This window comes from Candidatus Omnitrophota bacterium (assembly GCA_023819145.1).
Classification (GTDB): Bacteria; Omnitrophota; Gorgyraeia; order DTHP01; family DTHP01; genus JBFWKV01.
This window is the reverse complement of sequence record JAMWCW010000009.1, coordinates 1-57,671: the sequence shown is the minus strand read 5'-3', so window position 1 is coordinate 57,671 and position 57,671 is coordinate 1. Positions and strand designations below refer to the sequence as shown.

At 37.6% G+C, this 57,671-nt stretch carries 58 protein-coding genes (1 of these 58 running past the window's edge); 56 read left to right on the top strand and 2 right to left on the bottom strand.

The features are described 5' to 3' along the window. The 18 genes from NC818_05665 to recJ all read left to right on the top strand — a co-directional run. On the top strand, nt 1-236 hold the 3' end of the coding sequence (locus NC818_05665; GenBank protein MCM8784241.1) for a tetratricopeptide repeat protein. It extends 1,024 nt beyond the left edge of the window; only the last 236 of its 1,260 coding nucleotides appear in the window; its start codon lies beyond the left edge, outside the window; the stop codon is at nt 234-236. Nucleotides 237-345: 109 nt separating this feature from the next. Then, a complete protein-coding gene (locus NC818_05660) occupies nt 346-1,644 on the top strand; it encodes a tetratricopeptide repeat protein (GenBank protein MCM8784240.1) in 1,299 nt (432 codons plus the stop codon). Nucleotides 1,645-1,673: 29 nt separating this feature from the next. After that, nucleotides 1,674-2,543 (top strand): PD-(D/E)XK nuclease family protein, encoded by an 870-nt coding sequence (locus NC818_05655; GenBank protein MCM8784239.1) that lies wholly within the window; start codon nt 1,674-1,676, stop codon nt 2,541-2,543. Between the two features lie 29 nt (nt 2,544-2,572). Beyond that, nucleotides 2,573-3,538, top strand: a complete 966-nt coding sequence (locus tag NC818_05650) for a tetratricopeptide repeat protein (protein ID MCM8784238.1) — start codon at nt 2,573-2,575, stop codon at nt 3,536-3,538. A gap of 44 nt (nt 3,539-3,582) precedes the next feature. Beyond that, entirely contained in the window at nt 3,583-4,062 is a 480-nt protein-coding gene (locus NC818_05645; protein MCM8784237.1) for a hypothetical protein, read from the top strand. Nucleotides 4,063-4,328: 266 nt separating this feature from the next. Further along, entirely contained in the window at nt 4,329-5,036 is a 708-nt protein-coding gene (locus tag NC818_05640; protein ID MCM8784236.1) for a hypothetical protein, read from the top strand. Between the two features lie 136 nt (nt 5,037-5,172). After that, on the top strand, nt 5,173-5,916 hold the full coding sequence (locus NC818_05635) for a hypothetical protein (GenBank protein ID MCM8784235.1): 744 nt from the start codon (nt 5,173-5,175) through the stop codon (nt 5,914-5,916). 52 nt (nt 5,917-5,968) lie between these two features. Next, nucleotides 5,969-6,622, top strand: coding sequence for a hypothetical protein (locus NC818_05630; protein MCM8784234.1), 654 nt, complete (start codon nt 5,969-5,971; stop codon nt 6,620-6,622). A 51-nt stretch (nt 6,623-6,673) separates the two neighbouring features. After that, the gene (locus NC818_05625) at nt 6,674-7,411 is read left to right on the top strand and encodes a hypothetical protein (protein ID MCM8784233.1); all 738 of its coding nucleotides are present in this window, start codon (nt 6,674-6,676) and stop codon (nt 7,409-7,411) included. A gap of 69 nt (nt 7,412-7,480) precedes the next feature. Continuing rightward, nucleotides 7,481-8,221 carry a hypothetical protein gene (locus NC818_05620; GenBank protein MCM8784232.1) on the top strand — a complete coding sequence of 247 codons (741 nt, stop codon included), beginning with the start codon at nt 7,481-7,483 and terminating at the stop codon, nt 8,219-8,221. Further along, nucleotides 8,211-9,122, top strand: a complete 912-nt coding sequence (locus NC818_05615) for a radical SAM protein (protein ID MCM8784231.1) — start codon at nt 8,211-8,213, stop codon at nt 9,120-9,122. Before NC818_05620 ends, NC818_05615 begins: the two co-directional genes overlap by 11 nt. An 82-nt stretch (nt 9,123-9,204) precedes the next feature. Beyond that, nucleotides 9,205-10,713 (top strand): 2-isopropylmalate synthase, encoded by a 1,509-nt coding sequence (locus NC818_05610; protein ID MCM8784230.1) that lies wholly within the window; start codon nt 9,205-9,207, stop codon nt 10,711-10,713. Between the two features lie 75 nt (nt 10,714-10,788). Next, a complete protein-coding gene (locus tag NC818_05605; GenBank protein MCM8784229.1) occupies nt 10,789-11,646 on the top strand; it encodes a shikimate dehydrogenase in 858 nt (285 codons plus the stop codon). A gap of 66 nt (nt 11,647-11,712) precedes the next feature. After that, entirely contained in the window at nt 11,713-12,528 is an 816-nt protein-coding gene (locus NC818_05600) for a prepilin peptidase (protein MCM8784228.1), read from the top strand. Nucleotides 12,529-12,540: 12 nt separating this feature from the next. Beyond that, nucleotides 12,541-13,665, top strand: a complete 1,125-nt coding sequence (gene aroC / locus NC818_05595) for a chorismate synthase (GenBank protein MCM8784227.1) — start codon at nt 12,541-12,543, stop codon at nt 13,663-13,665. 2 nt (nt 13,666-13,667) lie between these two features. Beyond that, nucleotides 13,668-14,180, top strand: coding sequence for a shikimate kinase (locus NC818_05590; GenBank protein MCM8784226.1), 513 nt, complete (start codon nt 13,668-13,670; stop codon nt 14,178-14,180). Continuing rightward, on the top strand, nt 14,173-15,441 hold the full coding sequence (locus NC818_05585) for an SLC13 family permease (protein ID MCM8784225.1): 1,269 nt from the start codon (nt 14,173-14,175) through the stop codon (nt 15,439-15,441). Before NC818_05590 ends, NC818_05585 begins: the two co-directional genes overlap by 8 nt. 2 nt (nt 15,442-15,443) lie before the next feature. Continuing rightward, entirely contained in the window at nt 15,444-17,147 is a 1,704-nt protein-coding gene (gene recJ / locus NC818_05580) for a single-stranded-DNA-specific exonuclease RecJ (protein ID MCM8784224.1), read from the top strand. Here recJ and rpmB read toward each other — a convergent pair. After that, nucleotides 17,144-17,374, bottom strand: a complete 231-nt coding sequence (gene rpmB / locus NC818_05575; protein MCM8784223.1) for a 50S ribosomal protein L28 — start codon at nt 17,372-17,374, stop codon at nt 17,144-17,146. The two genes, recJ and rpmB, sit on opposite strands and share 4 nt — an antisense overlap. Nucleotides 17,375-17,421: 47 nt before the next feature. On the opposite strand from rpmB, the gene NC818_05570 reads away from it, so the two are divergent. From NC818_05570 to NC818_05500, 15 genes are all read left to right on the top strand, one after another. Beyond that, nucleotides 17,422-19,107 (top strand): O-antigen ligase family protein, encoded by a 1,686-nt coding sequence (locus NC818_05570; GenBank protein ID MCM8784222.1) that lies wholly within the window; start codon nt 17,422-17,424, stop codon nt 19,105-19,107. A 1-nt stretch (nt 19,108) separates the two neighbouring features. Next, a complete protein-coding gene (gene recG, locus NC818_05565; GenBank protein MCM8784221.1) occupies nt 19,109-21,184 on the top strand; it encodes an ATP-dependent DNA helicase RecG in 2,076 nt (691 codons plus the stop codon). A 7-nt stretch (nt 21,185-21,191) separates the two neighbouring features. Then, a complete protein-coding gene (gene rsmD / locus NC818_05560; GenBank protein ID MCM8784220.1) occupies nt 21,192-21,746 on the top strand; it encodes a 16S rRNA (guanine(966)-N(2))-methyltransferase RsmD in 555 nt (184 codons plus the stop codon). Continuing rightward, nucleotides 21,746-22,237: a pantetheine-phosphate adenylyltransferase gene (coaD, locus tag NC818_05555; protein MCM8784219.1), complete on the top strand. Its 492-nt coding sequence runs from the start codon at nt 21,746-21,748 to the stop codon at nt 22,235-22,237. The genes rsmD and coaD overlap by 1 nt, the downstream gene beginning before the upstream one ends. Further along, nucleotides 22,230-23,246, top strand: coding sequence for a phosphate acetyltransferase (gene pta, locus NC818_05550; protein ID MCM8784218.1), 1,017 nt, complete (start codon nt 22,230-22,232; stop codon nt 23,244-23,246). Before coaD ends, pta begins: the two co-directional genes overlap by 8 nt. A 29-nt stretch (nt 23,247-23,275) precedes the next feature. Then, nucleotides 23,276-24,430, top strand: coding sequence for an acetate kinase (locus NC818_05545; protein MCM8784217.1), 1,155 nt, complete (start codon nt 23,276-23,278; stop codon nt 24,428-24,430). Next, entirely contained in the window at nt 24,411-24,821 is a 411-nt protein-coding gene (locus NC818_05540) for a DUF177 domain-containing protein (protein MCM8784216.1), read from the top strand. The genes NC818_05545 and NC818_05540 overlap by 20 nt, the downstream gene beginning before the upstream one ends. A gap of 67 nt (nt 24,822-24,888) precedes the next feature. Then, a complete protein-coding gene (gene rpmF / locus NC818_05535) occupies nt 24,889-25,080 on the top strand; it encodes a 50S ribosomal protein L32 (protein ID MCM8784215.1) in 192 nt (63 codons plus the stop codon). Between the two features lies 1 nt (nt 25,081). Beyond that, the gene (plsX, locus tag NC818_05530) at nt 25,082-26,092 is read left to right on the top strand and encodes a phosphate acyltransferase PlsX (GenBank protein MCM8784214.1); all 1,011 of its coding nucleotides are present in this window, start codon (nt 25,082-25,084) and stop codon (nt 26,090-26,092) included. Continuing rightward, a complete protein-coding gene (locus NC818_05525; protein MCM8784213.1) occupies nt 26,092-27,078 on the top strand; it encodes a ketoacyl-ACP synthase III in 987 nt (328 codons plus the stop codon). The genes plsX and NC818_05525 overlap by 1 nt, the downstream gene beginning before the upstream one ends. A gap of 34 nt (nt 27,079-27,112) precedes the next feature. Beyond that, nucleotides 27,113-28,051 (top strand): ACP S-malonyltransferase, encoded by a 939-nt coding sequence (gene fabD, locus NC818_05520; protein MCM8784212.1) that lies wholly within the window; start codon nt 27,113-27,115, stop codon nt 28,049-28,051. A 66-nt stretch (nt 28,052-28,117) separates the two neighbouring features. After that, nucleotides 28,118-28,855, top strand: a complete 738-nt coding sequence (gene fabG, locus NC818_05515; protein ID MCM8784211.1) for a 3-oxoacyl-[acyl-carrier-protein] reductase — start codon at nt 28,118-28,120, stop codon at nt 28,853-28,855. A gap of 31 nt (nt 28,856-28,886) precedes the next feature. After that, nucleotides 28,887-29,129 carry an acyl carrier protein gene (gene acpP / locus NC818_05510; protein MCM8784210.1) on the top strand — a complete coding sequence of 81 codons (243 nt, stop codon included), beginning with the start codon at nt 28,887-28,889 and terminating at the stop codon, nt 29,127-29,129. A gap of 73 nt (nt 29,130-29,202) precedes the next feature. Further along, a complete protein-coding gene (fabF, locus tag NC818_05505; GenBank protein MCM8784209.1) occupies nt 29,203-30,447 on the top strand; it encodes a beta-ketoacyl-ACP synthase II in 1,245 nt (414 codons plus the stop codon). Nucleotides 30,448-30,449: 2 nt separating this feature from the next. Continuing rightward, entirely contained in the window at nt 30,450-31,400 is a 951-nt protein-coding gene (locus NC818_05500) for a hypothetical protein (GenBank protein ID MCM8784208.1), read from the top strand. 5 nt (nt 31,401-31,405) lie between these two features. Here NC818_05500 and NC818_05495 read toward each other — a convergent pair whose 3' ends face one another. Further along, entirely contained in the window at nt 31,406-31,876 is a 471-nt protein-coding gene (locus NC818_05495; protein MCM8784207.1) for a YbaK/EbsC family protein, read from the bottom strand. Nucleotides 31,877-32,024: 148 nt separating this feature from the next. Between NC818_05495 and NC818_05490 the strand changes: the two genes are divergently transcribed. From NC818_05490 to NC818_05380, 23 genes are all read left to right on the top strand, one after another. Further along, a complete protein-coding gene (locus NC818_05490; protein MCM8784206.1) occupies nt 32,025-32,921 on the top strand; it encodes a hypothetical protein in 897 nt (298 codons plus the stop codon). A 24-nt stretch (nt 32,922-32,945) separates the two neighbouring features. After that, nucleotides 32,946-33,377: an NUDIX hydrolase gene (locus tag NC818_05485; GenBank protein MCM8784205.1), complete on the top strand. Its 432-nt coding sequence runs from the start codon at nt 32,946-32,948 to the stop codon at nt 33,375-33,377. 92 nt (nt 33,378-33,469) lie between these two features. Further along, on the top strand, nt 33,470-33,691 hold the full coding sequence (locus NC818_05480) for a hypothetical protein (protein MCM8784204.1): 222 nt from the start codon (nt 33,470-33,472) through the stop codon (nt 33,689-33,691). Between the two features lie 107 nt (nt 33,692-33,798). Continuing rightward, on the top strand, nt 33,799-35,334 hold the full coding sequence (locus tag NC818_05475) for an HD domain-containing protein (protein MCM8784203.1): 1,536 nt from the start codon (nt 33,799-33,801) through the stop codon (nt 35,332-35,334). Next, entirely contained in the window at nt 35,315-36,403 is a 1,089-nt protein-coding gene (gene lpxK / locus NC818_05470; GenBank protein MCM8784202.1) for a tetraacyldisaccharide 4'-kinase, read from the top strand. The genes NC818_05475 and lpxK overlap by 20 nt, the downstream gene beginning before the upstream one ends. 25 nt (nt 36,404-36,428) lie before the next feature. Continuing rightward, entirely contained in the window at nt 36,429-38,327 is a 1,899-nt protein-coding gene (locus NC818_05465) for a mitochondrial fission ELM1 family protein (protein ID MCM8784201.1), read from the top strand. Between the two features lie 11 nt (nt 38,328-38,338). Further along, nucleotides 38,339-40,480, top strand: a complete 2,142-nt coding sequence (gene waaF, locus NC818_05460) for a lipopolysaccharide heptosyltransferase II (protein MCM8784200.1) — start codon at nt 38,339-38,341, stop codon at nt 40,478-40,480. A gap of 6 nt (nt 40,481-40,486) precedes the next feature. Beyond that, the gene (locus NC818_05455; protein ID MCM8784199.1) at nt 40,487-41,581 is read left to right on the top strand and encodes a glycosyltransferase family 4 protein; all 1,095 of its coding nucleotides are present in this window, start codon (nt 40,487-40,489) and stop codon (nt 41,579-41,581) included. A 65-nt stretch (nt 41,582-41,646) separates the two neighbouring features. After that, nucleotides 41,647-42,663, top strand: coding sequence for a lipopolysaccharide heptosyltransferase II (waaF, locus tag NC818_05450; GenBank protein MCM8784198.1), 1,017 nt, complete (start codon nt 41,647-41,649; stop codon nt 42,661-42,663). Between the two features lie 20 nt (nt 42,664-42,683). After that, nucleotides 42,684-44,786: a lipopolysaccharide heptosyltransferase II gene (waaF, locus tag NC818_05445; protein ID MCM8784197.1), complete on the top strand. Its 2,103-nt coding sequence runs from the start codon at nt 42,684-42,686 to the stop codon at nt 44,784-44,786. A 26-nt stretch (nt 44,787-44,812) separates the two neighbouring features. Beyond that, nucleotides 44,813-45,664, top strand: a complete 852-nt coding sequence (locus NC818_05440) for a DUF3108 domain-containing protein (GenBank protein ID MCM8784196.1) — start codon at nt 44,813-44,815, stop codon at nt 45,662-45,664. Between the two features lie 45 nt (nt 45,665-45,709). Then, entirely contained in the window at nt 45,710-46,639 is a 930-nt protein-coding gene (locus NC818_05435; GenBank protein ID MCM8784195.1) for a hypothetical protein, read from the top strand. Next, the gene (gene rfaE1 / locus NC818_05430; GenBank protein ID MCM8784194.1) at nt 46,632-47,684 is read left to right on the top strand and encodes a D-glycero-beta-D-manno-heptose-7-phosphate kinase; all 1,053 of its coding nucleotides are present in this window, start codon (nt 46,632-46,634) and stop codon (nt 47,682-47,684) included. The genes NC818_05435 and rfaE1 overlap by 8 nt, the downstream gene beginning before the upstream one ends. Further along, nucleotides 47,650-48,408 (top strand): 3-deoxy-manno-octulosonate cytidylyltransferase, encoded by a 759-nt coding sequence (gene kdsB, locus NC818_05425; protein MCM8784193.1) that lies wholly within the window; start codon nt 47,650-47,652, stop codon nt 48,406-48,408. Before rfaE1 ends, kdsB begins: the two co-directional genes overlap by 35 nt. Next, nucleotides 48,387-49,223, top strand: a complete 837-nt coding sequence (gene kdsA, locus NC818_05420) for a 3-deoxy-8-phosphooctulonate synthase (protein MCM8784192.1) — start codon at nt 48,387-48,389, stop codon at nt 49,221-49,223. Before kdsB ends, kdsA begins: the two co-directional genes overlap by 22 nt. Next, complete coding sequence (locus tag NC818_05415; GenBank protein MCM8784191.1) at nt 49,196-50,173, top strand: KpsF/GutQ family sugar-phosphate isomerase; 978 nt, start codon at nt 49,196-49,198, stop codon at nt 50,171-50,173. The genes kdsA and NC818_05415 overlap by 28 nt, the downstream gene beginning before the upstream one ends. Before the next feature lie 160 nt (nt 50,174-50,333). Continuing rightward, the gene (locus NC818_05410; GenBank protein ID MCM8784190.1) at nt 50,334-50,852 is read left to right on the top strand and encodes an HAD-IIIA family hydrolase; all 519 of its coding nucleotides are present in this window, start codon (nt 50,334-50,336) and stop codon (nt 50,850-50,852) included. A 2-nt stretch (nt 50,853-50,854) separates the two neighbouring features. Then, complete coding sequence (locus NC818_05405; GenBank protein ID MCM8784189.1) at nt 50,855-52,369, top strand: DUF1846 domain-containing protein; 1,515 nt, start codon at nt 50,855-50,857, stop codon at nt 52,367-52,369. A 102-nt stretch (nt 52,370-52,471) separates the two neighbouring features. After that, nucleotides 52,472-53,023: a nucleotidyltransferase family protein gene (locus NC818_05400; protein MCM8784188.1), complete on the top strand. Its 552-nt coding sequence runs from the start codon at nt 52,472-52,474 to the stop codon at nt 53,021-53,023. Next, nucleotides 53,013-53,246, top strand: a complete 234-nt coding sequence (locus NC818_05395) for a hypothetical protein (protein MCM8784187.1) — start codon at nt 53,013-53,015, stop codon at nt 53,244-53,246. Before NC818_05400 ends, NC818_05395 begins: the two co-directional genes overlap by 11 nt. A 574-nt stretch (nt 53,247-53,820) precedes the next feature. Continuing rightward, the gene (locus NC818_05390; GenBank protein ID MCM8784186.1) at nt 53,821-54,000 is read left to right on the top strand and encodes a hypothetical protein; all 180 of its coding nucleotides are present in this window, start codon (nt 53,821-53,823) and stop codon (nt 53,998-54,000) included. Nucleotides 54,001-54,733: 733 nt separating this feature from the next. Further along, a complete protein-coding gene (locus NC818_05385) occupies nt 54,734-57,145 on the top strand; it encodes a hypothetical protein (protein ID MCM8784185.1) in 2,412 nt (803 codons plus the stop codon). A gap of 274 nt (nt 57,146-57,419) precedes the next feature. Next, on the top strand, nt 57,420-57,671 hold a 252-nt coding region (locus NC818_05380; protein ID MCM8784184.1), incomplete at its 3' end, for a hypothetical protein.

Genomic DNA, 57,671 nt, shown 5'->3' with positions numbered 1-57,671 from the left:
TAAATCGGGGAAACTTGAGAGTTAAATTAGGCCAATTGGAGGAAGCAATTTCAGATTATACAGAAGCGCTTGTCTTAAATCCGTTTTTAGCCTCAGCTTTCTCCGCACGCGGACTAGTGCGCTATAGGTTAGGTCAATTTGAAGAAGCGATTCAGGATTTAAAAACTGCTGTTTTATTAAATCCCGATTTATATGATTTACTTCCTCAGGAAATAAAAGAGTTACTCAGAAAATAAACTGAATTTTGATGATCAGAATTATACGCGGACTATTTCAAACAAGTCTATCAGGAGTATTATCAGCGTACGCGTGAGTATATGCGGTTACACGAAGGAAAATAGAATAATGAATAGTTTTATACTTAAGATAACAGGAATTGTTTTTTTAAGCGTAATTTTATTTCCTCTTGGGACTTTAGAGGCAAGACGGATAAAGGATATAGAATCGGTAACTTACTTACAGAAGACACTTTTCGCTATTGGCTATGAAAAGGAAGCAGAAGAAATCGTTAGTTTGATAAAAGAGGTTTTCCCCGAATTGGAAGAACTAAAGACCTTACCTGTTGAAGAGAAAATTGAACAATTGGTATCGATGATAAAGAGTGTGGTTGGAATTTACCAGGAAGACATGTGTGATTTAATCAATGTTTTGAGAGAAAAAAGAGCAAACTGTGTAGGCTATAGTGAACTCTTCTATATTCTGGGGAAAGAAATAGGGTTAGAGGTAGAAATAATTTTGGTTTCTTCGGAACATGTAGCCAATCTAATAGAGTTAGAAGAAGGATTTATGCTTTTAGATTTGGCTGTAGAAGGAATGTTTTATGGTAAAAGTGAGATTTTTAATTGGGATAATACCTACCAATGCGAAGCAAGTATTTGGCATTTGAAAGAAGGTAATTCTTCTTTATTGGATTCTTTACGCAGAAATGGCTATGAGGTTATTCAGCGCTTAGATGAGCGAGGAATATTAGCTGTAAGGTATTGTCATTATGGATCTGCTAGAGGCAAATTAGGTTTATATCAAGAAGAGATTGCAAATTATACCCGGGCAATTGAGCTAAATCCTGATTATTATATAGCGTATTACGACCGTGGAGTTATTTTAGAAGAATTAGGTTTGCATCAGGAGGCAGTTTTAGATTTTAACAAGGCTATTGAATTAAATCCTTATTTTGCTGAGGCCTACTGCGGTCGCGGAGTGTCAAAAAAAGAACTAGGTTTATACAAGGAAGCAATTAGCGATTTTAACAAAGCTATTGAACTTAGTCCCCGACTTGCTTCTGCTTATTCTAACCGCGGTAGTGCATACTTTAAATTGGGGTTATATGATGAAGCAATCAGCGACCTTAACAAAGCCATTGAACTTGAACCGGATAATGCGTTAGCTTATTGCAATCGGGGGAGCGTTTTTGAAGAATTAGGGTTTATTCTAGCGGCAGTCAGTGATTATACCAAAGCTATTGAGATTCAACCTGATTATGTAAGAGCTTATGTTGCTCGGGGCTTAGTTAGGTTTTTTGACCTTCATCAAAAAGAAGAGGCATTAGCGGATTTTAGAGAAGCGCTACGCTTAGACCAAAAATTATATGAGCAGTTTCCCCAAGAAATACAGGAATTGTTATCATCGTCGCTAAAAGAGGGTTAGTTTTTTAGAATTAAAGAGAGGAGGTTAATATGAAGAGGAATAGATTGTTAGAAGTAGTGTATTTGGTGCCTATTTTTTGTTTTATGGTTTTTAAGATAGATTATGGTTTTATAGACTATCAATTACGGCGGATGCGAACCGCAAAAGCAGATGCTATAAACATAACCTTTAATCCCACAAAGCACATTTATACGGTTAATGGAGTGAAAACTCCTTCGGTTACAACCATTCTGGGGATTTTAAATAAACCTGGCTTATTAAACTGGGGCATACGGTTGGTGGTGGAGTATTTGGCAAAAAATAAGATAGTTCCCGACCCTACGAAGAGTTATCAGTATTTACGATTGGCAATGAATGCTCGAGATGAAGCTGCAGATACGGGGACTAAAGTTCATTCAGCAATAGAAAAATATTTAAGGAATGGCCAACCTTCTTCTTTTTCTCCTCCGCAAGAAGCAGGAACTGCCTTTAGCGCATTTTTAAAATGGCTAGAGACAAACCACTTGGAGCCGGTGGCTTTAGAGGGCGTAGTGGTTTCTTTAGAACATGGTTATGCTGGGACTTTTGACATGTTAGCAACAGTTGATGGCACGTTGTGGTTAGTAGATTTTAAAACCGCTAAAGATTTTTTCGCAGAGTATGTAATGCAACTATCCGCATACAAAGCGGCGATAGAGGAGATGGGTGGATATTGGGTTAGAGAAGGAGAAAATTATGTTTTTAAACCACTTTTAGTTCCCATAGAGACTGTGGGTATTTTAAGATTGGATAAAGAGACAGGAATGCCTCATTTTAAAGCGTATAGTGAGGAGGAATTAAGTCAGGCATTAGAGAAATTTATTGCCCTGAGTACTTATTACCATCTTAATCAGCAGACAGCGGGAAATTCTTCTCCCTAAACTTATATTGGGAGATGGGAAGGATTCATATGGGACTAAGATTTAAGAGAAATATCATTTCAGATATTGTTTTCTGTATGGCAACGCTTATTTTTTTTATGAGGTCTATTGAGGCAAGACGGCTAAAAAATATAGAATCGGTAACTTCCTTACAAAAGACGCTTTTCGCTATCGGCTACGAAGAGGAGAGAGCAGAAATTGTTAGTTTGATAAAAGAGGTTTTTCCTGATTTGGAAGAACTAAAAACATTACCCGTTGAAGAGAAGATTGTGCGACTGGTCTTGATGATAAAAGAAAAAATTATTCCTGACGAAGAAGCAAGAATCTTTGATTTAATAACACTGTTTAAGGCAAGAGAAGCCAATTGTTTAGGCTATAGTCAACTTTTTTATGTTTTGGGGAGAGAGATAGGTTTAGAGGTAGAGGTAATTTCTGTTTATCCTGCGCACATTGCCACCCTAATAAGATTAGACTCCGCATCTTGTCTAATTTTAGATTTGATGCGTAATTACCAGAGCCCTGTTTTTGTCTGGAGAGATAATTATGAGCCTCAAAGTGGTATATGGCTTTTGAAAGAGCGAAGTATCTTCCATAAAATTTTCCAAAAAGTATCAGGTAAAGTTGGATTGTCAAGAGACTATAAATTTATTTATATTCTTTATCCTCAAGGGATATTGGCTGCTAGATATGTAAGCAGTGGTTTTGATAAAGCGGAAAGAGGAGAATACACTGAGGCCATTAACGATTATGAAAAGGCACTTATCCTTGACCCCGGGCATGAGGAGGCTTTTTATAATTTAGGGGCTTTAATGGCGGAATTAGGTTTATATGAATCTGCCATAAAGAATTTTGATGAGGCAATAGCATTAAATCCCTATGACTATAATGCCTTCTATAACCGCGGGCTTGCCAAAGCCAAATTAGGAAGATTTAAAGAAGCACAAGAGGATTTTGAAAACGCGAGTTATCTAAGGCGGTATATTATTTATTTGTGATGCATTAGCTAAGTTAACAGTCCATTTCTTAAAAGGAGGTAGGTATGAAAACAAAAATTTTTTTGGGATTGGCTATGTTAGCGTTGGTTTTAGGTTTGACATTTAAGATTATAATATCAGAGCAGAGTGTAATTTGTAGAAGGATAAAGGATGCTAAGGTAAGTTACGATGGATTATCTCAGTCGGTTGTTATTATACCTGTATTTATTACGCATATACTTCCTCCGGGGTTCAGCGATATTAGTCCGTTTAGTATAGTTTATGTCCGCATACCTGTAAGCGATAGATTGGGTTTTATTGCCCGGCTCAAAGGTTGGCTTAAGGGAGAGATTACCTTCAGAGAGTTTTTGGGTAAAGAGGCAAGTATTCTAAAGAACAATGATGAAGAATTCCCAGTAGAGGATGCGAATTTGGATTATCTGATCTTAGAAGAAGAAGTTCTTGCGCGGTTGCTTAGTGGGGGAGCGCAAATGGGGATTCCTCCTGCTTGGTTCAGATTATGGTGGAGTAAACATGTGCCGTAGAATTTATTTATTCCCGCTCTTGACGAATATGTTACGAGATAACTTTGGTGGTAAATATCTTAAATAACCATAACCGCATAAATTAATGCTCCGCCTGAAAGTATAAACTCTTTACAAATAACTACCACTTAATATTAAAAGTAAGGCATTATTAATAATTATATCGGTCTAAGTTAGAAAGGAGGTTGAGACGTTAAAGAAGGCGGTTGTTACGCTGGTGTTGTTAGTAGTGTGTTTGGTTATCCAGGTTTATCAGTTTACAGTCTATGCAGGTTATTGGGATGAGGATTTTCACCAGTGTGCTTCCGCTTATCCAAAGTAGCGAGGCTACAAAAGCGACTAACCCTTTTCTGGGTGATAAGGAGAAATATCTGTTGCCCATTCCTAAAGGTGGAATTGAATCTTTGTTACCGAAGGGATTAAGGGTAATTTCTCAAGCATTTGTTCCCGCAGGAGTAAATCCTGCTTACAAAATGTGGGAGATTTTTTTTGAGAACAGTTATTCTCATCAGACAGGTACTCTGCACATTGATACGAATAGAGGCATAATTACACCTGTAGATCAGAAAAGGGCAATTGCCGGGGCAGTCATCGGATTTAGATTAGACCTGAATAATTTTCCAGAACTTGCCCAAGCAAAATACTTTGCTTTTTATGTTTATCCCAATAGTGATAGGGTTAATCTTGATTTAGAATTTACCTTCAGTCAAGATATTAAAGCACAAGGTAAGTCGCAACTGGTTTCGCCAGTTTACTTTACTAAGCGAGTATTAATGGGTAGATTACCCAATCCTTTAAAAGAAGAAGATAGTCCAAGGTTGGTAGTAGTAGATTTGGATAAATTAAGGAAGTTTTCTCAAGATAAACTTTCCTATATCACGATTTCTTTTAACAACGGACCGTGGGATCCTTCCCGCTTCCGGGATGATATTCCCGCTGTCTTGAGTGATCTCGTGTTCATCGGTGCGGAATAAAGAATCTCCTCAATAAAAACCACCCCCCAAAAAAAGTGAGGGTTTTTTATATCTGCTCCTATCTTGACGACACCCCAAAGAGGTGTTATATTTTATTTAGCACTTTATTGATATTAATATCAATAACTTAGATAAGATGAAAGGTTTTAGATTAAGAATATTATTAACTATTCTGCTGGGTTTACTACTTTTCTCAACATCTGTTGAGGCGCGCAGACTACTTTTTGTTTCCGAGAGAAATACTGACAACATCGTTCGTGATTTAGCCTCTGAATTTAACTTAAAGGTTTCTGAATTAATGCCCTTAGTTAAAAATTTAGAAGCAATATCTAACAAGGAAGATTTTTATTATTATCTGGAGAGGATAAGGAAGCTGAGTAAAAATGACCGTTATACCTTAATAGAATTTTTGAAATGCCTCTCTACCTTAAAAGACAGAGAAAAAGCAGATTTAGTATTTGCTCTAATTGAAAGTATGCATCGATTAAGAGCCAGTTCCTATTGTTTAAATTCGGTTCTGAAAGATATATGCGACTTACCTACGGAGCTTAAAGACATTAAGCAGGGATTTGAAACTTTACTGGGGATGTTGATTGAAATAACCCGCATTGACCCCAAAGAAAAAGATGTTCAGCCCGATGCCTATGATTTCTTAAGGCGGTTTAAGGAGGAGGTAATTGCAGAGAACTGGATAAAGTATCCTTACCTAAGAAATAACTTTGTATTTGTGATTACAAAGGTTACCCAGATAATGACAGAGCGCGGGGAGCGATTTTCTTGGGATGCGTTTTCCCAGATTAATATCTTTCTTAATAGAGCGGGAGGAGATTTAAAAGAAACAGAACGGTTAATTAAGGAATATTATGCAGAAATAAAATAAGGGAGTTTAATATGCGTTTAAGGATATCGTGACTACGGCGGATAAGAGGGAGATGAATATAATCCAGTTATTAAAATATGAGGATAGGATAAAGAAGATGGTATTTGTTTGTCTGATAATCAGTACCACGGTTTTATTTTATGCTCCGCCTGCCGCCTCCGCGCGGAGAGTTAAAGGAAAGGCAATGACAGAACATTCGGTTCGCTTGCTTGTAGAAATAGAGCCACAAGGGTGGTTTATAGAAAGAATAAGGAATAAAAAGGAAGACATTCCTCGTCTTATAGAGCTTCCTCTACGCGAAGCAGTAGAGACTCTCTATGATAAGAATATTTTAACCATAAGGTCTTCGGCAGATAGAAACGATATACAATACGGCTTTGCTTATATTGAAGGTGAATTAAACTCACTCTCAGAGGAGAATGGGAGAGAACTTCGTCGCATGGTAAATGAGGGCATAGCAGAAATAGAGGGTGTTTATTTTAGACTTAAGGTCAAGGTTAATACCCAGACAACAGTAGAAATAGTAAGAGATAGTTTTATAAATATTGCCCGGCGGTTTTATTACCAACCACCAATCTGGATTGAGAGAGAAAGATTCACCTGGGAAAGTTTTAAAGAACGGTATCTTATATCTGAGGATAAAGACGTACTTCCTTTTGTGGAAAAGATGGGTTATTACTACGATGCTAGAAGGGGATTTATTTAAGTTTTGAACATTATAAAAAAGTAATAGAACATTATCAAGGAAAGTGAAGCGATGGAGATAAGCTACGCCCAGCCAATAAAATGGGGGATATTTTGTTTGTTAGCGAATCTTTTAATATTTAACCCTTCTGTCTATGCGCGCAGAATAAAGGAGGTTAGGTATCCTTTGGAGATTGTTGAGGTGGTAGGTACTGAGATAAAAAGTATTCAGATAGATTCACAATACAGTTTCTCTTTCCCGGTAAGTTTTTCCTTACATCATGTTTCAGCATATCTTTGGTTAAAAAGTATGATAGAAAAAGGGAGTCTACCCAAAGGATTAACTCTGGTGTATCTTGATGCCCATAGCGACTATTGGGGACATCGAGATACGCCCCAGAGTGCAAACTGGGTGCGTTTTGTGCTTGGTGAGGGACTCTGCAGTCGGGCGCGTTTGTTGTTCCCGAATTGGGCAATAAAAGAAAGAGAAATATTTCGGGAATTTGCATTTTTATCTAAGGAAAAAACAGTATTTCCTGATTTATCTGATATTGATAGTTTAAATGATTTACCTTATGGTGAGACCATAGTGCTTTCCATTGACTGCGATTGGTTTTCCTGTTACGACCCTTTTCATACCGCATCGGGTGAGGAAATTGTAGGCAAAGTAGAAGAGATAGTTAAAGTTTTACGGGAAAAAAATATCCGCATCGCCGCTTTAAACATTGCTCTTTCCCCCGGATATACCACCATGGATAAGGAAGTATTCATTAGAGACACGCTACTTAAAGCGTTCTGGGGATATAGGTAATATACTCAGGATGAATACCGCTAAGAATCTATTGCTAAAAAAGATTAAAATATTTAGGTATTATCGACAATGAATAAAAAATTTATCTGTATTTTTACGGTATTAATTATTTTTATCTCTTGTCCCTTTAGTTATGCCCGGCGTGTACGCGTAGTAAATTATCCTTTAGTAAGATACCGAGTACTGGACAGAGGACTTTCTTATTCGGGCTATGTAAGTAACAAAGGATATCCTTTTCAGTTTGCGATTATAGATTATCCTGAAGGTATCGCCATTTGGCTTAAACAAAAGATACACTGGGGATTTGTAAGCAGTAACCCAACTCTTGTGGTACTCAGTCCTTACCTTGATTACAATCGTTATGGAACTTCAAGACTTAGCAACACCAATTGGCTTAGTTATATTTGCGAAAATAGCCTCGTAGATAAAATTTATGTAGTTTTCCCAAAGTATGTAGAGCAATATCCTGATTGGAAAAATAATTTACAGCGCATGGCTAATGAGGCAAGGGGTATTTACAGTGACCCCCTTTATCTTCTAGAGAGACTTTCTGAATTACCCCGAGGAGATGAATTGGGGAAGGTGGTTCTGGTTATAGATTTGTCATTTTTTTCTAACCGAAAATCTCCTACTTACAAACCAGAATTGGGGGAGATTGTTTTTCAATTAAATAGTATAATATATATACTCAAGGATAAAGGGATTGAGCTTGAGGCTTTGGTTATTTTAGAGTTTCCCGAATTTACTTATAAGGAACACATAAGATTGATAGAAGAGCAATTTTTAGAATTGCTAAGAGATGAGGATTAGAAAGATAATTTTATTAGGGATAGTTAGTTTAATTGTATTATCTTTTAAGCAAAATGCTTTGGCAAGGAGGGCTAAAAAGGTGGACATGGAAAGATACAATCTTAAATATGTTTATGGACCAGTTTCCTCTTGGCGTTTAGGTGCTTCTTTGGGAATCGACCCCATTTCTCAAGAAGACAAGACTTGCAGTTTTGATTGTTTTTACTGCCAAATAGGACCTACCGAAGTTTTTGTAAGGGGAAGAAGTGTCTTTGTTGACACAGAGGAAGTAATCAGGGAAGTAAAATTTGTCTTGGAACACTATTCGGGTAAAATTGATTATCTCACTTTTTCGGGGACAGGTGAGCCCACTTTAGCAAGCAATTTAGGACAAATAGTCAAAGGGATAAAGGATATTACCTCAATACCCATTGCTATCCTTACCAATGCCACTTTATTAGGTCAAAGAGATGTTCAGGAAGATTTAAGAGATATTGATTTTGTCATTGCTAAGATAGATGCCTATGATGAAGAGTCTTTCCAGATTATGAACCGTCCTCATCCAGATTTGAGTTTTACGGCGGTAATAGAGGGGATAAAGGAATTTAGAAGAGTTTATGCCGGCAGAATGGGAATCCAGATTATGTTTACTCAGGAAAATAAACAGGGCGTAGAAAGAATAGCCCAGATAGTAAAAAGTTTAGGGCTTAAACCAGGAGACCAGATTCAGTTAAATACCCCTCTTCGTCCTCGTGTAGATTCTCTCCTAGAAGCACCTGAGATGTTAAGGATAAAGGAAACATTTGATAAGTTTCTCTGGGGAATGGGTTTAGAGATTGTTATGGTCTACGAAGCAGAGCAGGTAGAGGTTTCGCCTATTGGAGAAAGAGAAACTTTACAGAGAAGGGGCGCTATTAAATAGTTATTTCCTTAAATTTACAGAAATTACTTGCCTTAAACTCCCGCCTTATGTTAATATAATGCCTAAAGGAGGAAGTAACCAGATGAAAGAGAAAATTCTGATTTTTGACACAACCTTGCGCGATGGTGAGCAGGCACCCGGCGCAAGCCTGGAGACGAAACAAAAACTGGAAATTGCCAGACAATTGGAACATCTTAATGTCGATATTATTGAAGCAGGCTTTCCTATTGCTTCGCCAGGTGATTTTGAAGCAGTCTCTTTAATTGCCAAGGAGTTAAAGAAACCAATTGTTTGTGCCTTAGCGCGTTCTTTAAAGAAGGATATTGACTCTGCTAAAGAAGCCTTAAAAAAAGCAAAACATCCCCGGATTCATGTATTTCTGGCGACTTCTAAAATACATATGCAGTATAAACTGCGTAAAGCAGAAGAGGAGGTTTTGAGACAGGCAATAGAAGCGGTTAAATATGCGAGAAATTTTACTTCTGATGTTGAATTTTCTCCTGAAGATGCTTCCCGCACCCAAAAGGAATTTTTGTATCGCGTTCTCGAAGCAGTGATAAAAGCGGGGGCAAAAACAGTAAATATTCCTGATACGGTGGGTTACGCTATGCCTCAGCAGTTTGGGGAATTGATTCGTTTAATAAAGGAGAACGTGCCGAATATAGATAAGACAGTTATTAGTGTTCATTGTCATAATGACCTGGGGTTGGCAGTAGCTAATTCTCTTTCGGCGATAAAGAATGGAGCAAGGCAGGTGGAGTGTACCATTAATGGTTTAGGAGAGCGGGCAGGAAATGCGGCAATGGAAGAAATTGTTATGGCAATTAAAACACGTAACGATTTTCTTCCTTTTGCTACCAACATTCGCACAACGGAAATTTATAAAACAAGTAGACTTGTGTCCAGTCTGACAGGATTCGTAGTCCAACCCAACAAGGCAATAGTTGGTGCGAATGCTTTCCGACACGAATCAGGAATTCATCAGGATGGAGTATTAAAAGAACCGCGCACATATGAAATAATGCAGGCGGAGGATATTGGTTTAAAGATAAGTGGATTAGTCTTAGGAAAGCATTCCGGTCGCCATGCCTTCAGTGAAAGATTGAAGAAACTTGGTTTTAGATTATCTGACAGAGAGCTTGAATGTGCCTTTTCCCGCTTTAAGGAATTAGCGGATAAAAAGAAAGAGGTTTTCGATGAAGATATAGTAGCGATTATAGAAGATGAAATTAAACAAATTCCTCCCATTTGGAGTTTAGAATACTTGCACATTGTAAGTGGGACAGATACTATACCTACGGTTACCGTAAGACTGAAGCATAAGAATAAGATAATTCAAGATGCTGCCTCGGGAGATGGGCCGGTAGATGCCTGTTATAAAGCTGTGGAGAGAATTACGGGGATAAAAGGAGAATTGGAGGATTATGCCATAAAGTCGGTTACCAAGGGGAGGGAGGCATTGGGTGAAGTCACCATTAAACTGAGATACCGAGGAAAACTTTTTACTGGTCGCGGAGCCGCTACGGATATAATTGAGGCTTCGGCGAAAGCTTATGTAAATGCGATAAATAAAATTGCTTACAAAGGGTAATAAGACAAGTGAGCTATTTAATTATGAATATTTTCGGGGATATTTGATTTTTGATATTTAATTTTTAAGATATTTATGATTGATTCCCACACACGGCTTTACGGAATAATCGGCTATCCGGTGCACCACAGTTTTTCACCCCTGATGCACAATGCTGCTTTTGCAAAATCCAAGATAAATGCGATTTATTTAGCCTTTGAGGTTGCCCCTGATAATCTTAAAGATGCTCTTTTAGGGATGAAAATCTTAGGCATTTCTGGATTGAATGTTACCATACCCCATAAAGAAGCATGTATTCCACTTTTGGATGATGTTTATCCTACAGCGAGAATTATTGGAGCGGTTAATACCATTGTGGTTAAAGAAGGGAAGTTAGTAGGTTATAATACCGATGGGAGAGGATTTATTCGAGCCCTGGAGACGATATTAAAAATTAGACCCAAGGGTAAGAAGTTTTTTATTCTGGGCGCAGGAGGCGCATCCCGGGCAATAGGTTTTAATTTGCTCCGTGCGGGAGCAAAAGAAATAGTTTTTTATGACCTCGTCCGTTCTAAAGCAGAAAAATTGGTTATTGACCTCAGACTCCATTTTCCTAATAGTAGTGTAGAGCTTGCTGGAAGTTTACCCAATTCGCCTCTTAAGGATTTTGATTGTTTGATTAATGCCACTCCCGTAGGGATGCATAAAGACGACCCTTTGGTTGTTGAACCGAAAGTTTTTCATCCCCGGCTTTCTGTCTGCGACCTGATTTACAACCCTCCAAAAACCAAACTTCTCAAAATTGCCCAATCAAAGCACTTGAAGACGATGAATGGTTTAGGTATGCTTCTTTATCAAGGAGCCATCTCGTGGGAACTCTGGACAGGTAAAAAAGCTCCTGTTTTGGTTATGAAGAAAGTGCTGGAGAAAGCAATATCCAAAAAATCAGCATAATTTTTACTCCTTGCAATTTGCCTTTCTTCTTTTATATAATATAAAAACTATACGGAGAATTGTAATTTGTTTAATTTAAGAGAAATCTCACTATTTAACATTAAACTTTTCGTTTTTATTGTTGGTTCTTTTGTAGGTAGTTTTTTGAATGTTTGCATATCTCGTCTACCGGAAGGAAAATCTATTGTCTCTCCGCGTTCTCATTGTCCAAATTGCCAAAAGACCATTCTTTGGTATGACAATGTTCCGTTTTTGAGTTACTTTATTCTTCTGGGTAGATGCCGTTACTGCGGTAAAAAAATATCTCCCCGCTATTTTTTTGTAGAGTTGTTGAGTGCAAGTATTTTTTTATTCTTTTATATGCGTTACGGCGTTACGACAAAATTTTTTATCTATACAATCCTTTTCTCTTCTCTTCTCGTAGCAGGATTTATTGATTTGAAATACCAGATTATCCCTGATGTTATCTCTGTTTCGGGGATAGTTTTAGGTATATTTTTCAGTTTGTTATTCCCTGAAATTCACAAAGAGGTGTCCGTTTTGCCTGCCTTAAAAAAGTCCTTTTTGGGGCTAATTGTTGGTGGAGGTATGATTTGGTTAATTGGATTCTTGGGTAAATTGGTTTTCAAGAAAGAGGCGATGGGTTTTGGAGATGTTAAACTTATGGCAATGTTGGGAGCATTCTTGGGGGCGGAGAAGATTGTACTTACTTTTTTTATTGCCCCTTTCTTCGGTTTGATTTTTGGTATAATCTCTTTAATGAAGACAAAATCTCATTATATACCTTATGGACCATTTTTAATATTAGGAGGGTTCATTACGCTTGTTTGGGGAGAAAACATCTGGTTACTGATTACCGGCTACTGGTTACTGGGGAAATAAGGGAGGTGGACAATGTTAAGATATTTAACTGCTGGTGAATCACATGGCAAGGGTATGGTGGCTATCTTGGAAGGGATACCTTCAGGTTTGCGAATAATTGAGGATAAGATTGATGTTGATTTAAAGAGAAGAAGAAAGGGTTTTGGTCGGGGGAAACGGATGGAAATAGAGACAGATGAAGTGGAGATTATTTCTGGGACAAGGAAAGGATTTACTTTAGGAAGTCCTATCGCTTTGTTTATTAAAAACAGGGATTATAAAATTGAAGGGTTGCCTCCTTTAATTTTTCCTCGGCCGGGACATGCAGACCTTGCGGGAGTTCTAAAATACGATACCAAAGATGTGCGCAATGTTTTAGAACGTGCTTCTGCCAGAGAGACTTCTGCGCGGGTGGCAGTAGGAGCCATTTGTAAGATGTTACTTTCTGAGTTTAGGATAGAGATAATTAGCCATGTTTTGAGAATCGGTGGTATTGAGGTAAAAAAGAGGAATTTAGATTTTTATAGCATTAGGGAGAGAGCGGAGAAATCTCCTCTAAGATGTATTGACAAAACATCGGAAGAGAAAATGAGAGAAGAGATTGAGGAAGCAATTAGAAAAGGAGATACGCTTGGTGGGATTTTTGAAGTGATTATTTTAGGCGTTCCTCCTGGCTTGGGAAGTTTTATGCAATACGATTTACGCTTGGACGGAAGAATTGCTCAGGCAATTGTTGCTATTCCTTCAGTGAAGGCTTTTGAGATTGGAGAGGGGTTTTTGAATGTGGGTTTTTTGGGTTCTGAAGTTCATGACGAAGTTTATTATGATAAAAGAAGGGGTTTTTATCATAAAACTAATCGCGCAGGAGGGTTAGAGGGAGGATTGAGTAACGGCGAACCGATTATTATCAGAGGGTATATGAAGCCCATTTCCACTTTGATGAATCCTCTGGATTCAGTAAATATAGTTACGAAACAGAAAGCTAAAGCCGCGGTAGAACGAGCAGATGTGTGTGCGGTTCCCGCAGGAGGAGTGATTGCCGAAGCAGTTTCTGCTTTTGAAATTGCCCGTGCGATGCGCGAGAAATTTGGCGGAGATAGTCTTGCGGAAATGAAACTTAATTATAAGAATTATATACAGAATTTAAGAAAATATTAGTTATGAAAAATATAGTTCTTGTGGGTTTTATGGGAACGGGAAAGACAACCGTGGCAAAAGAGTTAGCGAAATTACTCAGATGTGAATATCTGAGTTTAGATACTTTGATTGAGGAGAGGGAGAAAAAACCAATTCTTCAGATATTCGCTGAAAAGGGAGAGGATTATTTCCGTGATTTAGAAAGTAAAGTAGTAAAAGATATTTCTGATAAGGAAAATTTAATTGTTGATGCAGGTGGAGGAGTGGTACTTAGAGAAGAGAACGTCGTTAATTTAAAGAAGAATGGTTTACTTATTTGTCTTAAAGCGAAACCCGAGATTATTTGGGAAAGGGTAAAAAAACATACGCATCGCCCATTACTCAATGTTTCTAATCCTAAAGAGCGTATTGCAGAACTTTTAAGGATAAGAGAGCCTTATTATGCTCGGGCAGACTATTCTTTAGATACCTCTTATTTGACGATAGGGGAAGTGGTAGAGGAAATCCTTAAAATTCTTAAAGAAAAAGATGAGTAATCGCGAAATTACCCTTTTTATCTTTATAGCTTCCTATATGCTCTTTGTTATACTTCCTAAAAAAAGGACCTGGGTTGCCTTAATTTCTGCGTTGACCATTATTTTTTTGAGGATAATTACTTTTAGGGATGCTTTTTTATTGATTAACTGGAATGTCATGGGAATATTTATAGGAACACTTCTAGTTGCCGATATTTTTATGGAGAGTCGGATGCCTGCCTACATTGCGGAAAAGATTGTCAATCGTTCAAAAAATGTTTGTTGGGCAATTCTTTCTCTCTGTGCTCTTACTGGCGTTATTTCTGCCTTTGTTGAGAACGTAGCGACAGTTTTGATTGTTGCCCCCATTGCTTTTTCTTTAGCGAGAAAACTGAAGATGAATCCTGCTAATATGATGATAGCTATTGCTATCTCTAGTAATCTTCAAGGAACTGCTACTTTGATTGGAGACCCTCCCAGCATGCTTTTAGCAGGGTTCGCCAAAATGAACTTTATGGATTTTTTCTTTTATAAAGGTAAACCCAGCATTTTTTTTGCAGTTGAGCTAGGAGCGATTGTTTCTTTCTTTGTTCTTTATTTTATTTTTAAGGGTAATAGAAGAAAGGCTGAAATAACAAATACCGAAAACATACATTCTTGGGTTCCTACTTCGATTTTAATCCTATTGATTATAGCGCTAGCTTTTTCTTCATTTTTGGATGAGAATTTTTCTTATTTAGCGGGAGTAATTTGTTTATTCTTTGGGATAGTTTCTTTAATCTGGAAAAAGTTTTCTAATGAAGGGTCGATTATAGAAGGTTTAAAAACGCTCGATTGGGAAACTTCTTTGTTTTTGATGGGAATATTTATCCTTGTAGGGACGCTACACTTAACCGGTTGGATAAAAGAAATTTCTAAGTTTTTTTCATCTTTGGTAGGTAGTAATATTTTTTTTGGATACAGCGTTTTGGTTTTTAGTGCAGTTTTTTTCTCTGCTTTTGTGGACAATGTGCCCTTACTTGCCACAATGCTTCCCGTGGCTATTTACATGGCAAAGGAGCTTAATGCTAATCCTTCTCTTTTTCTCTTTGGTTTACTTCTGGGGGCAAGTTTGGGAGGAAATATCACTCCCATCGGAGCATCAGCAAATATTGTTGCCTGTGGTTTGCTTAAAAAAGAAGGAATTATAGTAAAATTTAAAGATTTTGTAAAAATAGGGTTGCCTTTTACTCTTTCGGCGGTGATTTCTGCTTATCTCTTAGTTTGGTTTGTTTGGAAATAACCATGCAGAAAATTTGGAGAATTTTGCAACCAGATTCAGATAAGGTTAGTCGTTTGACCAAGTCTTTGGGCATATCTCCCTTGTTGGCACAACTCTTAATAAACCGTAAAATAGATAGTCCTGATGAGGCGTATGCTTTTCTTAATCCTTCTTTTGCGGATTTGTATGACCCTTTTCTTTTTAAAGACATGGGGAAAACCGTATCCAGGATAAAAAAGGCGATAGAAAAAAAAGAGAATATTCTTATTTACGGAGATTATGATGTAGATGGCATTACGGGAACGGCGATACTTATTAAACTTCTTAGGGAATACGGTGGAAGAGTTTTTTATTACATTCCCCATCGCATTGAAGAAGGTTATGGCATAAGTGAAGAAGGGATAAATTATGCAGTGGATAAGAATATTAATCTGGTTATTACGGTTGATTGTGGGATTACCAATGCTTCCGAGGTAGCATCTTTAGCAAAAAGAGGAATTGATGTGGTCATAACCGACCACCATGAACCAGAAGAAAGAAATTTGCCAATACAGGCTTTTGCTATTGTTAATCCTTTATGCCAAGGCGAAACTTATCCGGATAAAAATCTTTCTGGTGTGGGTGTAGTTTTTAAATTGGCACAGGCTTTATTAGATAAAGATGGTTTTTTGGAAATTAAGAAATTATTGGATTTAGTCTGTTTAGGGACTATTGCTGACATCTCTCCTTTATTAGGAGAGAATAGAATTTTGGTGAGATATGGTCTTCTCCAGTTGAATGAAAGTCAGCTTCCTGGCGTTAAGGCACTTATGGAAGTTTCGGCTATAGAAAATAAAAAAATATCTCCTTACGATATAAGTTTTATCTTAGGTCCCCGTATCAATGCCATGGGAAGGCTTGATTCTGCCGAGGCGAGTCTAAAGTTATTTATTACTGAATCCCTTTCGGAAGCGTTGGAGATTGCAAAGGTTCTAGACAATACTAATCGCAAAAGACAGGGGATAGAAGAAGATATTTACAATGAGGCGGTGAGTCGTATTGAAAGAGAGGTTAATTTTAAAGAAGATTTCTCTATTGTTTTAGGAGATGAGAGATGGCATCAAGGGGTGGTGGGAATTGTTGCGTCCAAACTTTCCCAGCGTTATTCGCGCCCGGTAATACTTTTCTCGTTTAAGGATAGCATAGCTTCTGGCTCAGGAAGAGTAGATTTGGAAGACATTCATCTTATTAAGGTTTTAGATAGATGTGCCCATCTTTTTATCTCCTACGGCGGTCATAAATCTGCTTGTGGGATAAAAATGGAAAGAGATTTAATTCCCCAATTTAAGCTTTTATTTAATCAGTTATTGAAGGAGACAATTACTTCGGAAATTTTTTCAACCTCTCTTTACATTGATGGAGAATTACCTTTTTCTTTACTAAATTCCGATTTAATTAATGATTTTAATCAACTAGCTCCGTTTGGTGAAGGGAATCCTGTGCCTGTTTTCGTTAGCTATGGTTTGCGTCTTAAAGATATGTTGAATAATCGTAATAGGAATAGATTGGAAATTTGGGTTACCGATGGTTCTTTTACATATCAGGCAAGGGGGAGAGATTTTGAGAATTGGATTTCTCAAGCAGAAAAGGGTAAATCTTTCGACCTCGCTTATATCCCTCGTTTGTTAAGTTTTCGGGGTCAAGAGTATATCAGTTTAAATATAGAGGATTTTCGGAGCGCTCTTTAAACCGCCTTTATTACTTTCCCTTTTTTAAGGCATTCTGTACAGACTTTAACGCGACGGGTTCTTCCGTTTATTACCGCCCTTATGCATTTTAAATTAGGCAAGAATCGGCGATGGCTTGTGCCGGTGATCTTTCTTCCCGCCCCACCTTTTTTCTTGGCCATACCACGTCGAGCAATGTTTTTGCCTGTTTGTGGTGCTTTTCCACAAATTTCACATCTCCTTGACATAGCTTCCTCCCTCCCTTAAAATATAAGAGGTTTTAATTATAGTCATTATGCAAGATAAATTCAAGAAAATTATTCAGTTTACTTTTATTATTCTGATTTTTATAAATATTGGTTCCTTTAATAGAACCGATGCCTTTGATTATAAGTCCTTTTATCTTATTCTTATTTTTTTTCTTCTTCTTTTGCTTTGGGTTATTGGTTTAATTAAGGGTTTTTTTTCTTTCAGAAAAAGTTATGTTAATGGTTTAGTCCTTGCCTTCTTTATTTTTAATTTATGTTCTTTTATTTTATCCCCGTATAAACTTGCCAGCTCCGTTCAATTTTATCAGATATTTATATATGTGGGTATATATTTTATTTTTCTTTCTTCCTTCGATAGTTTAGGAGATATAAAGCATTTCATTACATTATTGGCTTTAAGCATCTTCTTGGTTTCTTTTTATGGGTGGTTTCAATATCTGGGTTGGGATTTTCTCAGAATTTCGCATAAAGGTATAGTGATTTCCACTTTTGTCAATAAGAATTTTCTGGGTGGTTTTTTGGCGATAAACCTACCTTTTTGTTTTGTTAATTTGCTGCTCACAAAAAAAAATCTAAATAAAATCTCTTATTTTTTGGGATGTTTAGTGTCAATTTATGCCTTAATCTTAACGGGTTCAAAGGGAGGATTTTTTATAGGTTTTACGGCAATGTTTTTCTTTTTATTTTTATATTTTATTTTTGATATGAGAAACAAGAAATTGATAAAAAATATTTTTATTTTAGCAATTATTTTTGTGGTATTTTGGGGGATGAAAATATTCTTTAAGAATTATGGAGAAAGATTTTTAATGAGTTTTAGGGAAAGATTTTTAATCTGGCGGGTAGCTTTAAATATGATTAAAGATTATCCTTTTAGAGGCGTCGGGATTGGTAATTTTGTGCTCTTTACCTCTGAATATAAAAAATTTAGCTTTTATCCTGAACAATTTATAAGACATGCCTGTAACGAATTTTTAGAGTTATGGGCAGAATTGGGCACGTTTGGTTTTTTAGCCTTTGTAATTTTATTAAGTTCAATTTCTTTTTTAATACTTAGAATTAATCTTCAAAAGGGTATTGACAAAGATTCAAAGATAATTTCTCTTATAGGATTAGCAAGTTTATGGTCCGGTATCCTTCTTAACCTCGGAGAGATAAATTTGAGGATTGTTTATTTGGGAATATATTTTTGGATAACCATTGCTATATTAGCTAAATTGATAGAAATTCATTTATGCAAATCTTTTTCCTCAATTGTTCTTTCACCATTTCTCAGAGGATTTTGTTTTCTTTTGATTATTTTTTTTAATTTTTCTCTTTTAAATTTTGCTTTTTCTCCTCTAATAATGCGTGGAATCCACGATATTAAAAGTGAATCTAAAACTGTGTTTTTAGAATCTGTGGATATGGATAATTTGGATAAAGCGATAGAGGATTTAGAAAATAAACTCAGTAGCAATTTTTCTGTAGCGCTTTATAATAATTTGGGTAATCTCTATCTCTTAAGAGGAGAGATGGATAGAGCAAAGGATTATTACCGAAGAGCAATTGGAATAAACAAACTTTCTTCCTCCGCAAACTATAATTTAGGTTATGTGTATTTTCTGGAAGGTAGGATTAAAGAGGCTTATGAAAAATTTTATTTTTGTCTTAAATTAAATCCTAAAGACAAAGATCCCTATTTTATGTTGAAGTACAAGATACTTAATTAAAATGATGGGTGGGTCTCTTAAAGACATTTCTGTGCAATATATAAAAGGAGTTGGACCCAAGCGGTGTAAAGACCTTCAACGTCTGGGAGTAAACTCAGTTTTTGACTTACTCTATCTTTTTCCTCGGCGTTATGAGGACCGTAGAGAATTTAAGAAAGTTTCTCGTTTGGAAGACGGTAGAACGGAATTGGTGATGGGAGAAGTGATTTTTACTAATTTGAGGCGTTCAAGGCGGGGGATTTATATATTTGAGGTAAGAATTACGGATGGAAGCGGAATTCTTTCTGCAGTATGGTTCAATCAGCCGTATTTAGAAAAGATGTTTCAAGAAGGCAGAAAAGTTATCCTCTATGGTAAAGTGGAGAGATTTTTGAATTACCAGATGAATTCTCCTGAATTTGAAATTATTGAAGAGCATAGTTTCGATTCGCTAAATATGGGAAGGATTGTTCCCGTATATCCCCTAACGGGGAACTTAACCCAGAGGATATTGCGGAACATTGTATATGAGGCAATTAATCATTATGCAAATAAATTATCTGAATTTATCCCCTACGATATTCGTAAACGCAATGGTATACCGAATATTGTAGAATCAGTCCATTGGATGCACTTTCCCGATGATTTTGAGAAGGAAGAATTAGCAAGGAAAAGATTTGTCTTTGAGGAATTCTTTCTTCTGCAATTAGGAATTGGAATAAAAAGGATAAAAGAAAGAATGAACAAGAAAGGGATAAGTCATCGTCTCGACCCCGATTTATTTAAAATTTTTTCGGAAAGACTTCCCTTTAGATTAACCGATAGCCAGATACATGTAATTAGAGAGATAGAAGAAGATATGGCAAAATCTAAACCTATGCAGCGTCTCCTGCAGGGAGAGGTTGGTTCAGGGAAAACGGTTATTGCTGTCTATGCTTTATTTTTAACGGTGCAAAATGGTTATCAAGGAGCCTTGATGGCACCCACAGAGATTCTTGCAGAGCAGCATTTTATTAATTTGAGTAATTTCTTTATTCCCTTTGGGATAAAAGTGGAACTCTTGATTAGCGGTGTTCCTTGCTACATAAAAGATAAGATAAAGGGAGGATTAAAAGATGGTGATATAGATATTATTGTTGGTACGCATTCGCTAATTGAGGAGAATGTAGAATTTAACAATCTTGGCTTAGTGGTAATCGATGAACAACATAAATTTGGAGTTTTGCAGAGGAAAAAGTTGCAAGATAAAGGGCTCAATCCGGACTGCCTAATTATGACTGCTACTCCCATTCCCCGTACTCTTGCCTTGACTCTTTATGGAGACTTAGATATTTCCACTCTTTACGAACTACCCAAGGGAAGAGGTAAGGTATTTACCTATTGGGTCTCAGAAGATAAAAGAAAAGATTTATATAATTTTGTTAAGGAACAATTAAAACAGGGAAGGCAGGCGTTTATTGTCTATCCTCTCATAGAGGAATCAGAAATTTTAGACGTGAAATCTGCAGTACAGATGTACGAGAGATTAAAAGAGGAAGATTTTAGAGAATTTAAAATTGGACTTCTGCATGGTAGATTATCCACTGAAGAAAAGAATATTCTAATGAAGGATTTTAAAGAAGGGAATATTGATTTGCTTGTTTCTACCATTGTGATTGAGGTAGGAATAGACATTCCTAATGTTACAGTGATTGTGGTAGAAAATGCCGAAAGATTCGGGCTTGCTCAACTACATCAATTACGCGGTAGGATAGGAAGGGGGAAATATCCCTCTTATTGTATTCTGTTTTCCTCTGCCAAAACAGAAGAGGCAAGACAAAGACTTACTGCTTTAGTAAAGACTCGCGATGGATTCGGAATTGCTGAAGAAGATTTAAAAATACGCGGTCCGGGAGAATTTTTCGGTGAACGCCAGCATGGATTTCCCGAGATTAAAGTTGGGGATATTTTAAAAGATATGGAAATACTTGAGTTGAGTAGAAAAGAAGCCTTTGGTCTCCTGGCAAACGATCCCTATTTAGATTTCTCAAAACACAGAATTTTACTAAAGACTTTAAAAGAACGATTTCCCAATCTTGAACTTGTTTCTGTAGCTTAAGAATAATATGCGCATAACCACTGGCATACTAAAAGGTAAAAAGTTAATTTCTCCCAAGTTAAAAAATTTACGTTTAACTGAAGAGAAGGTGCGTAAGGCAATTTTTGATGTTTTAGGTGAATTTGTGGAAAGAGCGGTAGTTCTGGAATTGTTTGCCGGTTCAGGAGCTTTGGGGTTGGAGGCGATTTCTCGAGGAGCAAGTAGCGTTACTTTTGTAGATAATGATAAAGAATGTATTGAAGTGGTCAAGAGAAATATTCCGCCAGAAATCAAACCAAAGACAAAAGTTATGCGAATAGATTGTTTTAGAGCTATAGATTATTTCTCTTGCCATGAAGAAAGGTTTAATTTAATTATTCTTGACCCTCCTTACAAGAAAGGTTTAGTGAGTTTAATCTTGAAAAAAATTTCAGAAAGTAGTATATTATTAGAACCTGAAGCATTAATTGTAGTAGAGCACCATGGGGAGGAAAAATTGGGTGAATTAGGGAACTTATTTCTCTTAAAACAGAGAAGATATGGTGAGGTGTTTGTTTCTTTTCTTAAATTGAAAGATAAATGATACAGATAGCTATATATCCAGGAACATTTGACCCCATTACCTACGGGCATATTGATATAATCAAACGAGCTAACTCTTTATTTAACAAGGTCATCATAGCAGTGGCAAAAAATCCTAGTAAAGAAACACTTTTTTCCTGGAAGGAAAGGGTGAATCTGGTAAAAAAAGCAGTGAGAGATGTGCAGGGAGTGGAAGTGGATACTTTTAATGGTTTGGTGGTAGATTATTTGAAAAAAAAGAAAGCAAAGATAATTATTCGTGGCTTAAGGATGATTTCAGATTTTGAGTATGAGTTTCAAATGGCACTTACTAACAGAAAGCTTGCCCCTTTTATAGAGACAATTTTTATGATGCCCAATGAAGCGTATTCTTATTTGTCTTCAAAACTGATAAAAGAAGCGGGGGCTTTAGGAGCAGACCTTTCTTATTTTGTTCCTTCTTTTGTCGAGAAGGCTTTACGGAAGAAATTTTTTGGTAAATGTCATGGGTGATGTATTATCAATTTTAAGAGAAAAGGCAAAACGCGATTCTAAAACAATTGTTCTTCCTGAAGGAGAAGATAAAAGGGTTCAGGAAGCGGTAAGTTTTATCGTAAGGGAGAAAATTGCCAAAGTATTTATTTTTGATAAAAAAGGAGAGTTGCATAAGTTGTTTAAAGAGGAAGCTGCCTCAGATTGCATAAAGATTATCGATTTAAACAATGGGGACATAATTAAAAAATATGCTTCTCTGTATTTTGAACTACGTAAAGCAAAAGGTATAAGTTTAGAGGTAGCAAGAAAAATTGTAAAAGGAAATCCTGTATTTATCGCCAGTTTAATGGTGGGAGCAAAAGAGGCAGATGGTTTTGTGGCGGGAGCAAGTTTATCTACTTCCGATGTTGCACGAGCAGCTATCCATTGCATAAAGAAGAAAGAAGGAGTTTCTACGGTTATGGGTGTTTTCATTATGGTAGTGCCCGATTGTACATATGGAGAAAAGGGGTTATTTGTTTTTGCTGATTGTGGAGTAGTCCCTGAACCTGATGATGAGCAACTTGCAGAGATTGCTATCGAAACCGCGGATTTTACAAAGGATGTTTTAGAAATATTACCAAAAGTTGCTCTCTTAAGTTATTCTACTAAAGGTTCAAGTAAAGGGGAAAATATTGATAAAATTGTCAATGCTTTAGAGATAGTTAAAAGAAGGCGTCCCGATTTATTAATTGATGGGGAATTGCAGGTTGATGCTGCTATTGTTCCAGAGGTGGCAAAGATAAAATTTCCTCATAGTCCTGTAGCAGGCTATGCTAATGTTTTAATCTTTCCCAATCTTGAAGCAGGCAATTGTGGATATAAACTCGTTCAGAGAATGGCAAAGGCGAAAGCAGTTGGCCCCCTCTTTTTAGGTTTAGAAAGTCCCGCCAGTGACCTCTCAAGGGGTTGTGATGTTGATGATATCATAGATGCGGTAGCAGTGACTGCCGTGCGTGCCCAGAAATCCAAAATTTGTACGCATTAAATTAAACAATCAGATTAAGCATATAAGATATGTTAATATTAGTAATTAATGCCGGAAGTTCTTCTATCAAATATTCTTTATTCCAGATGCCCCAGGAAACCCGTCTTTTAAGAGGCGTTTTAGAAAGGATTGGAGAAAATTTTTCTTTTATAAAACATCAGGTTAGTGGAAGAAGTGTTTTTCTTAAGAAATTAAAAATTCCTCACCATCGAGCAGGAATTAATTTTATTTTCTCTCTGCTTTTGGATAGAAAGAAAGGGGTGTTAAAAGACCTTAAAGAGATAACTGCTGTGGCCCATCGTGTGGTCCACGGAGGAGAAGCATTTCGTCAACCTTGCGTTATTGACCGAAAAAGATTGCTTAAAATAGAGGAATATAGTATACTTGCACCTTTACATAATCCTCCCGCTGTTTTGGTTATTAAGGTTTGTTTTGAACATTTGAAGGGTATCCCTCAGATAGCGGTTTTTGATACAGCTTTTCATTCTACAATGCCCAAACAGGCGTTTTTCTATGGGTTGCCTTACAATTTATACGAACGGTTTGGAATAAGAAAATATGGATTTCATGGGACAAGTCATCAATATGTGGCAGAAGAAGCAGCAAAAATTCTTAAGAAACCTTTAAAGGGTTTAAAAATAATTACTTGCCATTTAGGTAATGGATGTAGTATCACTGCGGTTAAAGGAGGAAAATCTATCGATACAAGCATGGGGTTTACTCCTTTAGAAGGATTGGTCATGGGAACGCGTCCGGGAGATTTTGACCCCTCGATCATTCTTTTTCTTTTAAAAAAGGGGTACAGTTTAGAAAAAATAGATGAGATGCTTAATAAAAAAAGTGGATTACTTGGTTTATCGGGCATAAGTAACGATATGAGGGATATAAATAAGGCGGTAAAGAAAAAAAATCCGAGGGCAAAATTAGCCAGAGATGTTTTTGTCTATCGTGTACAAAAATATATTGGAGCATATGCAGGAATTATGGGGGGGTTGGATGCTCTTGTGTTTACCGCTGGTATAGGAGAAAATCAAAAGGAAATCCGTAGAGCAATTTGTAAGGGATTAGATTTTCTTCTTAAAGTAACAAGGACGAAGGTTTTAGTTATTCATACCAATGAAGAACACCTTATTGCACGACAGTCTTATTTTTTGTTAAAAAATAATGAAAATAAAAGTAAGTAGCATTCCTTATGAGGGAGAGGTCTGCAAAGAGATATATTTACCCGAGGTTCTGGACTTAGACCGATTTGATATAAAAGTAAATAAGCCTTTTGAGGTGGATTATCATCTTTATAAAGAGGGGCACGAATTATTTGTGAAGGCAAAAGTGAGGGTATTTCTAGAAGTTGTTTGCGCAAGATGTCTCGATGCTTCAGAATTTCTTCTTGAAAAAGAGTATAGTTTTGAATACACAGTTAAGAATACCGACATTGTGGATACTACCGATGACATAAGACAGGAAATTATTCTTGATTATCCTCTAAAGCCTTTATGTAAGCCCGAATGTTTGGGCTTGTGTCCCCGATGCGGAGGAAACCTGAATAAAGGTAAATGTAATTGTAAAAGGAGTTAATCTTTTTTATAGTTTAGTTAAGTGCAGTTACTGTTTCCATACTACATAATAGAAGGGAGGAGAGAAGATGGCATTACCCAAGAGAAAATTTTCTAAGTCAAGAAGAGACAAAAGGCGTACTCATTGGAAAATCAATATTCCCAGTCTGATTGCCTGTCCTGAATGCGGTAAGATGAAATTACCTCATCGTGTATGTCCCTTTTGTGGATATTACCGAAAGAGGCAAGTGATTGTGCTCGAGAAAGAGGAAAAGGAGTAAAATGAGCAATTTTCGCATCGCGGTAGATGCTATGGGTTCAGACCACGCTCCTCATGTAGAGGTTGAGGGAGCGATTCTTGCGGTGAATGAGGGTTATGGAGAAGTGGTGCTTGTAGGTGATGAAGAAATTTTAAGAAAGGAATTAGCTAGGCATAGATTGCGTTATCCTCAGAGGATAATTATTAAACACGCTTCTGAAGTAATTGGGATGGAGGATTATCCTGCGGTAAGTGTGCGGAGAAAAAGAGAATCTTCCATCATGGTAGGGGTGGGATTGGTGAAGGAAGGTAAGGCGGATTGTTTTATTTCCGCAGGCAACACGGGAGCAGTAGTTTGTGCTACTACACTTGAATGGGGTCTTATCCCGGGTATAGAACGTCCGGGTATTGCTATAGTTTTTCCTACATTAGAAGGAGTTTGTATTCTGATTGATGCAGGTGCAAATATTAATCCCAAGCCTATGCATCTTTATCAATATGCAATTATGGGGGCGGTATATGCAAGGTATCTTTTTAACATAGATAAACCTCGGGTGGGATTGCTTAATGTTGGTGAAGAAGATACGAAAGGAACCGATTTTGTTAAAGAAACCCATCAATTACTTTTAAAGAGTGGGTTGAATTTTATTGGTAATGTAGAAGGAGGAGATATATTTAAAGGAAAGACAGATGTAATTGTTTGTGATGGCTTTGTGGGTAATGTTGCTTTGAAGATATCCGAGAGTCTTGCCTATGCTCTGATAGAATTTTTAAGAAGACATATCAAGAGAAGTGGTCTTGCGAGAATTGGTGCCTTGTTTTTAAAAAGCACATTTAGGAATTTGAAGAAGGAGATAGACTATGCGGAATACGGCGGTGCTCCTCTTTTGGGAGTAAACGGAGTCTGTATCATTTGCCACGGTGCTTCTTCTTACCGTGCAATAAAGAATGCCATTAAGTTTGCTGTTTGTTCTGTAAAGAATAATGTTAGGATACACATTCAAGAGGGAATAGAAAAGTTAGGAGCATGGTGATGTGTAATAATGCTGTAGGCATTGTAGGAGTCGGTGCGTATTTGCCGGAGAAAGTTCTTACCAATCAGGATTTGGAGAAAATGGTAGATACTACCGATGATTGGATAATTACCAGAACAGGAATAAAAGAAAGAAGAATTTCTTCTCCCGAAGACGCCACTTCAGATTTAGGAGCTCGTGCTGCAGAGGAAGCTTTGAAAGATGCGGGCTTAAGTCCGCAGGAAATAGAACTCATTATTTGTGCTACAATTACACCGGACATGTTTTTCCCTTCCACCGCTTGTTTTATTCAACGCAAAATAAAAGCCTTCAATGCAGTCTGTTTTGACATTTCTGCTGCCTGTACGGGTTACATCTATGCCATAAATATGGCAGAGCAATTTCTTAAGAATGGTACCTATAGAAACGCTTTAGTTATTGGTGCAGAAAAACTTTCTGCAATTACTGATTGGACAGATAGAAGTACCTGTGTTTTGTTTGGAGATGGTGCAGGTGCGTGTGTATTAAGAAAAGTTGATAAAGGTGGAATAATTTCTACATATTTAGGAACAGATGGTAATCAGGTTGATTTACTTCAGATACCTGCTGGTGGTTCAAGAATGCCTGCTTCATTTTCTACTGTAGAGAAGAGACTGCATTTTTTAAAGATGGAGGGATCAGAGTTGTTTAAACATGCCGTGAAATTAATGGCAGATGCTGCGGAAAAAGCGCTTGCTCAAGCAGGTCTTGACTGTAAAGATGTTACTTATCTCATTCCCCACCAGGCAAATATTCGTATTTTACAAGCAGTAGCAAAAAAAATAGGAATTTCTATGGATAAGATTTATTTAAATATTGAAAAATACGGTAATATGTCTTCCGCCTCTACTGCAGTGGCTCTATATGAGACAGTGAAATTCAAGAAGCCCAAAAAAGGCAATATAATTGTGTTGGTGGCTTTCGGTAGCGGACTAACTTGGGGAGCAACCGTAATTGAATGGGCTTAAGTCTTTTATCGATTTATTATTTTAGAGGATTAAAATGAACAAGAAGAAAATTGCCTTTGTCTTTCCTGGACAGGGAGCACAATATGTAGGAATGGGCAAGGACATTTATGAAAATTTCAGTGAAGTAAGGTTTTTGTTTGAGAAAGCAGAGGAGGTTCTTAAATTGAATTTGAGACAGTTGTGTTTTGAGGGACCTCTTGAAAGACTCACATCAACTTCCATCGCTCAGCCAGCCATTTTGGTAGTCTCTATTGCTACTCTTAATGCTTTGAAATTGGCTATTCCCTCTATTTCTCCCCAGATAACTGCGGGTTTGAGCTTGGGAGAGTATTCTGCGCTCGTAGCTGCAGAGGCAATTGATTTTGAAGATGCGGTTAAGTTGGTATATAAAAGAGGAGAATTTATGGAGGAGGCTTCTCAGATTAATCCCGGAGGGATGGTTTCTTTGTTAGGTTTGGATTATGAAACGGTAGAGATGATTTGTAATGAGTCAAGGGCAGAGATTGCCAATCTTAATTGTCCGGGGCAGATTGTTATTTCTGGTTCCCTAAAAGCACTTGAAGGAGCAGTAGCACTTGCGAAAGATAAAGGAGCTCGCAGAGCAGTTTATTTAGAAGTAAGCGGACCTTTTCATTCTTCTTTAATGTCTCCTGCCGGTAAGAAACTTTTATCGGAATTGAATCGTATAGATATAAAAAAGCCCCATATACCCGTGGTAAGTAATGTAACTGCTTATCTTGAGAAAGAACCACGTGAAATCCAAACTAATTTAGTTAATCAAATAAATCATGCTACCCGCTGGGAGGAATCAGTGAAGTTTATGGTTGATTATGGAGTTACTACATTCTTAGAAATTGGTCCAGGGAAGGTGCTTTCGGGGCTAATTCGCAGAATTGATAATGCATTAGAGGTTTACAATATCGAGACCACTCAGGATATAAAAGTATTTATGGAAAAAGTAACAATAGCTTGAAATAAACTTGACAGAAAATATTTTTTTCTTATATAATTATTCAGCCTTAAAATTAGGGAAAAGAAGATGTTATTGAAGGATAAAGTAACAATTGTAACGGGTGGAGCCCGTGGAATTGGAAAAGAGATTGCTTTGCGATTTGCCCAAGAAGGAGCAAAGTTAGTTATCTGTGACATAAATGAGGAGGAGTTAGGGAGGGCAAAAGCGGAGATCCTTAACTTTGATAAATGCGTCAGCACTTTCAAAGTGGATGTGAGTAGTAGAGAAGATATAGAAAAAATGGTGGGGAATGTTCTTGACAACTCCCAGCGAATAGATATACTAATTAACAATGCGGGGATAACCCGCGATGGATTAATTCTAAGAATGGATGAGGCAGATTGGGATAAGGTTATTGAGGTAAATTTAAAAAGCGTTTTCAATTGCACCAAAGCAGTAGCAAAGGTCATGCTTAAGCAAAAAGAAGGGAGAATTATAAATATTTCCTCGATTATTGGTCTTATTGGTAATGCAGGACAGGCAAATTATTCTGCTTCTAAAGCGGGTATAATTGGATTTACAAAGTCGGTAGCAAAAGAGTTGGCTTCGCGGGGGATTACAGTCAATGCGATTGCCCCCGGATTTATTCAAACAGAGATGACTGATAGACTTCCTCAAGATATAAAAGAAAAAATGTTGGAAAAAATACCTTTAGGTAGATTTGGGGCTCCCCGCGACATAGCCGAAGTTGCCTTGTTTCTTGCTTCTGAATCTGCAAGTTATATTACAGGTCAGGTAATTGTAGTGGATGGAGGTATGATTTAAATCGCGGTGCAAAAGAAGGGAGGTAAAGAAGATGGAAATTGTAGAAAAGGTTAAGTCTATTGTGGCAGAGCAGTTGGGTATTAAAAAAGAGGAAATAAAAGAAACCTCTTCTTTTATTGATGATTTAGGTGCGGATTCTCTGGATACTGTAGAATTGGTAATGGCTTTAGAAGAGGAATTTGGCATAGAGATTTCGGACGAAGATGCGGAAAAAATTCGCACTGTTGGCGATGCTATTAAGTATATCGAAGGCAAGATTCAACCCAAAAAATAGGGGTATTTCTTAAATATAACTTATCCATAAGACCCGCCGGCAAAAGGCGGGTTTATTCTTAAAGGATATAGCGATGGAAAAACGTCGGGTAGTGATTACAGGGATGGGCATAATTTCTCCTTTGGGTTCCACTCTTGGAGATTACTGGTGTTCTTTAAAAAACGGAGTAAGTGGGATAGGGAAAATTACCAGTTTTGATAGTTCTCCTTTTGATTGCCAGATTGCAGGTGAAGTAAAAAATTTCTCTCCCGGAGAACACATTAGTCCCAAGGAAGTCAAAAGGATGGAAAGATTTGTTCAATTTGCACTAGTGACAGCGAAGGAAGCAGTCAAGGATGCAGCATTGGACATTTCTAAAGAAGATCCTTTTCGTATAGGGGTAGTGATTGGTTCAGGTATCGGAGGGCTTCATACCGTAGAACAACAGCATAAGATACTCTTGGAGAAAGGGCCTTCACGTCTTTCCCCTTTTATGATTCCTATGATGATTGTTAATATGGCTCCTGGCCAAGTGGCTATATCTTTGGGATTAAAGGGGCCAAATTATTGCGTGGTTACTGCCTGTGCTTCCTCTGCTCATGCTATAGGTGAAGCTTTTAAAACCATCCAACGCGGACAGGCGGATGTGATTTTAAGTGGAGGGACAGAAAGTTGCATTACTGTTTTAGGCATAGGTGGTTTTTGTGCTCTTAAGGCATTGGCTACACATTATAATGACCAACCGGAAAAAGCTTCACGACCATTTGATGCCAAAAGGGAAGGTTTTGTTATGGGTGAAGGAGCGGGTGTTTTGGTGCTCGAGGAGTTACAACATGCGCTCAGGCGCAACGCAAATATCTATGCAGAGATTGTAGGTTATGGTTCCAGCGATGACGCTTATCACATTACCGCCCCCGATCCCGACGGTCAAGGTGCTGCTCGGGCAATGAACATGGCAATTGAAGATGCTGGTTTTTCACCCCAGGAAATTGATTATATAAATGCTCATGGCACTTCTACTCAGTTGAATGACAAGGTAGAGACCTTAGCGATAAAACTTGTATTCGGAGAATATGCTAAGAAAATTCCCATAAGTTCTACCAAATCGATGACTGGACATTTATTAGGAGCTGCGGGAGCGGTAGAACTAATTGCTACAGTATTGACTATAAAATATGGCATAATTCCTCCTACCATAAATTATGAATTTTCTGACCCCGAATGCGACCTTGATTACGTTCCTAATGTTGCACGGCAGAAAAGTGTTACAGTTGCTTTGTCTAATTCGTTAGGATTTGGTGGACACAATGCCACTCTCCTGGTAAGAAAATTTGTCTAAAAATGTCTTTAAAAAATTCATTCTTTTTCTTTATTAATTGGGGAAGGAAGAAATTGCCCGCCGTGCCTGTGGATAAAAAAGATTCTAACGGAAGAATAATTATCCTTCCTGGTTCGGTAGAAGTGACATTACCACGAAATGACATGGTTGCTTTAAACTTAGATTCCCCCTTAAATATCAAATCGAGTCTACAGGGAATAATTAATCAGATAAATTCTAAAAATGGTTTAGCTATTCTTTCCCATCCCAGCTATTTACTCAAGCCCTACAATCGGCGTAAACTTTTTAGGTTAGATGGGTATTTGGGTATAGAGATATATAATCCCAATAAAATTCCTTGGCCTGAATCTACCCGTCGCTGGGATTTTCTCTTGGTTCGCAAATTTGATAGGAAGATTTGGGGTTTTACTTCTGACGATATGCATGATTTAAAAAGAGATGCAGGGAGGGCTTGGATTATGGTGAGAACAGAAGTTATGGATGTAACAGGGATATTAGAGGCATTGAAGCGGGGTTCTTTTTATTCTACCACCGGCCCATTGGTCGAGGAGATTATTAATAGAGAAACTAGTATTTATCTACATTTGAAATCTCCCGCTCAGATTAAATACATTAGAAATGGGCATAAGGTTTGCCAGATAAACTTTGGTAAAGAATCAACCTATTATTTTAGCCCAGACGATAAATATGTTCGCATTGAGATTAAAGATTTGAAAAATAGGAAAAAAGCATGGACCCAACCAATTTTTGCTAAAGATGGCAAGGTAACTTATTTCCCTTATTTTGGTAAGGGAGAGTGGTTGAAGGGCTGTATTCATATCCATACAGAAACAGATGGCGGGACAGCGAGTTTAGAAGAGGTAATTGGATGGTATAAAACCCACGGTTATCATTTTCTTGCGATTACTGAGCACAACTTTATTGCTCATCCTAAGTTCTTATCAGAGGTATAATTCTTTTAGACGTGTTTTCCAAAGTTACCCACTACGGGCTTATTTATTTTTTCAAAGTCTTTATATTTCATCTTAATCATATCTGAATGGGTTCCTGCATTGAAGACGATTTCTGTGTTTTCTGTCAATGATTTATCCACATATACAGGAAGATTTAATAATGGTCCCAAGGGAGGCATTGCCCCCGGTTCAATATCGGGGAACAATTTATTCATATCTTCTTCCTTAGCAAGCATAGTTTTTTTAACCTTAGCAATCTTTTTGATTTTGTTAAAATCAATCAGATAAGTTGCAGGTAGAACTGCGAGCAGAAAATTTTTATCTGTCTTTATCAAAACTGTCTTTGCTACGCGGTTACCAGAGACATGTTGCAGAGCAGCGATTTCTTGAGCGGTATAGGCGATTTCATGTTTTAGAGTTTTATAGTTGACCTTATTTTTCTTTAGATAGTTAATGATTTTTCTGGGTATGCCCATGATTCCTCCTTTTTAAAACTGTTATTTTGATTCGGATTTTCTCACAGGATAAATTTTAAGTCAAGAAAAATTTTATAATTATTTCTTGGTTTTCTGTTATAATTTATATTGCGTGAGAACGAACCATTTTAGCTGAGGGGTTTTCTAAATGCAGATAAGAAAAATTGAGAGAACCATCCGTTATTCTTTTGTCCGTCTGTTTCTAAGATTATTGGCGGTTGTCGTTTATTTTATTCCTCTTTCTTTCTTACGTAAACTTGGTGTTTTACTTGGTAAGATTTTCTACAAGGTTTCAAAATACTATCGGCAATTGGCGCTTAATAATCTGAGGGTTGTTTTTCCGCAGAAGAATAATAATGAAAGGAGGAATATTTTATACAAATCAACGCTCTTTTTAGGAGCAAATACATCTGATACTTTATGGTTCTTAGTTCATTCTCGAAGAAGAAAAAATTTGGCATATTTAGAGAATCGTAAAATAATTGATGATGCTTTAAAGGCACATAAAGGAATAATCGGGATAACTGCTCATATCGGGGCTTTTACTATTTTGGGAGGAGTATTGTCAGAATACGGATATCCCGTTAACTATATTTTGCGCACCCCACGTGATGAGAAAATGGCAAATGTTTTGGGGAGAGGATTACGCATGCAGAAAGTTAGACCGATATTTACTAAGCCTGCAATAAGATGTGTGGAGAGATCCATAGAAGTTCTTAGAAACAATGAGATTTTGATTATTCTTATAGACCAGGATGCGGGCAGTTCGGGTTTATTTGTTAAATTTTTTAATCGTTACACCTCGGCACCTGCCGGTCCAGTAATTTTGTCTCTACGCACCGGTGCAAACATAATTCCCATGTTTATACTAAGAGAACAAGAGAGACATAAACTCATAGTATATCCGGAGTTTAAGATTGCACATAAAGAAAATATTGAGCGGACCATTTTTGATAATACTCAGAATTTAGTTATTTTACTGCAAGATGTTATAGAGCAATATCCTGAACAATGGAGTTGGATTGATCGGAGATGGAGAATTTAAGGATAGACAGAGGAGGTAAGTTCTATGTTTAAAACAAAAAAACAGCATTCCGCAGGGGGAGTGGTTTTTCGCGAGAAAGAAGGCAGGCTTGAAGTGGCTTTGATTTCTCGCAATAAGAATACTATATGGTGCCTTCCCAAAGGTAAAATAGAACCAGGAGAATCTCCCGAAGAGGCAGCAATACGTGAGGTAAAAGAAGAAACAGGTTTAGAAGGTCAGTTGATTCAGAAACTGAACTCTATCCATTATTTTTATTCTTCCAAAGAAGAGGGAACTATTTTTTCTAAAACGGTGGACTTTTTTCTATTTAAATACACGAATGGAAATATTGAAGATCACAATTGGGAAGTAGATAGTGTGGAATGGCTGGAGATAGATGAGGCAATTAACAGATTGTCATATAAATCTGAGAGAGAAACAATGGAAAAGGCAAGAAAGATACTTCAGGAAAAATAAAATTTTTCCCTTGCCTTTTGAATTTTCTCTGTGTTAAAATCTCCTAATTAGGGGAGGTTGGTTTTATTATCTGGATGAGGGAGGTGATTTAAGTGGGTAAGTTTTTAGCAATTATTGGAGGGCTTGTAAGTATTGCTTTAGGGATTTTGTTCTTAACCCCAAAATGGTGGTGGGGAAATTTTCTTACCGTTTTAAAAGGTAGCGTTCCACCGATGCTTATCTTTGGAGGATTGATTGCTTTAATTGCTGGTATTGGTGAAGTAAAGGATGCCATAGCAAGAGCAAAGGAAAAGAAAGAAGAAGAAAAAAAATAGAAGCGTTTTTTAAAACAGCCTCCCCTTGTCTGTTTTTCATATTAAGCAAATTGTTAATTAATATTATAAATAAATTATCTTGTAGATGAGCCCGCAAGGGCTCATTTATGGTTTTAAGGGTTATGTTAAGGATGAAGATAGATGTGGCTAGGCTCTGGAAGAGTTTATCTAACATTTCTTATTTAAAGGACCTATGTGTTCTACAGCGGAAGAAGTCCGTAGATGTTTTTATTGTTGGTGGTATAATCAGGGATTTATTACTCAATAGAGTATCTGTTAAGGAGGTAGTAGAGATAGATTTTGCAGTTAGTGGAGAGGTAAAAGATTTTACTCAGTTTCTTTCTTGCCAACTAAAGGGACATTTTGTTATTCTGGATGAAAAAAGTAAGACTTTTCGTATAGTTTTCGACGGTGAAAAACCATATCAATTTGATTTTAGCCAATTTCGTGGAGCCAATATCGCAGAGGACCTCTATTTGCGTGATTTTACAGTTAACGCGTTGGCTTTGGATTTAAAGGGTTTAAGAGACAAAAATTTGTTTAAGCTGATTGACCCTTGGGGAGGTCTTGAGGATATGAAAAAGAAGACAATCCGTGTAGTATCCGAGAAAAGTTTTATTGATGACCCTTTAAGGATAGTTCGTGCCTTTACTTTTTCTCAGGAATTAGGTTTTAGAATTGCGCCTTTTACAGAAAGTTTGATTAAAAAGGAAGCCTCTCTTTTATCTGGAGTTGCTGGAGAAAGAATTACCGAGCAACTTGCACGTATTTTGGAAACGCCCTTTTCCTATGAAATGATAAGAAAGATGGACGGTTTAGGAGTTTTAGATAAAATATTTCCTCTTATCATTGGAATGCGGGGAGTAGAGCAAGGCCCTTATCATCATCTGGATGTTTGGAAGCATTCTTTAAGAACTTTAAAAGAGCTAGAGAAACTTCTTGCCCAATTGTACTCTAAAAAATTAATCGGAAAAAGGATTAGAGAATATTTGGAAGAAAGAATTGCCGGTGTAAGAAAAAGGTTGTTTGTATTAAAATTAGGAGCGCTGTTTCATGATTTAGGTAAACCGTGGGCTAAAGAGATTACCGCTGATGGCAAAATTCGTTTTATTGGGCATGAAAAGCTGGGGGCAGAATTAGCATGTAAAATAATTGAGAGATTAAAACTTTCTTCTCGTGAGGAGAATATACTTATAAAGCTAATTAATTTACATCTTCGTCCCGGATATCTTGTAGATACAAAAGATGTTTCTCCGCGTGCAAAACTGCGTTTTTTCCGTGTTGGCGGAGAAGAGAGCATTGCGCTTATATTGGTTGCTCTTGCAGATAAATTTTCTACGCGCGGTCCGTTGACCACCTCCCAGAGTCGGAGAGAATTCAAAAAATATCTTCTTCATCTTATTCAGGCATATTTTTATGAACAGGATATCGTAAAACCGCCAAGAATATTAAATGGCGAAGAGGTGATGCAGATATTAAATATCTCACCAGGTCCATTAGTGGGTAAAATATTAAAGACTTTAGAAGAAGCCCAGGTAGAGAAGAGAATAAAAGATAAAAAAGAAGCAGAAGATTTTGTTAGATATTTGTATAAGTCTGTAGGAGAAATTAAAGAGAAAAATAATGGTGCGCTACAGGGTTAGAAATTATATTTACAAGGTAATTACCGATAAAAAATATTCTTTTATAGCAAATTTAATTAAATTCATCTTTTTAGTTATTTCTTTTGTTTATCTTTTCTTCATCAAGCTGATTTTATTTTTATATGACAAAAATTTATGTAAGAGGAAATCTTTTGATGCTAAAGTAGTGAGCATCGGTAATATTACCTGGGGAGGAACGGGAAAGACTCCCCTCGTGGAAAGTATAACAAGATATTTTAGAACCCAAGGAAACCGTGTAGTTATATTGTCACGCGGATACGGTGGACATAAATACTTTAAATTACCTACCGATGAAATACTTTTGCTATCGCATAAATTAGCTGATATTCCCATTGTTGTTGACTCTAACCGTAAGAGAGGCATAAATAAAGCTTTACAAGAATACCACGCCGATATAGTTATTTTGGACGATGGATTTCAACAGTGGGGAATAAAGAAAGATTTAGAAATAGTTGTTATCGACGGTATTAACCCTTTTGGTAATGGCTGGCTTATCCCCCGCGGTATTTTACGGGAGCCGATTTCTTCTTTAAAGAGGGCTGATTTTTTTGTTATTAACAAGACGGATTTGGTGAAAGAAAAAAGTAGTTTAGATAGGCTGAAATACGAGTTAGAGAGAATTAATCATAGGGCTCAAATTTTTAATGCCATTTATCTCCCTCAATTTTTACAGAATTTAGCCAATGGGGAGAAGAAAGATTTAAGTATTATAAAAGGAAAAGATGTGTGTATATTCTCAGGGATAGCTTCACCTCAATCTTTTAAATTTACAGTAGAGAAATTGGGGGGCAATATAAAATTGGTTTTTGAATTCTTGGACCATTATTGCTATAAAGAGCCTGATTTACTTAAGATTTTTTCTTCTTGTATTGGAAATGGCGTTAAAATTTTACTCACTACCGAAAAAGATGCGGTGAGATTAACTCCCTTGCTTGAGATTATAAAAAAATATTCTAATACTTTGCATCTTTTTAGTTTAGCAGTGGAAATGAAAATTTTAGAATCTGAGATATTTTATGGTCGATTATCTACTTTACATAACGGTTAGATTCTTGAGTTTTTTAGTCTGTCTTATGCCTATTAAGGTTTCTCTTTTCTTTGCTCGTTGTCTGGGCACAATATTGTATTACCTTCTGGCGAAGAGAGCAAAGTTGGCGTATCTAAATTTGAAATTAGCCCTCGAGGGACATCTATCTATGGAACGGAGAAGAGGGATAGTAAAAGAATTATTTCGTAATCTTTCAATGAATTTAATAGAGTTTCTCTATTTTCCACGCATAAATCAACGGTATGTAGATAAATACATAAAGATAATTGGAGAAGACAAAATCAAAAAGGTCTTACAGAGGGGTAAAGGATTAATTTTTCTCACCGCTCATTTTGGTAACTGGGAACTTTCTTCGTTGGTAGCTCAGATAAAAGGATATCCGATGGTAGTTTTAGCCCGTCAACAGAAACCTCACCGTTTAAATGAACTGCTTAATCATTATCGGGGGCGATTGGGAGCAAAGGTAGTTGTGCGTGGTTCGTTTATGCGCGATATTTTGAGCAGTTTAAGAAAAAACAATATTGTAGGCATCCTCGGAGACCAGAAATCAGGAAAAAGCGGTATGCTGGTAGAGTTGTTTTCTCTTTTAGCGTGGACGCCTTCGGGGGTAGTAGAGATAAGCCGTCATACAGGGGCGGGTGTCCTTCCAGTGTTTATAATAAGAGAGGACGGTCCATATCATCGTATTGAAGTTGGAGATGAGTTGCCGATAGAAAAAGAGGATAAATATTTTTTAAGACAATTTCACATTATTCTTGAAAAATACATAGAGAAATATCCTCATCAGTGGCTCTGGTTTCACCATCGTTGGAAAGGTAGCCCAAACAGGAGAATTATCATTCTCTCCGATGGTAAAGCGGGGCATCTTAACCAAGCAAGGGCCCTGGCTAATATGGTTAGAGAGGTTTGGGAAGAAAGATTTGCAGTTTTATCTGATGACCAAAAGAATAACCTGTTGGAAATTAGGGAGATAGAAATCAGTTTTAGAAACCTCTTTGCAAGATATCTAATCAATGTATTAGGTTTTTTTGCGCGTGATAATTGTCGTGGATGCTTGAGATGTTTAAGAGTATGTTTAAGGAAAGAATCTTATAACCAAGTTGTTTCTTTACATGGCGATATAATTATTTCCTGTGGGGTAAATCTTTCTGCAGTTAATTTGTTTCTTGCGGAGGAAAACCGAGCCAAAAGTATTGTAATTATGAAACCCGGATTAGTATCTCTTAAAAGATTTGATTTGGCGGTTATTCCTTTCCATGACCAGCCACGGAAGTTGCGCAATATTGCCGTTACGCATACGGCGCTTAATTTAATTAATGAGAAGACAATGGAAGAGGGAAAAAAGAATTTAAAAGAAGCGGGTTTTATTTTGAAAAACGATAGATTAAAAATTGGGGTTTTAATCGGAGGAGAAACAAAAAACTACACTTTAACTGAGGAAGTGATAGATAAGGTAATAGATGAGTTAATAGGGTTAACTAGAATTAGGGGAATAGAATTATTGGTTACTACCTCCCGCAGAACATCTCCCCAAATAGACAACTTGATTAAAAAGAGACTTCTTGGAACTTCAATTTGTCCTCTCTTAATAATTGCTAATGAAAAAAACATCGAAAAAGCGGTTGGGGGTATTTTGGGATTAGCGGATGTTGTGGTTGTTTCCGGAGAGAGCATTTCCATGGTCTCAGAGGCATTGAGTTCTAAGAAGCCCGTGGTTGTTTTTGAGGCTGAGAAAAAGGGATTAAAAATCGATACAAAACAGGAAAGATTCTTAGGAAATCTGGAAGCTTGTGGTTATATAAGTTTGGTAAGTCCAGCTGAGGTTGGAGAAGAGATAGTATCAATTTTACAAAAGCCACATATAAAAGATTTTTTTGAGGACAGAGCATACCTTTATGGTAAAATAAAAAATCTAATAACCTGATATTTTATAGAATGAATATTTTACAACTTTTACCCCAACTTAATGAAGGCGGAGTAGAAAGGGGTACCGTTGACCTGACGAAGTTCCTCGTCCAGAATGGGCATAGAGCGATAGTTATTTCTAAGGGTGGACGATTGGTGAAGGAATTGAGGGAAAATGGTGTTATCCATTATACTTTACCCGTCCATGAGAAATTTATCTTTACGATAATACGTATGATTTTTAAAGTGGCGAGAATATTAGAGCAGGAAAAAATAGATATAGTTCATGCTCGCTCACGTGTTCCCGCTTGGATAGGATATTTTGCCTATCGTTTATATCTTTCACGCTCTGCAAAAAAAGATTTGCTTAATTGGATGGTTTTTCTTACTACCTGCCATGGTTATTACAAAAGACATCTATTCAGCCACATAATGAAATGGGGTAAATATGTGATTGTGGTTAGTTCCGTTATTGGCAAGCATATGCGTAACCATTTCGGCGTTCCTTTCTATCGACTCAGACTCATTCATCGGGGAGTAGATTTGAACTTATTCCAATACAAAGAACCGAAATCGGACCTGAAAGATGGCTGTAAAGTGGGGATGATTGGGAGGATTACTCCCCTCAAGGGTCATACCGATTTCTTAAAAGCCATGGCGAAAGTAGTAAGAATTGTTCCTAAAGTAAAAGTTGTTATTGCTGGTGAGGTTTCTCCAGGGAGAAGAGAGTATAAACGCGAATTGGATTTACTCATTAGACAACTGGGGCTTGAGCGGTATGTGGAATTTGTAGGACACATAGATAACATTGTGGAATTATTACATAGTTTAGACCTTCTTGTTTTGGCCACCACAACCCATGAGGCTTTTGGAAGGGTGCTTATTGAAGCAGGTGCCTGCGGAGTACCGGTGGTAGCTACGCAGGTAGGCGGGGTTATGGACATAATAAAGGATAAAGTAAATGGACTTTTAGTTTCTCCAGGCAATCCTCCTGAACTGGCGGAAGCGATTACGAAACTTTTGCGAGAAAGAGGATTGGCGAGGGAATTTGCTCAAAAAGCAAGGAAATATGTAGAAATTGATTTTTCTTTGAGGAAAATGACCGAACAGACTCTTTTGGTTTATAAGGATGCTTTGCAAGTGTTGAGGATTTTAATAATTAAATATAGTGCTTTGGGAGATGTTGTTTTAGCAATACCCAGCATTCGCGCAATAAAAAAACATTTTCCTCAGGCACGCATTACTGTTTTGACTAGTAGACAAGCACGGGAAATGATTGCAAAACTTCCTTATGTTGATGATGTAGTTATTATTGACAAGAATCGCTATCAAAGCCGTTTTCAAATGTTAAAGGAAATAGGGAAAATACTCCGCAATGATGTTTTTGATTTGGTAATCGACCTGCAGAATAATAAAACAAGTCACCTTTTGTCTTATCTTTCGCTTTCTCCACGGAGGATTGGTTATGATAACGGAAAATTTTCTTTCCTTTTGAATTATCGTCTAAAGGATACTAAAGAGACGATTTCTCCACTTGAACACCAATTCAGGTTATTAAATAGTTTTGGTATAAAATGTGAGGACAAGCGATTAGAGTTATTTATTGACCAGAGAGACGAAGAATACATTGATAATTTTTTAAATAATAACTGGCTCTCTGCCTCCCAGATTTTAGTAGGGATGAATATCGGCGCGAGTTCGCGTTGGTTTTCTAAACGCTGGCCCTTAGAGAGATTTGCTTATTTAGCAGAAGAACTTTCTTCAAAAGGGATACGGATAATTATAACGGGTACGGAAGAAGATAGAGAGGAGATAAAACGCAATCAGGTTCTACTCCGTACCAAGCCCATAAATACTTGTGGCAGAACTACCATTTCACAGTTGGCTGCGCTTATAAAGCGTTGTGCAGTTTATATTACCGGAGACTCCTGTCCGCTTCATCTGGCTATGGCAGTAGATACTCCCACGGTGGCTTTATTTGGGCCCACTGACTACCGTAAACACATTGCTTATCCTAAAGATAACCTTATTGTAATACATAAAAAAATATTCTGTGGCCCTTGCTATAGGCCTGCCTGTAAAGATTATGAATGTATGCGGAGGATTACGGTGCAAGAGGTTGCCGATGCGGTTATTAAATTGTTGAGAGTAAGATTTCCCTCATTATCATAATGATAAATGAAAATACTCTTGCTTACTAATCATCTAAATGCCGGTGGGATCACTACCTATGTTCTTTCATTGGCTAAAGGTTTAAAAGAAAAAGGTCATTTGGTTAAAGTAGCTTCGAGGGGAGGGGAGAAATTAGACGTATTAAAATCATTGGGTATTGAGCACATTTTTCTGAACATTTTTACTAAATCCGAAATAAGTCCAAAGATTTTCTGGGCAAAAAGAAATCTTTGTTCAATCTTGGAGAAAGAAGGAATGGATTTATTACACGCGCAAACCAGACTTACGCGTGTAATATCTAGGTATGTTCAAAAGAGGTTAAATCTCCCTTTTGTTTCTACCGCTCACGGTTTTTATAAAAAACGAATCAGTCACAAAATTTTCCCCCATTGGGGAAAGGGAGTGATTGCCATAAGTAAGGCAGTGGAAAAGCACCTCAAAGTTAAATTTGGGTTAGAGGGAATTAAAATAAAGGTGATTTATAACGGTGTAGAAATGGGGAGTTTTAAAAAAAGCGAAAAAGAGATAAATGGATTGAGAAATAACTTTGGTTTAAGCAGGGGTCCGGTGATTGGTATCATTTCTCGCCTTGCTGAAATTAAAGGGCATTTTTATCTTATCCGAGCGATGAAATATGTTCTTGAAAAAATCCCCTCTGCACAATTACTTATCGTGGGTGAGGGAAAAATTAGAAATTTGCTTTTGAGATTAATTAAAGATTTGGAAATGGAAAAAAGTGTATTTTTAGTATCTTCTATTTCGGATAAATCTTTGATTTTTTCTCTTATGGATATTTTTGTTTTACCTTCATTAGAAGAGGGTTTAGGGATGGTGCTTTTGGAAGCGATGGCCTTCGGTATTCCGGTAGTTGCTTCAAATACTGGAGGGATATCTGAGATAATTCAGGACGGAGAAAATGGTTTACTTGTTTTACCGCGTGATGAGAAAGGCTTAGGAGAAGCAATCTGTAGGATATTGGAGGATGATACTCTAAAGAACAAACTTGTATTTAAAGGTAAGCAGACAATAGAAGAGAAGTTTACCCTTGATAATATGGTAAAAGAAACAGAAGATTTTTATCGCGAGATATTAACCTTCTAACAATTCTTGCTCTTTTTGTTTCCTTGCTGTATGATGTAATTGTTTAATTTTGTAATTGGTTTATTATGAAAAACATTCTTATTATTAATGTTAACTGGCTGGGAGATGTTTTATTCTCTACTCCCTTTATCCGTGCAGTGAGGAACAAATATCCCGATGCTCATTTGGCTTGTATGATTGTTCCTCGCTGTAAGGAAATTCTCGAAGGCAATCCTTATCTTGATGAACTGATTATTTATGATGAGGAAGGGGAATACTCTTCGCTCTTAGGCAAGTTGCAGTTTATAAGTCTATTGCGTTCCAAAAAGTTTGATGAGGTGTATTTGCTCCATCGTTCTCTTACGCGCACTCTAATCACTGCGCTGGCTAAAATTCCCAAACGCTGTGGGTATGTTACAAAAAAAAGGAAATTGTTTCTTACCCATAAGGTTGAAATTCCTAAAGGCGACTTACATCGCGTGGAATATTTTCTCAATTTAGCTCATGCCTTAGATATGCCCATCGATAAAATGGGCTATGATTTTTTTATTCCTTCTGAAGTGGAAACTTATATAGAAAAATTCTTAGAAGATAATGGCATAACTAAAGGCACTCCCTTTATCGTCCTCAATCCAGGGGCAAACTGGTTTTTGAAACGCTGGCCACCCAAATATTTCGGAATTTTGGGAGACATGTTGACTAAAAAAATGAAGGCAAAAGTTGTGATTAGTGGAGCAGATAAAGATTCAGAGCTTGCTCAGGAGATTGCAGAGTATATGGAGACAAAACCCGTTATTGCCACCGGTAAGACCACCCTTAAACAGTTGGGTGGATTATTTAAACGAACGGAATTAATTGTAACCAATGATACAGGACCTCTCCACATTGCCGTTGCCGTGGGAGCAAAAGTGTTAGCTTTGTTTGGGCCCACCGCAAGCAAAATCACTGGACCCTATGGACCGGGTAAATATCGGGTAATTCAAAAAGATGTAGGATGTACTGTCCCTTGTTATCATTTAAAATGCAAAGATAATCGTTGTATGAAATCCATTACGCCTGATGAGGTGTTTGCAGAAGTAAAGAAATTAGTAAGTAATGACTAGTTAGCAATGAGTAATTAACAATGAGAAAAGTTAAGAAAATTTTGATGATAAGCTTAAGTAATATTGGAGATGTTATTTTGACTACTCCGGTTCTTGAACATTTAAAGGAAAATTTTCCCCAGGCATTGTTTGATATTCTCGTTGGGCCGAGAGGGAAAGAGGTTTTGGAGAAGGATAGAAAAATAAGTAACTTATTTTTCTATAATAAAAAATCTTCCCTAAAAGAAAAAACTTCTTTAATTAAGAAATTGCGTCAGGAGCGATACGACTTGGTAGTAGATTTACGCCATACTCTCATCCCTCTCTTGATTCACCCGCGATATAAAACCTCTTTATTAAGAAACAGTAATAAAAATAGCCTGCATATGCGGGATAAGCATTTAAAAGTCATAGAAAAATTGGGATTGACGATTTATCCCCACCTTAAACTTCCCAGAGTGCATTTTGAAAAACAAGACCAAGATTATGTAGAACATCTTTTAAGAGAGGCCTGTATTGAGAAAAGTGACATTTTGATAGTTATTGCTCCCGCTGCACGTAGCTCGACGAAACGTTGGGAACTAAAAAACTTCATAGAAGTAGGCCGGAGGTTAAGGGATGAATGCAAAACTAAAATTATTCTTGTAGGTTCTCAAGATGATTTCTTAATTGCTCAAGAGATAAAGAATAATCTTGGAGATGGCGTTTTTAACTTTTCGGGTAAAACTACCATTCCCCAGCTTGTAGTTTTATTGAAGATGGCAAGGGTTTTAATCACCAATGATTCCGCCGTGCTTCATTGCGGTTCTGCTGTAAATATTCCCACCATTGCCATTTTTGGACCAACCGATCCCATAAAATACGGACCGCTGTCGGGGAATTTTTTTGTCTTACGCAGATTATTGTCCTGCGTTCCTTGCGAGAAAGCACAATGTAGGTATGGACATCGGAAATGCTTAGAATTGGTCAAACCCTGGGAAGTAGTTGAGGCAGCAAAGAAATTACTGATTACTGATTACCGATTACTGGTTAGCAAACAGGATTATAAGCGTATTCTGGTGATCCGCACCGATAGAATTGGTGATGTAGTTTTGTCCACACCGGTTATTAAAAATCTCAGAGACAGTTTTCCTCAGAGTTTTCTGGCGATGATGGTTAGTTCTTATACTCAAGAGATTGTAGAAGGCAATCCCTACTTAGATGAGGTAATTGTCTATGATAAAAGGGGAAAAGACCGTTCTTTACTGGATACTTTAAAATTTATAACTAAAATAAGAAAATATCGTTTTGATTTAGCTTTAATTCTACATCCTACAAATCGTGTCCATATCATTTCTTTTCTCGCAGGAATTCCTAAAAGGGTTGGCTATAAAAAGAAATGGGGTTTTTTAAATACCAAGCGGATAGAGGAGAAAAAATACTTAGGAGAAAAACACGAGTTGGATTACAATTTAGACCTTTTAAATTATTTAGGAATCGCTAAATGCGATAGGTCCTTATTTTTCCCCATTAGTAAAGATGCGGATGAAAAAGTTGATTTATTGCTAAAGGAAAATGGTTTAGAAAGTAATAATTTTGTAGTCGTTCATCCCGGAGCAAGTTGCCCTTCCAAAATCTGGCCTGCGGAAAATTTTGCTTCCGTTTCTGATAGAATGATAAAAGATTACGGGATGAAGGTCTTGATTGTTGTAGCTAAAAAAGATGCTTACTTGGCTAACAGAGTAAAAAATTTTATGCAATACAGTCCTACGTTTGTTTTTGTAGATTTTTCCCTTAAGGAACTCGCTTCGCTTTTAAAGAGAGCGAAGTTATTTATTTCCAATGATAGTGGACCGGTGCACATTGCGGTAGCAGTAAAAACGCCGGTAATCAGTATTTTTGGAAGAAAACAGGCGGGTTTAGGTCCAAAACGCTGGGGGCCATTAGGCGAAAAAGATATTGTTTTGCATAAAGATGTGGGTTGTGTTAAATGTCTTGCACATAATTGTAAAATTGGGTTTAAATGTATTAGGTCAATCACTTCCGAGGAAGTTATAGAGGCGGTAAGTAAAATTCTTGATAGCGATTATTCAAATACTAAAAACTCCGCCACAAAAGTTAGTAAACTTGCCCAAAAATGTGGCGAGATTGATGGAGTTGCTTAAGAGAAGCACATCGAGCAAATATAAAAATGAACGGTTCTAAAATCCGAAATTCTAAATTCGAAACTCTAATTTTAAAATTTATAGTAATACTTACTGCTTTTACAATGGCTGGTTGTGGAACACTGGCGAGGTATAAACAGATAGAAACCGTTACCTTAGAAGATAAAGAGGTGGAGATAGAGCTCAAAGAAGCAAAACCCGAATTAAGAATAGGGGAAAAACTTACTTATGAAATTTACTGGATGAAGATGCCCGTTGGTATCGTGGTCACAGAGATAAAAGAGATGGTAGAGCTAAATGGACGTCAGGCTTATCGCCTCGTGGGTAGTGCTCGTTCAAATAAATGGCTCAATTTTCTCTTTAAGGTTGATGATTATATGGAATCTTTTCTGGACAAAGAAACCCTTCTAAGCATAAGACATACGGCGGTAAGAAAGGAAGGGAAATATAGTGCGTATTTAGTTTTAGATTACGATTGGGATAATAAAATTGTGAAATTTCAGAATTTAAAAGACGGAACAAATAAGACTTTTCCTCTTCCCACCGAAGCAGTTGATGAATTCAGTGCTTTTTATTGTTTTCGTCTGAAGGAAATTACTACCGAAAAGCCTCTGGAATTTACAGTAAATCAGGTGGAAAAGAATTGGTTACTTAAGATAGCTATTACCAGCTTTGGCAAGATGAATCTTCCGGGGGTGGGTGTTTTTGATGCTTTTATGGCGGAGCCCGTTCCTCAATTGGGGGAGAAAACTTTTGACAAAGGAAGTGCCTGGGTTTGGTTAAGTAATGACGAAAACAGAATTCCCCTGATGATGAAAGTGCACATGAACATTCCTGTGGTAGGCACGGTGGTAGCGGTTTTGCAAAAGATAGAGTAAAAAGATTGTTTTTTCGCATAATTTATGGTATAAAATTACCTTAAAATGGTGATAGACTTTTGTAAACTAAAGACTTACCCTTTAAGAACGCGCAAAAGCAAGGTAAAGATAGAAAAATTTTCTTCTCTCAATTTTCTTAAAAAAGATTTCTTTTCTTCCCTTCCCGATATTCTTGCCGGAAAAGATTTTAAACAGCTCATATCCGAGATTATTCAGGCAAAACGTAAAGAGAGAGCGATTATTTTTATGCTCGGTGCCCATGTGATAAAATGTGGACTCTCTCCCTTTATCATCGATTTGATGCGCAGAAGAATTATTACTGCTGTTGCCTTAAATGGAGCGGGGATAATCCACGATTTTGAGATTGCCTATCAGGGAGGAACTTCTGAAGATGTGGATGAAGCAATTCAAAATGGTAGTTTCGGTATGGCCAGCGAGACTGCCGATTATCTCAACAGAGCAATAAAAGAAGGCAGAATTAAAAACTATGGTTTGGGAGAAGCCATTGGAAAGATGATTGCGCGGAGGAAATTAAAATATCGAGCATATAGTTTGCTCTATGCAGGAGTAAAATATCAAATTCCAGTTACTGTCCATGTAGCCATCGGTACGGATATCATCCATATGCATCCCTCCTGCAACGGCGCAGATACCGGAGAATTGAGCCTGCGTGATTTCCGGCGGTTCTGTGAGGTGGTGAGCAAATTGGGGAAAGGGGTAGTTATAAATTTTGGTTCGGCGGTGATTTTGCCCGAGGTATTCTTGAAGGCATTGGCGGTAGTAAGGAATCTGGGTTTTGGAGTGAAGAATTTTACTTCTGCGGATTTTGATATGATAAAACATTATCGTGCTTTTACCAACGTCGTAAAAAGACCAACTTTAGAAGGTAAAGGTTTTTCTTTCATCGGGCACCATGAAATTATGCTCCCTTTGTTATATCGGGCAATTATGGAAAGGATGTGTAGAGATGGTTGAGAATAAAAAATTAAGAAAAATTATTTCTTCTTTTAGCAAGGCAAAAGTTCTGGTGGTAGGAGACTTGATGCTTGACGAGTTCATCTGGGGAGAGGTAGAGCGTATTTCTCCCGAAGCACCCGTTCCTGTGGTCTGGGCAAAGAAGAAGACTTATGCTCCCGGAGGCGCAGCCAATGTTGCCTGTAATCTTAGCAGTTTAGGAGCAAGCGTTAATTTGTTGGGAATAGTGGGTAAGGATAATAATGGAGAAATTTTGAAGAAAGAGTTAAAGAAGAGAAACGTAGATATCAAAGGAATCTTTTCCTATTCTCAGAGGCCTACCACTCTGAAAACGAGAATCATTGCCGGACATCAGCAGACAGTAAGGGTTGACTGGGAAGATACCAGTCCTCTTCCTGATTGCTGGCTGGAAGATATTATTGAATATCTTGAAAAGTCTATAGGTCAGTATCAGGCGGTGGTTATTGAGGATTATGGCAAGGGAATTATTACCCCCGCCCTTTTAAATAAACTTAGGAATCTCGTTAAGAAGAATAAAATAGTTGTTACTGTTGACCCGAAAGAAGAACATTTTGACTATTACAAGGGTTTTACCGCCATTACTCCCAACCGTAAAGAGACAGAAAACGCCATCCGCTATTTGAAAATAAAAGGCACAGTTCCCTTAAGGATTAACAGCGACAAATTGATTACTGATGAACAGATTAATCGTGCGGGAGAGGAATTGAGGCGGGGGCTGGACTTGGAAGCACTTCTTGTTACCTTAGGTGAACAAGGGATGTGTCTTTTTGAGAAACATAGAAAACCTTACCGCATCTCTACCGTGGCAAGAGAGGTTTTTGATGTGGCAGGAGCAGGAGATACGGTAATTGCCACTTTTACTTTAGCTATTTCTCAGGGAGCGGGGATGAAAGAAGCAGCGCAGTTAGCCAATTTTGCCGCAGGAATAGTAGTAGAGAAATTGGGTGTAGCAGTTACTAATCAGGAAGAGTTAATCGCCCGTATAGAAGATGAAAGTATTAGGAGTGATTCCCACAAGATATAAATCAACGCGTTTTCCCGGTAAAGCTTTGGCTAAATTAGGGAACAAACCGTTGATACAATGGGTTTATGAAAATGCAAAAAAAGCTAAATTAGATAGAGTTATTATTGCTACCGATGACCAGAGAATCTTTAAAACCGTTCAAGAGTTTGGTGCGGATGTTCTGCTGACTTCTTCCCACCATTGCTCCGGCACAGAGAGGGTTGCTGAGGTAGCCAAAAAAATCAAGGCGGAAATTATCGTAAATATTCAGGGAGATGAACCGTTTCTTAAACATCAGATGATTAGATTTTTAGTGAAGAATTTTATGGAAGATAAAAGTGCAGACATCGGAACTTTAGCCACTTCTATTAAAAACAGAGAGGATTTAGTTAATCCCCATGTGGTGAAGGTTGTTTTTGACAAGAAGGGTTATGCCTTATACTTTTCACGTTTTGCAATTCCTTATTTAAGAGACCAGGATAATCGAGCTTCCTGCCTTATCGAGAGTGGGGCAGTGTGCCAGTATTTTAAACATCTGGGAATTTATGTCTATAAGCGAAAAGCGCTTCTTGATTTTGTCAAGTTTCCTTTGGGGAGGTTAGAAAAGATGGAGTGTCTTGAGCAGTTGCGTGCCTTAGAGAACGGAATGCGCATTAAAATAATTATTACTAAAGATGATACCTTAGGAATCGATACCCCCCAAGACTTAAAAAGGGCAGAGGAATGGTTAAGGAGATTAAATTAGGGAAAATAAAAATCGGGGAGAAAAATCCATTAGTTTTAATTGCTGGACCTTGCGTGATTGAATCTGAGAGGCATGCTTTTTATATGGCTGGTGCTTTAAAAGAGATTACTGAAAGATTGGATTTTCCTTTTATTTTTAAATCCAGTTACGACAAAGCAAATAGGCTCTCTATCAAATCCTATCGAGGTCCAGGATTAAAAAAAGGTTTAAAGATTTTAGCAAAGATAAAAGAAAAATTTGCTTTACCTATACTTTCTGATATTCATTGTCGTAATGAGATAAAAGAGGCAAAAAGTGTTTTAGATATCATTCAAATCCCCGCATTTTTAATAAGGCAGACCGATTTGGTAGTGGAAGCGGGAAAAACTGGCAAGGTGGTTAATTTAAAAAAGTCGCAATTTCTTGCTCCTTGGGATATGAAGCACATCATTGAGAAAGTAGAAACAACGGGGAACAAAAAAATTTTACTTACGGAAAGGGGAACCGCTTTTGGATATAATAATCTGGTAACCGACTTGCGGTCTTTAGCCATTTTAAGAGGATTTGGCTATCCGGTGATTTTTGATGCGACACATTCAGTACAAATTCCTGGTGGAAGAGGAGCTTCTTCTGGAGGTAATAGGGAATTTGTCCCCGGGCTTACCCGGGCAGCTGTCGCTTTTGGTTGCGATGGCATTTTTTTAGAAGTGCATGATGATCCTCATAAAGCCCTTTCTGACGGTCCGAACATGCTTGATTTAAAAGCATTAGAAAAATTACTTAAAGAAGTAAAACCAATCAGCCAAATATGGAAGAAAGAAGAACTAATCCTTTAAAGAGTGCCAAAGATGTTTTCCAGATAGAGGCGAAAGCAATCCTCGATTTGTCAAAGCGCTTGGGTAGAAATTTCTTGAAAGCGGTAGAACTCGTTTCTAATTGTAAAGGCAGGGTTGTGCTTACGGGAATGGGTAAAGCCGGAATAATCGCCCAGAAAATTTCTGCCACCTTATCTTCTTTAGGCACGCCCAGCCTTTGGCTCCATCCTGCCGAGGCGTTACATGGAGATTTAGGCCGAGTAACTCAGGCAGATATTGTGATTGCCCTTTCCACCAGCGGAGAGACCGAAGAGTTGACTAAACTCCTTCCGTTAATCAAAAAAATTGGGGCAAAATTGATTGCTTTTACGGGAAATCTCCAATCTAACTTAGCGCGTTATGCCGATGTGGTTTTGGATGTTTCGGTGGAGAAAGAAGCCTGTCCCTTAGGGCTTGCTCCTACCGCTTCCACCACCGCCATTCTTGCGTTAGGTGATGCCTTGGCCATTGCGGTTTTGAAAAAAAAAGGTTTCAAGAAAGAAAATTTTGCCTTACTCCATCCCGGCGGAACCCTGGGGAAGAGGTTGTTATTAAAGGTAGAAGACATTATGCGCAAAGGAGAGGCAAATCCGGTAGTGAGCGAAGATACACGCATAAAAGATGTGCTTTTAGCCATCACCCGCGCCCGTGCCGGCTCTGCCACGGTTATTGGTAAGAACAAAAAACTTCTGGGGATTTTTACCGATGGGGACCTGCGCCGCCATATAGAAACTGACCCGAAACTTTTAGAGCGAAAAGTAAAAGAGATTATGACCAGATCTCCAAAGACGATTAATAAGGGAAGTCTGGCTGAAGAGGCATTAAAGATTTTGCGCGAATACAAAATTGATGAAATTCCCGTAGTTGATGAGAAAAATAGGCCAGTTGGACTTATAGATGTGCAGGACCTCTTGAAAGCAGGAATAGTGTAAGGTTAGTTAAAGGGTTAAGTAGTTAAGTTAAGAGAAAGATAGTTTTTCTCATTGTAGAAAGCTTATAAGATTTTCTGGATTTCGTTTTTTAGTTTACGGATTACGGTTTACGGATTACGAATTTAGAGTTTTGGATTTTGAGTTCAGAGTTTGAATAACTATGGATATTTTTGAGCGGGCAAAAAAAATTAAGTTACTCATTATGGATGTGGATGGAGTTTTGACTGATGGGAAATTCTATTATGGGAATTATGGAGATGAACTGAAAGCGTTTAACATCCATGATGGATTTGGCTTAACTCTCCTTACGCGGGCAGGGATAAAGACGGTGATTATTACTGCCGGGAATTCCAAAATAGTTACCCGTCGCGCAAAGCATTTGCGCATTACCAAAATATATCAGAAAGCCTATAAGAAAATAAATACCTATACAAGAGTGTTAAAGAAATTCCGCATAAAAGATGAAGAGGTCTGTTACATTGGCGATGATTTGATTGACATTCCCATTCTAAAACGCGTAGGACTTGCGGTCTGTGTGCCTAATGCCCGTGAGGAATTAAAGTCTTTTGTGCACTATGTAACGGTAAATAAAGGTGGAGAAGGAGCAGTAAGGGAGGTAATTGAGATTATTCTTAAGGCGCAGGATAAATGGGACCTGGTAACGAAACGCTACTTCTAAAAATGAGAAAAATCGGCTTTGATAATGAAAAATACCTCTTTGAACAGAAGAAAGCAATCTTAGAGCGCATTGAGAAATTTTCCGGAAAACTCTATCTTGAGTTTGGAGGAAAACTCTTCTACGATTACCACGCCGCAAGAGTTCTTCCCGGTTACGACCCCAACATAAAAATAAAACTGCTTAAGAGCCTAAAAGATAAAATTGATATTATTCTTTGCATCTATGCTGGAGACATCGAAAAAGGAAGAATTAGAGGAGACTTTGGGATTACTTACGATGTTGATGCCCTGAAATTGATTGATGACTTAAGGGAGAATGATTTAGAGATTGTAGGTGTTGTGATTACCCGTTTTGATAATCAACCTCAGACATTGAGATTTAAGAATCGCTTGGAGCATCACAAGATAAAGGTCTATTTACATTCAGCCACCAAAGGATACCCTACCGATATAGACACAATTGTAAGTGAAGAGGGATACGGAAGAAATTCCTATATTGAGACCTATAATCGCATTGTGGTGGTAACCGGACCCGGTCCGGGGAGTGGCAAACTTGCTACCTGTTTATCCCAGCTTTATCATGATTATAAACGGGGAATAAAATCTGGCTATGCCAAATTTGAGACCTTTCCTATCTGGAATATTTCTCTGAAACATCCCGTAAACATGGCTTATGAAGCCGCCACTGCTGATATTGGTGATTTTAATCTTATTGACCCCTTTCATTTATCTAAATACAATCAGACCGCTGTAAACTACAATCGCGATGTGGAGATTTTCCCGGTATTAAAAAGAATTATGGAAAAGATTATGGGTTCGGAAATGATTTATCATTCCCCAACCGACATGGGTGTAAATCGGGCGGGTTTTGCCATCGTTGATGATTTGTTAGTAAGCTCAGCGGCAAAACAGGAAATTATCAGGAGATATTTCCGCTATCGCTATGAGAATCTTTTAGGGTTAGAAAAGAAGGAAGTGGTGGAGAGGGTGGAGTTATTGATGGAAGAATTGGGATGTTTTCCTGAAGATAGAAAGGTAGTAATTCCTGCTCGGGAATTTGCAGAAAAAGCCCAGGAGAAATTGAAAGATTTATCAATTATCGGCTGTGGCGCTGCTTTGGAACTTCCTGACGGCAAGATTGTTATGGGAAAAAATTCCCTATTGATGAGTGCTTCCTCAAGTTTAATCCTTAATGCCATAAAGGTTCTGGCGGGTATTCCCGACAAGATTCATCTTCTTTCTCCCAAGATAATTGAAGAGATTAGTGCCTTGAAGAAAAATATTCTCCACATGAAGCGTGAGATTCTTGATTTAGATGAAACCTTAATTGCGTTGAGCATGTCTTCTGCTACCAATCCTACTGCAGAACTTGCCATGGAGAAGTTGAAAGATTTAGCAGGTTGTGAAGCCCATCTTACTTATGCTCCTCCTCCGGGAGATGAAGTGGGTTTGCGGAGGTTAAGGATTAATGTTACTACCGATGGCAATTTCCCCTACCGCGATTTATTCATAACCTGAAAAACCGAAACAACCTGACCTGCTAACCGTACCCACCTCGTAGGTGGTCCCCATGACCACCTACGAGGTGGGCTGGGTTGGGTGGTTGTGTAACCGACAAATATGGAATTTGAAAGGGTATTGAGAAAAATTTTGAAAGAATTTAGGAAGGGGAATATTCATTATGCCTTAATCGGAGGCTTTGCTTTAGGAGCTTTAGGAATCCCCCGTGCCACCTTCGACCTTGATTTTCTGGTTGAAGCTGAAGAACTGGAAGCGTTAGATAAGATTCTTAGAAAGTTGGGATATCATCTCTATTTTAGGACTGAGAATGTTTCTCATTTCCGTGCCCATAATCCTCAATGGGGAAGTTTAGATTTCATTCATGCTTTCCGGAAAATTTCCTTAAGGATGCTTGAGCGTGCAAAGGAAAGAAAAATTTTTAACGGTAAGGAGTCAATAAGAATATTACTGCCCGAAGATATCATCGGACTTAAGGTGCAAGCAATCGCCAATGACCCCTTGCGCAGGATAAAAGAATTAGCGGATATAGAGGCGTTGGTAGACTTATATAGAGAGCGTTTAGATTGGCAGAATTTAAAAGAATATTTTTCCCTCTTTGAGATGGAAGAGGAATTTAGAAGATTAAAGACGAGGATTAAAGATGTTAAGTGAAGCAGAGAAAAAAGAACTCTTGTCTTTGGCAAAAGCAAAGCACCTTCAGGAAGAGTTTAGAAAAATGGCAAAAAAGAACTTCCCCTCCCGAGGAAAGAATATAGACTTAGATTGCTATATTAAATTTTTGGATTCCTTTAACCGCATTTTTAATTTTAATACCACTTCCCAAAAGTCAAGAAGCTTTTCCCGTTTTAAAAATTGTAAGAAATTTATTCTCTGACCACTAACCCCTTTACCCACCTCGTAGGTGGCCATCGGGGCCACCTACGAGGTGGACTGGGTTGGGTGGTGGGTGATAGGTAGTGACGTTTCTTGATAGGGGGTAAAGGAAAGGGAGAGAAGAAGGGGATAAAGGCAAAAGCGGATTATCAGAGTTTATAAAATAGAGAAATAATTAGTTAAGATAATTTTTATACTTGACGAAAGAAGAGTTGTGGGATATAGATAGTATAGAATTAGTTAAATAGTTAAATGATTAAAAAGGAGGAAAGAGATGAGAAAAAGTCATCAAATTCTCGGCTTATTGGGTTTTGCTGTTTTTTTTCTTTAATTTTGCACTTTCCTGCGAAGGCTTTGTTTATCTTTATAGCCAGCCAAATAAGTATGTGATGGAACAAACCTATTCGGAATTTGATTTTCCTATTCTTTTAACTCCTGCCGAGTTAATCAAGGAATTGCAAAGTATTCCCCATTGGTAAAGGGCGCATTTATGAGACAAGATTTACCTTAGAAGATTTAGAAATAGATGATGAACTTCCTCAGGATACGATTTGTAACAGTTAGGAGCATTAATAATGAAACAAATGGGCTTAGAGAGTTTGGTAAAGGTTGATTCTGAGAGTAAAGAGGTAAGTTTTGAAGTTGAGTTTGTAAAAATAGTAAGTGAAGTCTTAGAATATCGCGACGGAGGAGGGATAAGCGTAGAGCATAAGGAGTTAAGAGATTTGGCTTTAGGGAAAGAGATTGTTATATAATAGATATATAATTAAAGATTGAGTTAGAAGATGGTTTTGTGGGCTATGATTGGGCTGTAGGAGGCTTATTATTGAGACAACTTAACCATAACTTATACTACCCCTGACAGCATTCCCTATACCGAAGAAAAAGAGTTATTCATTCATCAGGCAGAAAGTAAAGTTAAGCCCGGGACCTATGTGATGGGAGTAATCTATACTGTAAGACTCTATAAAGACTCTATAAACCCGATGGAACTTTGGTAAAGGTAGAGCAGTGGTTTTTGCCCAAGGTGACCCTCGGCATGTTTTTTTATCAGAAAAAAGATTTATAACCTTCTTTCTTAGATGGGAATGAACCTTCTTTAATCTCCTTTTTCTCGGCAATTGTAAACTCTTATCTCACTTCTGTAAACAAAAGTTACCCCCAGAGAGTTCTTGCCTTCAAGCATAAGTTATTCAATTTCAAGAGCTAAGGTTATTCTTCCCTCAGAAGGGAACAAAAATTGACACTAAAATAAGGAAGAGAGAGAACTTGTTTAGAGAAGGCTATTGTTCCTAAGTCTTTGTTTAGCAGATACTTGAGAAAATATCTCTTTCTTTCCTCTAAACAGGCATAATTTTTGCTTTATATTGCTAAAATAAAAGGATGCAAAATTAGTATAACTTGACAAAAATTGTATGTTATGTTATAATTATAGTGGGAAGAAAAGTATAATAAAATAATTTTAAAAGTTATTAGATTTTTGAAAAGGTGAAGGGAGAGAAAAATAAGAAAATGTTTGGGAGAAAAAGGGTTCTTTTAAAGATTTGGATAATCGGGGGATTATTTTTACTAGCAAGGATACCTTCCGGTTATGGAGTTATAGATCTATGGGGTGGAGGTGAGTATTCGCTTCCTATTAGCGATGCTGAATTAACTCCTCCTCCATTAACAATGCCTAAATGTGATCCTGATAGTCTCATCGTGACAACAGGATTCACGGCGTTATTGGAACAATTTACATTTACGCCTAATGCGACGTTACTAAACGAAATTTATCATTTTGCTGAACGCCAGCTTACTCAGTTTTCTTCAGAGGAGAGAGAGCCTTTATTAAGAGATATGGCAGATACTTTTCAGATGGTTATTGACAATCCAGGAATAGACGAGGGATTAAAAATGGAAATAGCCCGAAGAGCTTTAGTGAGTATGGAAAGGGGATATTTTGTGGACAGAAATTTAGAGGTTCTGGATGCGTGGATGCGCTGGAATGCCAAGCAGAAAAGTAGTAATGGTTTAATTGGTCGAATTTATGATATGATTAATTACGGTAGGCAGCTTTATAGCTCTATTTTTAGATCGGCGGTAGATAATCTTTACTCTGGGAATGGTTACGATAGGCTTCTAAGATGGAGTGTAGAGCTTGCCCTTGCGGCAAGAACAGGAAATATTTCAGGATTGGCAGGAACGGTTAGGGATGTTTTAGGTTATGTAAAAAATAATCTTGGTTATTCCCACTGTTTAGAAGAATTGATTTATCTTGCATATATAGGAACGAGCATATTGCGCGAACATAAAGATGATGTTATTCAAGGATATCTTTCGGAGATAGCAAAGATAGCTGATGACATTTTGGGGACAGACGTCGAAGCATTAAACCAGCAAAGAGCAGATTTATCCACAGAGACAGGAACCTATCCTTGTCTTTTTGGAGGATTTACAAGAGTTGAGCAAGAAATGTTGCGGGGAATAGTAGAAATAGGAGGGCAATTACCACAAAGTGGGGGAGTTGTTTCTGGTGGTTCTTCTGCCGAATTATCTAAGGGGGAAGGTAAATTAGTAATAGGCCAAATTGGCGGAGAAACGGGTCAAACTGGCGGAGGAGCGGACCAAGTTGACGAAGTAACGGGTCAACCTGGCGGAGGAACGGACCAAGTTGGCGAAGTAACGGACCCAACTGGCGGAGGAACGGGTCAATCTGGCGAAGGAACGGACCAAGTTGGCGAAGGAACGGGTCAAGATGGCAAAGTAACGAACCCAGCTGGCGGAGGAACGGGTCAAGATGGCAAAGTAACGAACCCGGCTGGCGGAGGAACGAACCCGGCTGGCGGAGGAACGAACCCGGCTGGCGGAGGAACGAACCCGGCTGGCGGAGGAACGGACCAAACTGGCGGAGGAACGAACCCGGCTGGCGAAGTAAAGGACCCAGCTGGCGAAGGAACGGATAAAGCCGGGGGAAATGATCAAAAGGTTCAAGATAGTGGTAGGAAAGAGGGAATCGATGATGCTTCTCTTGTTCTTTCTCCAGAGGTTTTAAAATTTATAACTTCTGTTTCTTCAATTACATATCTCGGGTATGGCAGTACGCTAATACAAGACAATGCAGTTGCTCAAGGAGTTTGGGAGAACATACTAAAAGGGTTAGGGAGAAAGGATGCAGGAATGCTTGTGGATTTATTTATTGAGGCTATGCAAGGAGGAAAGGTTGATCCAGAACATTTAAAATTTGTTGCAGAGCAAATTAATGCTGATGTTCAGGTAATTGAAGATGGTTCAGGGCAGATTATTTTTATAGGATTTGAGGGAATTGATGAAGAAACTCAGCAACAAATTATTGAGAGTTTTAGAAATATGGGTGTTGGAGGGCTAAGAATTGTAATTAAAATGGCAGGAGTTTTGGCTTTTATTTCTTCTAAGGGGGTTATCTTTATAAATTTGGGTATCGATAAAGAACTCAGTCTGGAAGAGATTTTGAAATTGCTGGCGCAACTTATTCTTTTAAATTCTAAAGCGCTTAAGATCATTCCTTTTAAGAATCTTCCTCCGGAAAGGGAATATATCTATTACCTGCAGTATGCTTTGTTAATCTTACTTTTACTGCTGGGATTAAGAATGGCTACGAAAAACATAAATTGGAAGTTACTCTATCAAGGAGTTCCGCATAAAGAAAGGAACCTCAAGATTTTGATCAAAGCAAAGACCGTAGATAAGACAAGAATATATTCTCTCCCGCGCTCAGATAGAGTTAGAACCTCTTCCTCAGGGCGAGATTCCTTGAGGACAATCATTGGTTTAGGAAAGGATGGCTTACAGATAAAAGAGTTAGAACAGGAATTGGATAAGAATTTAGGGAGAATGAAATACTGGGCAAATTACCTGAGCGACTTACAGCAGAAAAAATAACTTGCCGAATTAAGAATAAAGATTAAACAACAAATATCAAAATTTATCAAAACTTAAATAACTAATCTAAAAAATAATCAGTTATAAAAAACTTTGCCATTTCGTAGGTGGCTAAAAAAGAGAGAGGGGGGAAGAAAGCCCTTTTTATATAAAGCTCATTCCCATTTCTGAAAATTACGCTCACAATTCATTCTCTTAATCACATTCCCCTTGACACTTAATCACACATATGCTATTTTATTTATGAAGAATCAAAAAAATTTATTTTGAAAAAATGATGAAAATATTTAAGTTTTTAATAATTTTTGTTCTATTTTTTGCGTCTTTTTCTTGGGCGATGCTTATGGAAACGGAGAGTTTCTCTTATAGAAAAGAATCCGAAAGAGTAATTGTGGGTTTTAAAGAAGAAACTACCGAAGCAGAGATACTTAAGTTTCTTGAAAAATACCACTGCCAGTTGATGGGGCCTATAAGTGAATTTCGTGTCTACGGAATAATCCTTCCTCAAGGGCTGACCTATCAAGAT

Excerpts from the sequence above, each read along its gene's own strand:
- NC818_05660 (MCM8784240.1), top strand. The coding sequence starts at position 346 with ATGAATAGTTTTATACTTAAGATAACAGGAATTGTTTTTTTAAGCGTA.
- NC818_05655 (MCM8784239.1), top strand. The coding sequence starts at position 1,674 with ATGAAGAGGAATAGATTGTTAGAAGTAGTGTATTTGGTGCCTATTTTT.
- NC818_05650 (MCM8784238.1), top strand. The coding sequence starts at position 2,573 with ATGGGACTAAGATTTAAGAGAAATATCATTTCAGATATTGTTTTCTGT.
- NC818_05645 (MCM8784237.1), top strand. The coding sequence starts at position 3,583 with ATGAAAACAAAAATTTTTTTGGGATTGGCTATGTTAGCGTTGGTTTTA.
- NC818_05640 (MCM8784236.1), top strand. The coding sequence starts at position 4,329 with ATGCAGGTTATTGGGATGAGGATTTTCACCAGTGTGCTTCCGCTTATC.
- NC818_05635 (MCM8784235.1), top strand. The coding sequence starts at position 5,173 with ATGAAAGGTTTTAGATTAAGAATATTATTAACTATTCTGCTGGGTTTA.
- NC818_05630 (MCM8784234.1), top strand. The coding sequence starts at position 5,969 with ATGAATATAATCCAGTTATTAAAATATGAGGATAGGATAAAGAAGATG.
- NC818_05625 (MCM8784233.1), top strand. The coding sequence starts at position 6,674 with ATGGAGATAAGCTACGCCCAGCCAATAAAATGGGGGATATTTTGTTTG.
- NC818_05620 (MCM8784232.1), top strand. The coding sequence starts at position 7,481 with ATGAATAAAAAATTTATCTGTATTTTTACGGTATTAATTATTTTTATC.
- NC818_05615 (MCM8784231.1), top strand. The coding sequence starts at position 8,211 with ATGAGGATTAGAAAGATAATTTTATTAGGGATAGTTAGTTTAATTGTA.
- NC818_05610 (MCM8784230.1), top strand. The coding sequence starts at position 9,205 with ATGAAAGAGAAAATTCTGATTTTTGACACAACCTTGCGCGATGGTGAG.
- NC818_05605 (MCM8784229.1), top strand. The coding sequence starts at position 10,789 with ATGATTGATTCCCACACACGGCTTTACGGAATAATCGGCTATCCGGTG.
- aroC (MCM8784227.1), top strand. The coding sequence starts at position 12,541 with ATGTTAAGATATTTAACTGCTGGTGAATCACATGGCAAGGGTATGGTG.
- NC818_05590 (MCM8784226.1), top strand. The coding sequence starts at position 13,668 with ATGAAAAATATAGTTCTTGTGGGTTTTATGGGAACGGGAAAGACAACC.
- NC818_05585 (MCM8784225.1), top strand. The coding sequence starts at position 14,173 with ATGAGTAATCGCGAAATTACCCTTTTTATCTTTATAGCTTCCTATATG.
- recJ (MCM8784224.1), top strand. The coding sequence starts at position 15,444 with ATGCAGAAAATTTGGAGAATTTTGCAACCAGATTCAGATAAGGTTAGT.
- rpmB (MCM8784223.1), bottom strand. The coding sequence starts at position 17,374 with ATGTCAAGGAGATGTGAAATTTGTGGAAAAGCACCACAAACAGGCAAA.
- NC818_05570 (MCM8784222.1), top strand. The coding sequence starts at position 17,422 with ATGCAAGATAAATTCAAGAAAATTATTCAGTTTACTTTTATTATTCTG.
- recG (MCM8784221.1), top strand. The coding sequence starts at position 19,109 with ATGATGGGTGGGTCTCTTAAAGACATTTCTGTGCAATATATAAAAGGA.
- rsmD (MCM8784220.1), top strand. The coding sequence starts at position 21,192 with ATGCGCATAACCACTGGCATACTAAAAGGTAAAAAGTTAATTTCTCCC.
- pta (MCM8784218.1), top strand. The coding sequence starts at position 22,230 with ATGGGTGATGTATTATCAATTTTAAGAGAAAAGGCAAAACGCGATTCT.
- NC818_05545 (MCM8784217.1), top strand. The coding sequence starts at position 23,276 with ATGTTAATATTAGTAATTAATGCCGGAAGTTCTTCTATCAAATATTCT.
- NC818_05540 (MCM8784216.1), top strand. The coding sequence starts at position 24,411 with ATGAAAATAAAAGTAAGTAGCATTCCTTATGAGGGAGAGGTCTGCAAA.
- rpmF (MCM8784215.1), top strand. The coding sequence starts at position 24,889 with ATGGCATTACCCAAGAGAAAATTTTCTAAGTCAAGAAGAGACAAAAGG.
- plsX (MCM8784214.1), top strand. The coding sequence starts at position 25,082 with ATGAGCAATTTTCGCATCGCGGTAGATGCTATGGGTTCAGACCACGCT.
- NC818_05525 (MCM8784213.1), top strand. The coding sequence starts at position 26,092 with ATGTGTAATAATGCTGTAGGCATTGTAGGAGTCGGTGCGTATTTGCCG.
- fabD (MCM8784212.1), top strand. The coding sequence starts at position 27,113 with ATGAACAAGAAGAAAATTGCCTTTGTCTTTCCTGGACAGGGAGCACAA.
- fabG (MCM8784211.1), top strand. The coding sequence starts at position 28,118 with ATGTTATTGAAGGATAAAGTAACAATTGTAACGGGTGGAGCCCGTGGA.
- acpP (MCM8784210.1), top strand. The coding sequence starts at position 28,887 with ATGGAAATTGTAGAAAAGGTTAAGTCTATTGTGGCAGAGCAGTTGGGT.
- fabF (MCM8784209.1), top strand. The coding sequence starts at position 29,203 with ATGGAAAAACGTCGGGTAGTGATTACAGGGATGGGCATAATTTCTCCT.
- NC818_05500 (MCM8784208.1), top strand. The coding sequence starts at position 30,450 with ATGTCTTTAAAAAATTCATTCTTTTTCTTTATTAATTGGGGAAGGAAG.
- NC818_05495 (MCM8784207.1), bottom strand. The coding sequence starts at position 31,876 with ATGGGCATACCCAGAAAAATCATTAACTATCTAAAGAAAAATAAGGTC.
- NC818_05490 (MCM8784206.1), top strand. The coding sequence starts at position 32,025 with ATGCAGATAAGAAAAATTGAGAGAACCATCCGTTATTCTTTTGTCCGT.
- NC818_05485 (MCM8784205.1), top strand. The coding sequence starts at position 32,946 with ATGTTTAAAACAAAAAAACAGCATTCCGCAGGGGGAGTGGTTTTTCGC.
- NC818_05475 (MCM8784203.1), top strand. The coding sequence starts at position 33,799 with ATGGTTTTAAGGGTTATGTTAAGGATGAAGATAGATGTGGCTAGGCTC.
- lpxK (MCM8784202.1), top strand. The coding sequence starts at position 35,315 with ATGGTGCGCTACAGGGTTAGAAATTATATTTACAAGGTAATTACCGAT.
- NC818_05465 (MCM8784201.1), top strand. The coding sequence starts at position 36,429 with ATGCCTATTAAGGTTTCTCTTTTCTTTGCTCGTTGTCTGGGCACAATA.
- waaF (MCM8784200.1), top strand. The coding sequence starts at position 38,339 with ATGAATATTTTACAACTTTTACCCCAACTTAATGAAGGCGGAGTAGAA.
- NC818_05455 (MCM8784199.1), top strand. The coding sequence starts at position 40,487 with ATGAAAATACTCTTGCTTACTAATCATCTAAATGCCGGTGGGATCACT.
- waaF (MCM8784198.1), top strand. The coding sequence starts at position 41,647 with ATGAAAAACATTCTTATTATTAATGTTAACTGGCTGGGAGATGTTTTA.
- waaF (MCM8784197.1), top strand. The coding sequence starts at position 42,684 with ATGAGAAAAGTTAAGAAAATTTTGATGATAAGCTTAAGTAATATTGGA.
- NC818_05440 (MCM8784196.1), top strand. The coding sequence starts at position 44,813 with ATGAACGGTTCTAAAATCCGAAATTCTAAATTCGAAACTCTAATTTTA.
- NC818_05435 (MCM8784195.1), top strand. The coding sequence starts at position 45,710 with ATGGTGATAGACTTTTGTAAACTAAAGACTTACCCTTTAAGAACGCGC.
- rfaE1 (MCM8784194.1), top strand. The coding sequence starts at position 46,632 with ATGGTTGAGAATAAAAAATTAAGAAAAATTATTTCTTCTTTTAGCAAG.
- kdsB (MCM8784193.1), top strand. The coding sequence starts at position 47,650 with ATGAAAGTATTAGGAGTGATTCCCACAAGATATAAATCAACGCGTTTT.
- kdsA (MCM8784192.1), top strand. The coding sequence starts at position 48,387 with ATGGTTAAGGAGATTAAATTAGGGAAAATAAAAATCGGGGAGAAAAAT.
- NC818_05415 (MCM8784191.1), top strand. The coding sequence starts at position 49,196 with ATGGAAGAAAGAAGAACTAATCCTTTAAAGAGTGCCAAAGATGTTTTC.
- NC818_05410 (MCM8784190.1), top strand. The coding sequence starts at position 50,334 with ATGGATATTTTTGAGCGGGCAAAAAAAATTAAGTTACTCATTATGGAT.
- NC818_05405 (MCM8784189.1), top strand. The coding sequence starts at position 50,855 with ATGAGAAAAATCGGCTTTGATAATGAAAAATACCTCTTTGAACAGAAG.
- NC818_05400 (MCM8784188.1), top strand. The coding sequence starts at position 52,472 with ATGGAATTTGAAAGGGTATTGAGAAAAATTTTGAAAGAATTTAGGAAG.
- NC818_05395 (MCM8784187.1), top strand. The coding sequence starts at position 53,013 with ATGTTAAGTGAAGCAGAGAAAAAAGAACTCTTGTCTTTGGCAAAAGCA.
- NC818_05390 (MCM8784186.1), top strand. The coding sequence starts at position 53,821 with ATGAAACAAATGGGCTTAGAGAGTTTGGTAAAGGTTGATTCTGAGAGT.